We start from the raw sequence: 54,354 nt of genomic DNA on the forward strand, positions 1-54,354 counted from the left end.
CAAGCTGTTCGGCCCGGACGGTTACAAATTGTCGGACGAGGACGAACTGGCGATCGAGGCCGCGATCGACGGCGACGTGGCGCTCGCCAGCCCGGGCGAGATCGGGCGCGCCAAGCGGATCGACGATGCGCGCGGGCGCTATATCCATTTTGCCAAGTCGACCTTTCCGTCCGACCTCAGCCTCGATGGCGTGCGCGTGGTGGTCGATTGCGCCAACGGCGCCGCCTATCAGGTCGCGCCCGAGGCGCTGTGGGAGCTGGGCGCCGACGTGGTACAGATCGGCGTGTCGCCCAACGGCCTGAACATCAACGACAAGATCGGCTCCACCCACCCGCACGCGCTGTCGCAGAAGGTGGTCGAAGTGCGCGCCGACATCGGCATCGCGCTCGACGGCGATGCCGACCGGCTGATCGTGGTCGATGAAAAGGGGCAGGTGATCGACGGCGATCAGCTGATGGCGGCGATCGCCGGCGGCTGGGCGCGCGCGGGACGGTTGCAGGGCGGGGGGCTGGTCGCCACCGTCATGTCCAACCTGGGGCTGGAACGGCATCTGGCGGGGCACGGGCTGGAGCTGATCCGCACCGCGGTGGGCGACCGCCACGTGCTGGAGGCGATGCGCGCGCGCGGCTATAACGTCGGCGGCGAGCAGTCGGGACATATCATCCTGTCCGACTATGCGACCACCGGCGACGGGCTGGTCGCGGCGTTGCAGGTGCTCGCCGAGATCTGCCGCGCCGACGCCCCGGCCAGCCGCGTGCTCAACCGCTTCGAGCCGCTGCCGCAGTTGCTGAAGAACGTCCGCTTCGCCGGCGGCAAGCCGCTGGAGGCGGACGCGGTGAAGGCGGTGATCGCGCAGGCCGAGGCGGAATTGTCGGGCTCCGGCCGCCTCGTCATCCGCCCCTCGGGCACCGAACCGGTGATCCGCGTCATGGCCGAGGGCGACGACCCCCAGCAGGTCGAGCGCGTGGTCGACCGCATCTGCGACGCGGTGCGCAAGGCGGCGTGACATCACCGCCACCCCGGACGTGATCGGTGCTTATCCCTTTCGAATAAGGATTTTTCCTGCCTCCCTGGCGAAGGCCGGGGTCCAGTCGGGAAGGTCGTAGTGACGACGTACAGCGCTCGCCAACCCCTGTTCTCCCAACTGGACCCCGGCCTCCGCCGGGGAGGCGTACTTGTCCGAATGGGACGAATACCGACTGGATCCGGGGTCCCGCTTTTTTCCGTAACGTCGGCGAGGAAGCGGGACCCCGGCTCAAGGCCGGGGTGACGAATGCCGCACGGATTGTGACCGCTCCGTTGCCCGGCTATGGCCGGCGGATGCTGGACATGCGCCCCGATTGCGAACGCTGCGGCGTCGACCTGCCCGCCGACGAGGGCGGCGCGTTCATCTGTTCGTTCGAGTGCACCTTCTGCGCCGATTGCGCCGACGCGCTGGACGAGCGCTGCCCTAATTGCGGCGGCGAACTGCTCGACCGCCCGGCGCGGGTCGATGATGCGCTGAAGCGGCATCCGGCCTCCACCGTGCGGCGTTTCAAGGGATGACGCCCCGTGCGCTGCCCCGCGTCCTGATCGTCGCGGGATCGGATTCGGGCGGCGGCGCGGGCATCCAGGCGGATATCAAGACCGTCACGATGCTGGGCGGCCACGCCATGACCGCGATCACCGCGATCACCGCGCAGAACACGCTGGGAGTGCAGGCGGTCCATCCCGTGCCCGCCGACATGGTCGTGGCGCAGATGCGATCGGTGATCGACGACCTCGGCTTGGATGCGGTGAAGGTCGGCATGATCGGGTCGGCCGGCACCGCGCAGGCGGTGGCCGATGTGCTGGAGGGGCTCGATGTCCCCGTCGTGGTCGATCCGGTGATGGTCGCGACCTCCGGCTCGGTGCTGGCCGATGCCGAGACGGTGGCGGCGCTGGAGCGGCTGATCGCGCGCGCGACGCTGGTGACACCCAACCTGCCCGAATGCGACGCGCTCGGTGGCCTCGACGCGCTGCTGGCGCGCGCGCCGGCGGTGCTGGCGAAGGGCGGCCATGCCGAAGGTGCGACCGTGATCGACCGGCTGTTCGACGCATCCGGCGAGGTCGCGCGCTGGGAGAACCCGCGCATCGACACGCGCCACACCCATGGCACCGGCTGTACGCTCGCCAGCGCGATCGCGACCGGGCTGGGCGCCGGCATGGCGCTCCCCGCGACGATCGAACGGGCCATCGCGTTCGTCCGCGCCAGCCTTGAACGGGCACCCGGGCTGGGGCACGGCCATGGACCGATGGGACAGCAGGACGCGACGGGGTTCCGATGCCCGGACTGAAGCACGAACGGCTCTGCCTGCCCCCGGTCGCCGGGGTGGACGAGGCCGGGCGCGGGCCGCTCGCCGGGCCGGTGGTTGCCGCCGCGGTGGTGCTGCCCGCGAAAGGCGTGCCGCGCGGGATCGACGATTCGAAGCAACTCCCGGCGTCCGAGCGTGCGCGGCTGTGCGCGCGGTTGCGTGCCTGTGCCGTGGTCGGCATCGGCATCGTCGAGCCGGACGAGATCGACACGCTCAATATCCACTGGGCGACGATGAAGGCGATGACGCTGGCGGTGGACCAGCTGGCGCAGGCGCTGGGTGGCGCGCCCGGCCATGTGCTGGTCGACGGCAACCGCCTGCCGCGCTGGAACTATGCCGCGACCGCGATCGTCGGCGGCGACGCTGCCAGCCGCTCGATCGCCGCCGCCTCGATCGTCGCCAAGCACGTCCGCGACACGATCATGATCGAGGCGGCGCTGGCGCATCCGCATTATGCGTGGGAGCGCAACAAGGGTTATGGCAGCGCTGCGCATCTCAAGGCGCTGCGCGAGCATGGCCCGTCGCCGCTCCACCGCCGCAGCTTCGCGCCGGTGGCGCAGCTCCAGCTGTTTTGCGACGAACCGCGCGGGGCTGAGTCTTTCGCGCAACACGCTATCGGTTGAGTCCGGTGAATCGACGAGACTCAATATCTGGTCCTGTCCATGAAATGTTCCGCCTCCTCAACGGTTTTCCGGCGAGTCGCGTTAACCAACATTCGCTTGACGGAGTCCGGGATTTTCGCACTTTCGCCCCTCGAAACGGGGGAATGACATGGGGGTGATCGAGAAGATCGCGCGGGCGTCGCGCGGCACGGTGCTGCCGGCGGAGGGGGGGGAGGCCCCGCTGCCGCTGGCGCTCGACCGTATCATCGCGGGCGATTGCATCGCGACGATGAAGGCGCTGCCGGCGAAGTCGGTCGACATGATCTTCGCCGATCCGCCGTACAATCTGCAACTGGGCGGCGAGCTGTTCCGCCCCGACGGCAGCCATGTCGATGCGGTGACCGACGACTGGGACAAGTTCGATACGTTCGCGCAATATGACGCCTTCACGCGCGCCTGGCTGGCGGAGGCGCACCGCATCCTGAAGGACGACGGCACGATCTGGGTGATCGGCAGCTATCACAACATCTTTCGCGTCGGCGCGGCGGTGCAGGATCTGGGCTATTGGATCCTCAACGACATCGTGTGGCGCAAGGCCAATCCGATGCCGAACTTCCGCGGCACCCGCTTCACCAACGCGCACGAGACGCTGATCTGGGCGTCGAAGGGCGAGAAGGCGAAATATACCTTCAACTATCGCAGCATGAAGACGCTGAACGACGAGATCCAGATGCGGTCCGACTGGGAGTTCCCGATCTGCGGCGGGGGCGAGCGGCTGAAGAAGGGCGGGGTGAAGGTCCATCCGACGCAGAAGCCGGAGGCGTTGCTGTACCGTATCCTGCTGGCCTGCACGAAGCCGGGCGACGTGGTGCTCGACCCGTTCTTCGGCACCGGCACGACGGGCGCGGTGGCGAAGCGGCTGGGGCGGCGCTGGATCGGGATCGAGCGCGAGGCGGATTATATCGAGGCCGCGCAGGAGCGCATCGCCGCGGCGCTGCCGCTCGACGAATCCGCGCTGTCGACGATGCAAAGCCCGCGTGCGCAGCCCAAGGTGGCGTTCGGGGTGCTGGTGGAGAACGGCTATCTGACGCCGGGCGACGTGCTGGTCGACGCCAGGCGCCGCTTCCGCGCGATGGTGCGCGCGGACGGGTCGCTGGCATCGCCCTGCGGCGCGAGCGGATCGATCCACAAGCTGGGCGCGACGGTGCAGGGGGCGCCGGCATGCAACGGCTGGACCTTCTGGCACCATGAGGCGGACGGCACGCTGAAGCCGATCGACACGCTGCGCCAGACCTATTTGCTCGCGACGCAGCCATAGCCCCACGACTTAGCCCCTCCCTTTCAAGGGAGGGGTTGGGGTGGGTCGAGGCCTGATGGTACGGCGCCGCACTCGCGCGCGGCACCGTATCGCGAGCACGCCACCCACCCCCGGCCCCTCCCTTGAAAGGGAGGGGAGAAAGTACCGCCATGCACCTGCGCCCGATCCATTTCGCCGACGCACCGTTCGCCTATTCGGACGGGCAGGTCGCGCGCCTTGCCGGCGGGATGCAGTGGTTCGCCGCCTATGAGGTGACCGAGGCGGGCACGCGCCGCATCGTCCCCGTCGCCGACATCGCTACGCTGGGCGAGCGTGCCGCGACCCTCCACGCGCGCATCACCGCGCCGCGCGCGCCCTGGGCGCTGGGCGGGCGCACCTTGCGCTTCGACCAGCCCGCGGTCGCGGGCATCCTCAACGTCACCCCCGACAGCTTCTCCGACGGCGGCGCGCATGTCGACGACGCGGCGGGCGCCGCCGCCGCCGGGATGGCGATGGCGGCGGTCGGCGCGGCGGTGATCGACGTCGGTGCCGAATCGACCCGCCCCGGCGCGGCGCTGGTGTGGGAGGAGGACGAGGCGCGCCGCGCCGTTCCCGTGGTCGAGCGGCTGGCGCGCGCCGGGGCGCTCGTCTCGATCGACACGCGCAAGGCGCCGGTGATGGAGGCCGCGCTCGCCGCGGGGGCGGGGATCGTCAACGACGTCTCCGCTTTGCTGTGGGACGAGCGCGCGCTCGACGTGGTCGTGCGCAGCGGCGCGCCGGTCGTGCTGATGCACTCGCCCGATCCCAAGGCGGGCGGGCACGGCCGTCCGACCTATCGCGATGTCGCGATCGAGGTGTTCGACTGGCTGGAGGCGCGCGTCGATGCGGTGGTCGCGGCCGGGGTCGATCGCGCGCGCATCATGGTCGATCCCGGTATCGGCTTCGGCAAGTCGCTGGCGGACAATCTGGCGCTGGTCAACGCATTGCCGATGCTCCACGGGCTGGGCTGCCCGATCATGCTGGGCGCCAGCCGCAAGCGGATGATCGGCGCGCTGGACAATGAGGCGCCGGTGGACGCCCGGCTGGGCGGGTCGGTCGCGCTGGCAGTGGCCGGGGCGCAGGCGGGCGTCCAACTGCTGCGTGTCCACGACGTCGCCGCCACGGTGCAGGCACTGCGCGTATGGCGCGGACTGCGCGATCGCGCGCTCACCCTGTAGCCGGACACACTTCAATACGTTTCGGGTACGCAACGCGAAACGGAAACATGCGTTAGCGGGCGCATGATCGTTACCGCCACCCCCCGATTCACGCAGATCGTCCGTGAGGTCTGGCTTCCGCTGTCCGTCCTCTTCGTGTGGGACGTGATCGTCACCGTCACCTATTACCTGCTGCCGTTCCGGGCGCCGTCGCTGCCGCTGACGCTGTTCGGCTCCGCGCTGGCGCTGTTCCTCGGCTTCCGCAGCAATTCCGCCTATCAGCGCTGGTGGGAAGGGCGGTCGCTTTGGGGGCTGATGATCAACGCCAGCCGCAACTTGGCGCGCCAGGCGCGCAACTTCCTGCCCGATCCCGACGCCACCGACATGAAGCGCACGATCGTGCTGCGCCAGATCGCCTATGTGAACGCGCTGCGCTGCCAGTTGCGGCGCCAGCCCGCGGACGAGGAGGTGAAGCGCTATCTCTCCAAGGGCGAGGCGGATTTCGCGCTGGCCCGCGTCAACATCGCCAACGGCATCGTCGACGGCACTGGCCGGCGCATCAACATCGCGCGCGAGAAGGGGTGGATCGACACCATCCAGCAGAGCGCGATGGAAAGCGTGCTGGTCGATATCGCCAATGCGCAGGGCGGGATGGAGCGGCTGAAGAACACGCCGCTGCCCAATCAATACCGTTTCTTCCCGACGCTGTTCACGCATCTGTTCTGCGTGTTCCTGCCGATCGGGCTGGTCGAGACGCTGGGCTTCGCGACGCCATTGGGGTCGACGGTGGCGGGGCTGATGTTCCTGGCCGTGCTGGCGATCGGCGACGATCTGGTCGATCCGTTCGCGAACACGGTCCACGACCTGCCGCTCAACGCGATGTGCCGCACGATCGAGATCGATTTGCTCCAGTCGATCGGCGAAGCCCCGCCCGAGCCGATCCAGCCGGTGAGGGGCGTGTTGTGGTGATATCCCCGACCTTCTTGTTCCCCGGCGAAGGCCGGAGTCCAGTGACGGACGGCTGGGAACATACTGGAGCCGCTCGCGGCTGGACCCCGGCCTTCGCCGGGGAACAGAAGGGGATGGGATGTTCGCAAGGGTTTTGATCAGGTCCGCGGTGGCGGCGTCATAACGTATAGCCTCCGTCGCTGAGCAACACGCTGCCGGTGATCGTCGCGGCGTCGTCGGACAGCAGGAACGCGATCTGCGCGGCGATCTCCTCGGCCTTGGCATAGCGTCCCAGCGGCGTCGCCATCGCGGCCAGTTCGGCGAAGGCGGCGTCGCGGCCGATCGCGGCGGCGCGGTCGGCGAACATCGGCACCGCGTCCCACACCGGCGTCTCCACCCCGGCCGGCGCGATCGCGTTGACGCGGATGCCGGCGGCGGCGCCCTCCTTCGCGGCGACCTTCGTCAGCTGGATCAGTCCCGCCTTCGACGCGCCATAGGCCGCCACGCCCGGCTCCGCCTTCACCCCCGCGGCCGACGCGACGGTGACGATCGCGCCACCGCGCCCTGTCATCGCGCGCATGACCGCGCGCAGCGTCAGGAACGCGCCGTCGAGGTTGACCGACAGGATGCGTCGCCATTCGTCGAACGCCAAGTTTGCGATCGCGCCCGCGCCGGCGACGCCGGCATTGACCACCGCGCCGTCGATCCCCGCCAGCGCCGCGGCCGCCTCGTCCCAGAACGTCTCGTCGCGCACGTCGCCGGGTAGCAGGTCGAGCGTGCAGCCCAGGTCGATGCGCGCCAGCGCGACCGCATCGGCATCCGCCAGCACCAGCCGCGTCGCGCCCGCCTGAGCCAGATGGCGGGCGGTGGCGAGGCCGATGCCGGACGCGGCACCGGTGACGAGGAAGGCGCGATCGCGAAGGCGGGTCATCCCGCCTTCCTGCGCGCGTCACGCCGCGCTGTCGATGCCCAGTTCGCTCAGCTTGCGGTACAGCGTCGACCGCCCGATCCCCAGCCGGCGCGCGACCTCGGTCATGCGCCCGCGATAATGGCCGATGGCGAGGCGGATGACATCGGCCTCGATCTCCTCCAGCGCGCGCATGTTGCCGTCGGGGCGGAACAGCGTCACCCCGCCCGAGGGCGCCAGCGTCGGCGGTGCGATCGTGCTGCGCGTCGGGCGCGTGCCCAGCGCCGCCAGCTGCGGGAAGTCGGCACGGGTCAGCGCGTCGCCCTCGCACAGCACCGCCGCACGGAACAGCGCATTCTGCAACTGGCGCACGTTGCCCGGCCAGTCGTAATCGACCAGCAGCGCCAGCGCGTCGTCGGTGATGCCCAGCTGGCGCAGCCCCGGCTGCCCCGCGATCCGCGCCAGCAGGTGGCGGGCGAGCGCGGGAATGTCCCCGCTGCGGTGGCGCAGCGGCGGGATCGTCACCGTGACGGCGTTGAGCCGGTAATAGAGATCCTCGCGGAACCGGCCCGCCGCCACCTCGTCCAGCAGCCGCTTGTTGGTGGCGGCGACGACGCGGACGTCGACCTCGCGCGCATGGCGGGCGCCCATCGGCACCACCTCGCCGGTATGGAGCACGCGCAGCAGCTGCGCCTGCGCCTCCAGCGACAAATGATCGACCTCGTCGAGGAACAGCGTGCCGCCGTCCGCGGCGATGAAGGTGCCGTTGCGGCGCTCGAACGCGCCGGCGAACGCGCCCTGTTCGTGCCCGAACAGCTCGCTTTCGATCAGATTGGCCGGAATGGCGGCGCAATTGACGGTCAGTCGCGGCGCCTTCGCCCGCGGGCTGGCATTGTGGATCGCCTCCGCGACGACTTCCTTGCCGACGCCGCTCTCGCCCTCGATCAGCACGGGAACGCGCGCGCGCGCCGCCTTCGCCGCGATCGCCAGCGCGGCGCGGAATTCGGGTGCGGAGCCGACGATCTCGTCGAACTCCAGCATCGCCGGGATCTTCTCGGTCAGCGGGCGCAGCTCGCCCGCGACGCTGCCCGCGACCGCGGCCTCCAGCGCGGCGAGCAGCCGTTGCGGCGCCAGCGGCTTGGTCAGATAATCGGTCGCGCCCGCGCGCATCGCCCCCACCGCCTGTGCGACCGAGGCTTCCCCGGCCAGCAGCAGGATGGGGAGCTGCGGGCGATAGCCGCGCAATTGCGCGATCAGCGGCGCGGCGTCCTGCGCCCCGTCACCATCGCCTTCGTCTCCGTCCCGGTCCGCCGCGGAGCGCGCGTCGAGCAGGATCGCGTCGAGCTGCATCCCGTCCTGGGTGCCGAACATCGCCAGCGCCATCTCGCCATCATTGGCGAAGATCGAGCGCCATCCGGCGCGCGCGGCGATCGAGGCGACCTGGCGGCGCTGCGCGGGATCGTCGTCGATCAGCATCAGCAGGCGTTGGCCGTTACGCGTCATTGGTCGATTCGTCCCCCGGTTTGCCCGACGTGGCTCCGGCCCGCACCTAACGCACGGGGGGTAAAGGCCGGCTTAAGCGTGGCACAGGGGATATTGCCTCGCCTATCCTGCGTCTTTAGGCTTTAGCGTATCACGAAAGGAAGGGGATCGTCATGGCCGACAACGCCAACATCAAGGCGCACGAATCGACCTATTTCAGCATGCTGTCGATGCTGAAATATGGCGCGATCGCGTGCTTCCTGCTCGCATTTCTCGTCATCTGGCTGATTTCGTAGCCGATGCGGATCGCGGTCCTGAAGGAGGGGGCTTCCGGCGAACGCCGGGTGGCCGCGACGCCGGAGACGGTAAAGAAATTCGTCGCATTGGGGGCGGACGTGGCGGTGGAGGCCGGCGCGGGCAGCGCCGCCTCCTATGCCGATGCCGATTATGCCGCCGCGGGCGCTACGGTCGCGGACCGCAGCGCGGTGCTGGCGGGCGCGGGGATCGTGCTGGGCGTGCAGGGGCCGGACCCGGCCTCGCTCGCCGGCGCGGCGCCGGGCGCGTGGGTCGTCGCGGGACTGAACCCGTTCGGTGAGCGCGCGCGCGTCGACGGCTATGCGCAGGGCGGGTATGAGGCGCTGGCGATGGAATTCATGCCGCGCATCACGCGGGCGCAGTCGATGGACATCCTGTCGTCGCAATCGAACCTGGCGGGTTACAAGGCGGTGCTGGACGCGGCGGCCGAATATGGCCGCGCCTTCCCGATGATGATGACCGCGGCGGGCACGGTCAGCGCGGCCAAGGCGTTCGTGATGGGGGTCGGCGTCGCCGGGCTTCAGGCGATCGCCACCGCGCGCCGGCTGGGCGCACAGGTGTCCGCCACCGACGTGCGCTCCGCGACGAAGGAGCAGATCCAGTCGCTGGGCGCCAAGCCGATCTTCGTCGAGAATGTGGCGGGGATCGAGGGCGAGGGCACCGGCGGCTATGCCGGCGAGATGAGTCTGGAATATCAGAAGGCGCAGGCCGAGCTGGTGTCCGGGCATATCGCGAAGCAGGACATCGTCATCACCACCGCGCTGATCCCCGGCCGCCCCGCGCCGCGCCTGATCAGCGACGCGCAGATCGCGACGATGCGCCCCGGCAGCGTCATCGTCGACCTGGCGGTGGAAAGCGGCGGCAACGTCGAGGGCTCGGTGGCGGGCGAGGTGGTCGAGCGCCACGGCGTAAAGATCGTCGGCCATCGCAACGTCGCCGGGCGCCTGCCCGCGGATGCGTCGGCCCTGTTCAGCCGCAACCTCTACAATTTCCTGTCCACCTTCTGGAACAAGGACGCGGGCAAGCCGGTGCTGGACGAGGAGATCGGCGACGCGGTGCGGCTGACGAAGGACGGCCAGGTGGTGAACCCGCGGCTGCTGTCGTGATCGGGTGCGACGGGGCGTTATCTCCTCCCCTGCAAGGGGAGGTGGCGCGCGTCAGCGCGACGGAGGGGTGTCACACTCTACGGATGGCGCGACACCCCTCCGTCAGGCCTGCGGCCTGCCACCTCCCCTTGCAGGGAGGAGATAGCGTGTTGCAGGGGGCAGGTGATACCAATGCGCGCGCGAGGGGCTTGCGCCGGACGATGTCGCCGCCGGAGGTGCGGTTGTGGCTGGGGCTTCGCACGCGACCTGCCGGGCTCAAGTTCCGGCGGCAGCATCCATCCGGCGCCTATGTCGCCGATTTCTATTGTCACGCCGCCCGGATGATCATCGAGGTGGATGGCATCGCGCATGAGTTCGGTGATCGGCCGCAGCGCGATGCGACACGCGATCGCTGGTTCGCGATGCGCGGTCTGGCGGTCATGAGAGTGCCGGCGGCCGAGGTGCTGCGCGACTGCGACGCCGTGGTGGCGGGCATCGTCGACGCAGCGACAACAAGACTCAGGGATCAGGAGTAAATAATGGACTTCATCTCGATCCTGTCGGTGTTCGTGCTGGCGTGTTTCGTCGGTTATTACGTGGTCTGGTCGGTGACGCCCGCGCTGCATACGCCGCTGATGGCCGTCACCAACGCGATCTCCAGCGTCATCATCGTCGGCGCGCTGATCGCGTCGGCGGCGGCGGGCAGCACCGGGGGCAAGTGGCTGGGGCTGCTGGCGGTGGTGCTGGCCAGCGTCAACATCTTCGGCGGCTTCGCGGTCACGCACCGGATGCTGGCGATGTACAAGAAGAAGGATCGCCCGGCGGCAGGGCGATCGTAACTCGTCACCCCAGCGAAGGCTGGGGTCTCGTGCCACGACGACACGCTCGTGGAGGGAGATCCCAGCCTGCGCTGGGATGACGATAGTTTTGGGGGAGCAGGGTTTAGTGGAGCACGTCGCCGTCAATCCGTGGGTCGCACTGGCGTATCTGATCGCCGGGGTGTGCTTCATCCTCGCGCTGCGCGGGCTGTCGAGCCCGACCACCAGCCAGCGCGGCAACCGCTATGGCATGATCGGGATGGGGATCGCGGTCGTCACCACGCTGGTGACGCACGTCCCCGTCGTCACGACATTGGTCGAGGGGTATGACTATGCCGCGCTGATCGCGCGCATCGATTATGTCGCGGCGTTGGAGATCCTCGCCGCGATCGGCATCGGGGCGGTCGTCGGCATGACGATCGCGCGCCGCATCGCGATGACCGCGATGCCGCAGCTGGTCGCCGCCTTCCACAGCCTCGTCGGCCTCGCCGCGGTGCTGGTGGCGGCCGCCGCCTTCCTGAACCCGATCGCGTTCGGCATTGCGGTGCCGGTGCTGACGCCCGACGGCGCGTTCGCGCTCATCAATCCGGTCAGCCGCATCGAAATGGGGCTGGGCGTCGCGATCGGCGCGATCACCTTCTCCGGCTCGGTCATCGCCTTCCTGAAGCTGAACGGCAATATGGGCGGCGCGCCGATCATGTTGCCCGCGCGCCACGTCATCAACCTGGGCGTGCTGGCCGCGATCCTGGGGCTGGTGGCCTATTTCACCGTCGACCAGAGCCCGTGGGTGTTCTGGACGATCACGCTGCTCAGCTTCGCGATCGGCTTCCTGCTCATCATCCCGATCGGCGGCGCGGACATGCCGGTCGTCGTGTCGATGCTGAACAGCTATTCCGGCTGGGCCGCCGCGGCGATGGGATTCACGCTGCACAATTCCGCGATGATCATCACCGGCGCGCTGGTGGGGTCGTCGGGCGCGATCCTGTCCTACATCATGTGCCGGGCGATGAACCGCAGCTTCATCAGCGTGATCGCGGGCGGCTTCGGCGCGGAGGCGGCGGCGGGCGGCGGCGGGGCGGCCAAGGTCGACCGCCCGTGGAAGCGCGGCTCCGCGGAGGATGCCGCCTTCCTGATGACCCAGGCGGAGCAGGTCATCATCGTGCCCGGTTACGGCATGGCGGTGGCGCAGGCGCAGCACGTCCTTCGCGAGATGGGCGACAAGCTGAAGGAGCATGGCGTCCGCGTGAAATATGCGATCCACCCCGTCGCGGGGCGCATGCCGGGGCATATGAACGTGCTGCTGGCCGAAGCGAACGTCCCCTATGACGAGGTGTTCGAGCTGGAGGACATCAACAGCGAGTTCGCGCAGACCGACGTCGCCTTCGTCATCGGCGCCAACGACGTCACCAACCCGGCGGCGAAGACCGACAAGAGCTCGCCGATCTACGGCATGCCGGTGCTCGACGTGGAAAAGGCCAAAACGGTGCTGTTCATCAAGCGCAGCATGGGCGGCGTGGGCTATGCCGGTGTCGACAACGACGTCTTCTATATGGACAACACCATGATGCTGCTCGCCGACGCCAAGAAGATGGTCGAAGACATCGTCAAGTCGATCGACTGAGCGCGGAAGGGCGAAGATGCCGGCAGCACGGTTCGGGCTGGAAGGCGCGTCGGGCGCGCGCTTCCTGTTGGCCAGCGCGGCGGGCGCAGGTGGTCATGCGGCGCGCGACGCGATCGCGCTGATCGGCGGCACGCTGGCGGCCGAAGCAAGCGTCGAAACGATCGCGGCGACGCTCGCCGAGCATGACGCGGATGCCGCACTCGCGATCGTGTTCGATCTGGAGGGCGTAGCGGACGAGGCGGCGCAGGACGCGCTGGCGGCGGTCGCCGCGCTGGCACCAACGCGCGGCTGGCGCGTCGTGGTGGCGATGACGGTGGCGCAGATCGACCCGGTCGTCGCCGCGCTGCCGGTGGACGCGCCCGCGATCCAGCTGTTGTGCGATCCCGATCAGGCGGAGTGGATCAGCGCGCTGGCGCTCGCCGCGGCGCGCGACGACGGTCGCGTCGCGAGCGCCGACGACGAACTCGAACGGCTCGCGCGGCTGAATGCGGAGGTGGCGCGGATCGCCGAACTGCTGGCGCGGCTGGCCTCGCGCGAGGGCGGCGGATCGGGCGGTGCGCGCGACCGCCGCACCGACTTCGCGCCCGCATCCGGCGTGCCGCGCACGATGCTGGGGGCGGCGACGGTGCGCGACGTGCTGCGCGCGCGGCGACTGCGCGACCGTTTCTTCGGCGACGGACTGTTCGAGGATCCGGCGTGGGACATCCTGCTCGACCTGTTCGCCGCGCGGCTGGAAGGCGCGCGCGTATCGGTGTCCAGCCTGTGCATCGCCGCGGCGGTGGCGCCGACCACCGCGCTGCGCTGGATCGGCAAGCTGACCGCGGCCCGCCTGCTGGAACGCGCGCCCGACCCCGCCGATCGACGCCGCGCCTTCGTAGCGTTGAGCGAGGAGGCGGCGATCGCGATGGAGCGCTATCTCGCCGCACTGGCGGAGGCGGGCCTGCCGCTGGTCTGACGCCGCGTTCGGGTTCCGCCGCTCGACCCCGAGGTTCCTTCCCGATACGAAAACGGCGCCGGATCGTGCGATCCGGTGCCGTCGTCACGGGTCGCCCCGATCGGGTCAGGCGAAGACGAAGTCGCCCGCCGCCAGCATCTTCGTGCCGTCCGCCATCTGGACCAGCAGCGAGCCCTGATAGACCCCGGACGAATCCCACACGGTGTAGATCTGGCGCGATGCGTCGCCGGCCAGATAGCTGCTGAAGGTCACCTTGCCCGCGCCGAAGCCGGTGAAGCGAATGAAGTCGTTCTCTCCCGCGCTGTAACCGCCGGCGCCGTGGAAATCGATGATATGGTCCAGGTTGCCGCCGAAGTTCGCGGGGTTGACCAGATCGCCCTTGTTGATGATGAACGTGTCGTTGCCGGTGCCGCCCTGCATCCGGTCGAAGCCCGCGCCGCCGGTGATGACGTCGTTGCCCGCGCCGCCGCGGATCAGGTCGGTGCCGTTGCCGCCGTTGATGCTGTCGTTGAACGCGCTGCCGGTGACGCTGTCGTCGCCGTCCAGTGCCTGTACCGTGACGCCCGACGTGCTCTTGGCATAGCTGATCACGTCATTGCCGCTGCCCAGCCGGACGAAGCCGGTCGAGGCGCCCGGTGCCAGCACGTTGACGGTCACGGTCGCGCTGTCGGTGGCGCCGCGATCGTCGGTCACCGTATAGGTGAAGGTGTCGGTGCCGGTGAAGCCCGCGGTCGGGGTATAGGTGATCGCCTTCGTCGTCGGGTCGATCGAGAAGGTGCCGTTCTTCGGCGCGGTGCCCAGCGCGTAGCTGACGATCGTGCCGTCGGTGTCGAAGTCGTTGGCGGCGACGTTGATCACCACCGCGGTATTGGCGTTGGTGTTGGCGGTGTCGTTGCCCGCCACCGGCGAGATGTTCGGCGTCTGCCCGACGTCGATCAGCCCGCCGTCGACGCCCTGGCGGAAGTCGAAGTAATTGTCGTAGGGATCGACGTCCTTGAGCTGATAGGTGACCTTGCCGGACGCCAGCGTCGTATAGAACTGGCTGAGGAAGGTGGCGTTGGTCGAGGTGAACCAGCCGGTCGACAGGATCTCGTTGCCGAAGCCGGTGGAGGCGTTGACCAGCGTCAGCCCGTCCGACGAGGTCCGCTGCGTGACGACGTCGGAGAAGTCGCCCATCTCCACGCCGTTGAGCAGCAGCGTGTTCTGTCCCTGATAGTCGAAGTCGCCCGGCCCGGTATCGCCGTCATACAGCGTCACGCGCACCGACACCGAGGCCAGCCCGCCGCCCAGCGCGGCGATCACGGCCGCGGACAGGCCGCTCTGTTCGCCGATCGTGCCGGGGTCGCCGCGATAGCTGACCGGCTCGCCGTCGTCGAAGAACCCGATGTAGAGCGAGCTGGCCGCCAGCTGGCTGGTGACGCGAACGCCGTTGACGCCGATGAGATCGAGCACGATCCCGCCGATTTCGGTCACGCCGCTAGGTACTCCGCCGCCGGTCGGCGACGTGCGCGTAAAGGTGGTCATCCCCGTTGACTCCAAAAGCACCGAGTCGGCTGCCGCTCGGTCTCGCGAGGTTTGTACCCGTTCTACACATCGCGCATCTGCAAAGATTAACAATCGGTAATCTATTTTCGGGACAGATACTTCGAACGAAGTAGTTTCTTGGGCGATACGATAAATGTACGTTTTGTTACGTCGGCGCTCTTTCGCTTGATCGTACCGGCAGGCGGGTTATGGGGGCGTTCGCGATGGCACGTGCCGTCGGGCGCTTAGCTCAGCTGGTAGAGCGGCTCGTTTACACGACGTCGGTTCACAACCCCCTAAGCATCTGACATCTTTAAGCTTTCGTTGCGTTCCGGTTCGGGACTTCGGGGATAGTCCGGGAGTCGCTGACCTCCAGCGCGTGCCGGATGTCGTCGTCGGTGGCATGCGCGTAGCGCAGGGTCGTCTTGATCGAGCGATGCGCGAGGGCGCGCTGGGCGGCCCTCAGGTTCCCGGTGGTGCGCAGGATCCGCGTGCCGCGCGTGTGGCGCAGATCGTGGAAGCGGAACTCCGTCACTTCCGCATCCTTCAGCGCAGCCGCCCACGGGCGGCGCAGGACCATGTCCGTCATCGGGTAGCGCTGCCCCTTCATCCGCGCGGGGTGCTTACGGCCCAGCTTGTCGGTGAACGCCGGCTTGGTGCGCTGGGCGACATAGGTGAAGACGAACGGCCCGGCCTTCGGCTGGTTGGCGATGATGACCAGCATGTCCTGCGTCAGCGGCCGGCGGACGACGTCGCCGCCCTTGATCTTCGTCACGGCCGTGCGCGCGCCCAGATCGAGGTCGGACCATCGCAGGCCCAGCACCTCGCTTTTGCGCCACCCGGTCTTCAGCGCGAACTCGCAGAAGGAATACAGATCCTCGCGTATCTCGCTGAATAGCGATGTCTCTTCGGCATCGCTCAATTCGCGCGGCGCCTTCTCAGCGACCTTCAAAGTCAGCTTGCCCCATTTCGGCATGTGGCCGACGTCGAACTCCGCGTCCGCGGCGTGCCGCCAGATCGCGCGCCACACGTCGATCTCTCGGTTGACGCTCGCGTTCGCCAGCCCTGCGCCGCGGCGCTTCGCCACCAGGTGCATCAGGTCCAGCTGCTTGATGTCGCGGAGCGGCACGGCCGCGCCGATCGCGGCGATCAGGTGCTTGATGGCGCGTTCGGTATCGGCCCAGCTGGGCAGGTCGCCCACCTTGTCCTCGTAGAGGCCGCAGGCATCGTCCAGAAGGATGACGGCCGCGGTGCCGCCGCCATGGATCGCCTTCGTGCGCTCGCGCGCTTCGTAGCGCTCGGCGTCGCGCTTTACCTTGCAGCCCGTCGAGCCGTGAAACCGATCACCTTTCCAGGTGAAGTCGTAGTGGTAATAGGGCGACTTCTTCGGCTTGTAGACGGACATTCGACGGCCTTCCGGGTGCGGCTGGCGACATATTCATCGCAGTCTTCCGGCCGGTATCGAATCTTGCGGTCGGTGATGGCGACGTAGCGGATAAGGCCTTGGCTGCGCAGCCGGCGCAAGGTCTTCGTGCAGAGGTGCAGGCGCTCGGCGGCCTGCTCGGGGGTCAGCAGGTCTATCATGCGGCCCTCCGCTGGCCGGGCATGGCCAGCCCTAACGCACGGTAGATGCCGGCGTCTTCGACTGGGTCGGGCTGGACCCGCCAGCTGGGGTTCCGCCGCGCGATCAGGCCGCAGTAGACGGCATGGGGCACGTCTGACGCGGTCGGCTGCTGATGCCATAGCAGCGCTTCCACCAACAGCGCACGCTCGCGCAGGTCGCGGTCGGCGGGCGCGGCGTCCCACCGACCGCGTGCCCACGGCGCGAGGCGGCGCAGCTGGTCGAGCATCGCTGGCTCCGACGCGCCGAAGCCCTCGGCGGGGAGCGGCGGCAGGGCGGGGTCCAGCACCCAGCGCCATTGCGTGACGATGGCGCGCGCGGTCGAAATGCTCTCGTCGGCAACCTCCTGCGTCATCTTGCCGGCTTCGACGCCTGCGGCGCAGCTGGCGCGGCGCTCGCGGAGCAGTTCCAGCGCCGCCCAGGCGCAGTAGGGCCAGTCGCCGGTGAAGGGCGGGTCAGCCATTTGCGCCCTCCCGTGGAAGCGCGTCGACCCAAGCGAACGCCTGCGCCCGCGCTTCCTCAATGGAGGCACCTGCAAGTGCGATCTCGGCATCCCACTCGCCGGCATCGACAAACATTTCGAGGCTGCCATCCGGCTCATGGTGAAGCATGAGCCAGAGGCCGCCATAGCACCATTCCTCAACAGGGCAGCCGCACTCGTCGTCGGCATAGGCCCGTTCGAGGCGCGCGGTGGCCCAGCCGTCAGGGGTGATGCCGCTCTTGGTCACGAAAGAACGCCCTGTTCCCGGCTGATCGCCATGAACCGCTCGATCTTCGCAAGCTTGGCGTGCACCTCCATATGCTCGGGCAAGCACCAGCCGATCACGCCCTCGCTCGCGAGAATGCTGGCCACGGCGAACAGGTCGCGAAGCTCTTCCAGAATGCGATCGGCGTTCGTCAGCGGCTGACCGGGCTGCACCTCCGATAGCCCGAAGCGGAGCGCCTTGCTGACACGCTGCCCCACTTCATCGCATTCTTCGGCGAGGCAAACGAGAAGATGCTCTGTCCTGTTCATGCAGCCTCCTGCGTTTCGAAGGCGTCGGCGCGGACGTTGGCGCGGGCGAGGGCTTCGGCCATGTCGGGGCAGACGGAATTGCCTATCATGCGGATCGAGCTGCTGATGCTCAGCGGCTTCCCGTTCGGGCCGATCGGATCGAGGATGTAGCCGGGCGGGAAGCCCTGTGCGTTCGCCAGTTCACGGCGGGTCAGCATGCGCATGCCGATGTCGACGATGACATAGGTCACGGCATCGATCGTCACGGTGACGACGGCGAAGCGATCCTTGGTGGTGACGGTACCGATCGGCGCGTTCAAGCCGTGGCCGTCGATCTCTTTGCCGTAGTATTTCACCAGGAAGGCGGCGACCTGCACCGCGCGCGCCATCATCGGTGCGGGCAGGGCGCTGGCGTCGACCATCGTCGTCTGCACCAGCCGCTGCTGCGATCCCGTCGCGGTGATGGTGGTCACCGGCTGGTCGGCGGGGCGTCCGATCATGCCGCCGGTGTTCGCCTGCTCCATGTGGGCGCAGACGACGGCGTGGTGATTGGATTCTGCGGTGATCGTCGGGGTCGGCTCCAGCAGCCCGTGCTTTCCGCCGTTCGTGTAGAAGGTCGACAGGAACGCGGTCACCGCGGCGTGGCGCGGCGCGCCGGCCATGACGGTGTCCAGCGGCTCGTCGGCAGGACGGCCGCGGGCGTTCTCGGCGAACTTCTCCATGTGCGCCACCACGACGCCATGCTTGCCGCCGCCTGCGACGATCGTGCCCAGCGGCGCTTCGATGTCGAGCGCCCGGGGCGCCTGACCCTCGCGCGCTCCATAGCCCATCTGCACCATCGTCGCAGCGGCGACGCCCAGCGGCGTGGCGCCTGCCGGGCGAGCGCTGTCTCCGTTGGCGGTGACGGTCGGCATCGGAACGCCGGCATTGCTGCCGACCGAGCCGGAGCGGAACTTGGTGACGTGCGGGGCGAGAGTGACCGTGGCGCGGGCGAACTCGCCGCCATTGGCGGTCGTGATCGTGCGCATGGGATCGGCCGGGTCGTGGACGCGGGTAGAATCGCCAGTGTGCGTGATCGGCACGATCGCCGCGTCGGCGACGGCAAAGGCTGGCTGGGCCGTCGTGGTGCGCAGCGGATCCTTGGGGTCGAAGACGCGCGCGGCGCGCGTGTTGACGAAGTCAGTGCCGACGATGAACGGCCGCGCGGCGTTCACGACGTAGCGCATGACGCCGTGGGCGATGCGGCGGTGCGTGGCGTCCTTCAGCGGGCGCTTGCGGTCGAAGATGGAGGGGCAGGGGATCGACCAGTCGATGCACTCCGCCGCGGTGCGCCATGGCAGGCGCTGGCCGCTCTCCACCTCCGGGGTGCCGGGCTTGCCGTGCGTCGGCTCCGGCCAGACGATCGGCAGGCCGTCGCGGCGCGCGATCAGGAATAGGCGCTTGCGGCTGGTCGGCGCGCCATAGTCGCAGGCGCGAAGCTCGCGCCACTCGACCTTGTAGCCGAGCCGGCGCAGCTTCCGCACCCACAGGTCGAACTCCTCGCCGCGGCGCTCCTTGATCGGCTTGCCCTCGGCGTCGAGCGGACCCCACTGCCGGAACTCCTCGACGTTTTCGAGGATGATGACGTCGATCGCGCCGCGACCGTTCGGCGTTCCCTTCAGGCAGCGCTCCGCCCAGTGCGGCACGACCCAGGCGAGGTCGCGGATGTTCTTCTCGCGCGGCTTGCCGCCCTTGGCCTTGCTGTGATGCTTGCAGTCGGGCGAGAACCAGGCGAGGGCGACAGGGTGACCGCCGGTCGCCTCCAGAGGATCGACCGCCATGATGGACTGGATCAGGTGCCGCGTGTCCGGGTGGTTCGCCTCATGCATGGCGATCGCCTCGCGGTCGTGGTTGATGGCCACGTCGACCCGACGCCCCAGTGCGCGTTCGATCCCGGTGCTGGCGCCGCCACCACCCGCGAAATTGTCGATGACGAGAGGGCGCATCATTCCGCCACCTCGATCTCGCGCTCGATGTACGCGTCCAGCGCGTCGCGAGCGTCTTTGTCATCCTCGATCCGCTGGCGAAGCTCCTCCTCTAGCCGCTTCACCCGAGCCTTGGCAGCATCGAGAACACCGATCGCTTGAAGGTGCGCCCGTCGGGCGGTCCGGACTCGATCGCACATGTCAGCGAAGGTTGGCGACTGATCGCAAAGCGCCTGCTCGGCGGGGCTCATCAGAGCCACCCCCGGACGATCGCGATCAGGATGCCGCAGATGACGTACCAGACGAAGCAGATCGGCGCCCACAGCATGAGGGCTTCGATCAGGTGGCTTTCCTCCGGCTCGACCCACGGGCGGATGCGCGGCTCGGGGGCGATCGGCTCGAAGCAGATCGGGCGCGGCGGCGGCGCGAGCTTCTCTACGGCCACCGGCTTGGCGGGGGTGGGGCGCTCGATCGGGTAGAGGGCGTCTACGACGACGCGGGGATGCGGGTGCGGCATGTGCGGCTCCTCAGAAGGGCTATCGCCCGATGAGGTGCGGCATAATGCGGCATATCTGCCGTGTCAATCAAGATGCGGCATATATGCCTTAGAAGCCTAGGACGTCGTCCCACGGAATGATCGGGTGGATGTGCTTCACCTTGTGCTGGGGCACCTCAAACTCGACGGCCGGATTAAACTGACGCAAAACGACGAAGCCGGCTTTGATCCTGACCAGCTGTTTGATGAGGACGGCCGTGACCATCTCGCCGTCGTCGATCGGTGAGCGAAGTTGCACGACGACGTCTTCGCCTGCGCGCGCAGGGCGGTGGGCATAAGCCAGCTGTCGGCGGCCAGAATCGTAGCGCGGTTCCATGGAGTGCCCCCAAACCGTCACGACATAATAGCCGTCCTTGCCCGCGATGGAGGTTGGGCGCGCCATGTGGTCAGACGGCTCAGCGAAGTTCACCTCGATCTGCTCGACGGCGATCGGGGCGCCCTCGCTCGTGGAGAACTCGATGTCTGCGGCGAGCGCGGTGCCATACACAGGAAGCGTTTTGGGGAGACGCCGTTGAGTGATGGCGCCGAGCTTCGAATCGGCGTCGTCATGTTGATCTGGGGCAATGCCCTCTTCGACCCCGCCGAGCAACCACTGCGGTGTCGTGTTCAAGGTCTTTGCGATGGCAGCAAGCCGTTCGCCGCTCGGCATCGCGCGGCGAACGCGGATATATCGCAGGGCGTCAGGCTTTCCCGTCGCATCCAGGGACGCTTCGCGCTCGCTAAGGCGCCGCTCGGCGAGCTTTGCAGCGATCCGCTCGATCAGTATGTCGATCTTGTCAGCCATGCGGCACTTGTGCCGCAAAGGCGGCAGAAAGTCGTGCGGCAGATATGCCGTTGACGATGCGGCATACGTGCCGTAATCATGCGGCATGGACACTGGCTATGAAGCGTCATTGCTGCGGGTTGCCGAGGCATATGCCCTGCAAGCCGCAACGCATGGCGGGAAGTCGCTGGCGCGGGTCGCCACAATCGTCGTGAATCGCGGCTCGTTTTTCGAGCGGCTCCGCGATGGGGGCGGTTGTTCGGCGCGAAATCTTGATCGGTTGGCAGACTGGTTTCGCGACGCGGCGAATTGGCCGGACGCGATTCCTGCGGATGCTGCCGAGGCGCTCGCTAGCATCGGGCGCCCGGTCGTGGAGCAGGCGGCATGATGGGGGCGGTCGATGCTCATGAGCAGCGTAATGCCCGTTGCGGGAGCGCAACGTCATGACGAAAGCGCCGCTCATCACGAAATCCTCTACGAAGCGCGTTGGTGCTTCGGCACTGCTAGAAGTCAAGGCGCGGCGTGGCTGGTCGAATGTCGACCTGGGCGACGCGATGGATTGCAGCGAGGGCACAGTGCGCCTTCGGATCGACGGCGACGACGTCGCCAAGCAGATGACGATGCACGAAGCGCGGCGCATCACCCAGGCGGATGGGCCGGCGGTGCTGAACGCGCTGCTGGCGGACATCGGTTTCTGTCTCGCGCCTACCGCCGACGTGCTGCCCGACATCAATCCGATGGGCGTCGCCGCGACCGCTGCGCGCACCGCGTCGGACCTCATCACCCTCGCCGTTGACGGCATCGATCCGGACGAGGCGGCTGTGCTGCTGCCGCTGGCGGTAAAGCTGAGCGCCGATCTCACGCAGCTCAAGGCGCACCTGCGCGCCATCATGAAGAAGGGAAAGCACTGATGCACAAGATGCATTTGAGCGCGCGCGTGCCCAGCGAGGGCGCGCGGCTGGTCGCGCAGTGGGTCGCCGACAAGCATCGTGGCGACCTGAGCGCGGCGGGGCATGCCGCCTGGACCACGGGCACGATGATCCAGCGCGTCGTGGATGGCGAGATCACGCCGGGGTTGCAGCTGGGCACGGTGCTGCACCACGCCTGCGGCGTGAAGGCGCGGGACTTCAACCGCCCGGCGCGCGCGGCGTGGTTCGCCGTCGCGGAAGTGCAGGTGGCGGCGTGAGCGCGATCGATCTGGCACTGTCCCCCGTGCGCGACGAGACGAAGCGGGTCGCCGACGTCGGCGAGGTGGAGCGCTGGTTGGCTGCTGCAAAGCAGGGTGACCGGTTGCACTATGCGACACGGTCGTATTTGCCGACAGGCGCACCTGGTCCGCGGCGGCTCCGCGCGCTGTCGGATCAGGGGCTGGTGCTGCTGTTCCAGAAGCGCAGCGACCTGCTGCTAGGCGAGTTTTGCTATTTCGCGCAGCGTACCGGCGTGGCCTCGCCAGTCGAGGCGCCGATCGTGGTCGGGGCGCAACGCCCGCAGTTGTCGGCGCGTGAGGCCGATGCCGGTGACTATCAGGCAGGCGACCTTCTGTACCCGATCCTAAAGCGAGCGGCCGAGTTCGGCCGGCCGTGCCCGACCGACAAGCAGCTGTCGATACGGGCCGGCATCTCGGTGTTCAGCGTGGAGGATGGGCTGCTGGCGCTGCGATCGGCGAAGCTGATCGCGATCCACTCGGCGCCAGCCCCGACGCTGCGGCGCGTGACGATCCTGGAGACGGGTGCGCAGACGGGGCTGGCGGCATGACGCTGGAGGTCGAGCGCGACGCGCTGCTGGGCGCGCTGAAGCAGGTGGCGGATGTGGTGCCGGGGCGCACTACGATCCCGGTATTGGCCAATCTGATGCTGGTCGCGGAGGCGGGGACGCTAACCGTGACGAGTACCGATCTGGACATCGAGGCGAGCGTCACGATCGAAGCGGCAGGCGAGATCGCGACGACGATCGACAAGAACAAGCTGGTCGCGGCGGTCAACAGCCTGAAGCCGGGGCGACTGACGATCACGCCGGTCGATGGCCGTGCCGCCGCGGTGACGATCAAGAGCGGTCGCGCGGTGCGTACGTTGTCGACGCTGCCGGCGAGCGACTTCCCCAAGCGCAAGCCGCCCGAGGTCGCGACGACCTTCGTGCTGGGCGGGCCGGTGCTGGCCCGGCTGCTGGACGCCTGCCATGTAGCGCAGTCGACCGACGAGACGCGCTATTATCTGATGGGCGTCTACCTACACCTGGTCGACGGGCATCTGCGCGCCGCGGCGGCCGACGGTTTTCGGCTGGTGCGTGCGGAGGTGCCGATGCCGCCGGCTGCGGAGGGCATGCCGCAGGTCATCGTGCCGACGAAGGCGGTGACGCTGCTGCGCAAGCTGATCGGCAAGGGCGAGGTAACGCTCTCGGTCAGCGAGAATGCGATCCAGGCGGTGACCGGGCGGGTGCAGGTGATCGCGAAGGTCGTGGATGGGACGTTCCCGGATTACCAGCGGATCATCCCGGACGAGGCGGCGGGCACGAACCAGCTGATCGGCGGGCGCGACACGCTGCTGAGCGCAGCGATGGGTGTGGCCGCGGTGGTCGATGCCGAGGGCGACCGCAAGCTGCGGTCGATCCGGATGGACCTGACGCCCGGCCTAGAGACGCAGAAGGTCAGCGCGCGCGACAGCGCGGGATCGTCGGCGGACGAGGAGATCGAGGCGCGCGCGATCGGCAGCACGCTGGCGCTGGGCATGGACCATCGCTTGTTCACGACGACGCTCGGCATCTTCGCCGAGGGCGCCGAGATGACGATGAGCTTCGCCGACCCGAGCGCGGCGGTGCGCGCGGTCAGCGACAAGGATCCGGACCTGATCGCGGTCATCATGCCGATGCGGGTCTGAGTGGAGGGTGCGATGATGCGGACCTACGATTTTCGTAACGACTTCGACGCGGAGGAACTGGCGCGCGAGCTTGTCGACGCGGGATTTCCGGCGGACATGACGCTGGCCGATGTCCTGGCCGGCAAGGGACGCGAGTTCGACGCCGCTGTGACGATCGAGATGTCGGTCACGGTCGATGAAGACGATGTGATCGAGGCCTTGCACGACGACGCGATCGTAGAAGCCTACCGGGACATGGGTCTGACCGGCGGCGAGGATCGCGCGATCGAGGATGGCTTCCGCTACGTGCGGGACGGCGATCTGCCGATGGCGCGCGCGATGTTCGAGCGCGTGTTCGAGGAATCCGACCTCGCCGCGGCGATCCGGGGTCTGTCGTGACGGCGGTGGATCCGTATCGCCAGTTCCTGGAGGCGAAGGTCGTTGCCGCCCCCTCGCTGGGGTTACCGTGCGAGATGTCCGACATCCTGCTCGAGCGGCGCGACGGCAAGCCGCTGCGCGAGCATCAGCGCGCCATCGTGCGCTGGGGCGTGCAGGGTGGTCGGCGTGCGTATTTCCTCGCGTTCGGCCTCGGGAAATCGACGATCCAGGTGGAGACGGGTCGTGTTGTGCTGGAAAAGGCGCTGGGTCAGCTGCAGAGTCGGGATGCGCTGGCACACGACCCCATCGGGCTGATCGTCGGGCCGCTGGGCTGCCGGTCGGACATGATCGCCGACGCCGGGCAACTGGGCGTAACGTTGCGCTTCGTTCGCGACATGGATCAGGTGTGGGCGGCCTATGCCGAGGGCGTGCGCATGGTCCTCACCAACTTCGAGACGGTGCGCGACGGCAAGCTGGACGTGTCGCGGTTCACCTTCTCCTCGATCGACGAAGCCGCGGCGCTTCGCGACTATGGCAGCGAGACGTTTCAGACCTTCCTGCCGCTGTTCGAGCCGGTGCCGTATCGGTTCGTGGCGACGGCGATGCCGGCGCCGAACCGCTACAAGGAGCTGATCCACTATGCTGCGTTCCTGGGCATCATGGACAGCGGGCAAGCGCTGACGCGGTTCTTCCAGCGAAACAGCGAGAAGGCCGGCGACCTGACGCTGTATCCGCACAAGGAGGAGGAGTTCTGGCTGTGGGTGAACAGCTGGGCGGTGTTTCTCCAGAAGCCGAGCGACCTGGGCTTCTCCGACGACGGCTATGCGCTGCCGGCGCTGACGTTCCGGACGCATATGGTCGCGGCCGACATCGCCGATGCCGGCGCCGACCGCGATGGGCAGGGGCGGTTGATGCGCACCGGCGCAAAGGGCGTCGTGGAAACGGCACGCGAGGCGCGTGACACGATCGACGTGCGGGTGGCCAAGGTGGCGGAACTGGTCGCAGAGGCGCCGGCGGATCACTTCCTGCTGTGGCACGACCTGGAGGCAGAGCGCGACGCGCTGCGATGCGCCATTCCGGGGATTGCGGAGGTCTACGGGTCGCAGAAGCTGGATCGCAACGAGGAAATCGCGGACGCCTTCGCGCGTGGCGAGGTGCGGCTGTTGGCGGCGAAGCCGTCGATGCTGGGCGCGGGGCGCAATTTCCAGCACCATTGCCACCGCGCCACAATCTTTCCGACGTACAAGTTCCACGACTTCCTCCAGGCGCTCCACCGCATCTACCGCTTCCTTCAGTCGGAGGAGGTCGTGATCGACCTGATTTACGCCGAGACGCAGGCGGAGCAGCTGCGCGAGCTGATGCGAAAGTGGGATGACCACAAGGCGATGGTCGAGCGGATGAGCGATCTGATTCGGCGCTATGGCTTGGAGCATCAGGCCGCGATCACGATGCGACGGACGCTGGGCGTTGAGCGTGTGGAGGAGAGTGGCGATGGCTGGCGCGCGATCAACAACGACTGCGTCGCCGAGACGCGGGCCATGGATGACGACAGCGTCGACCTGATCGTGACCAGCATTCCGTTCGGCAATCATTATGAATATTCGCCGCGCTACGAAGACTTCGGGCATACCGACGACAACGCGCACTTCTTCCGCCAGCTGGACTTCCTGACGCCCGAATTGCTGCGAGTCCTGAAACCGGGGCGGCTGGCATTTATCCACGTGAAGGATCGCATCCGCTTCGCGTCGGTGACGGGTATGACGCGGCCGACCGTGGACCCGTTCCACGCGCACACGATCGCGCATTTCACCAAGCATGGCTTCGCCTATTGCGGGCTGCGGTTCATCGCGACCGATGTCGTGCGCGAGAACAACCAGACCTACCGGCTGACGTATAAGACGCTGAAGCGCGACAGCACGGCCGTGGGGTGTGGTTCCCCCGAGTTTCTGCTTTGCTTCTTCAAGCTGCCGACCGATCGCACCAACGGCTGGGCCGACGTGCCGGTGATGCATGCGGAGGAGGAGTTCAGCCTAGCGCGGTGGCAGATCGACGCGGACAGCCTGTGGCGGTCGAGCGGGGACCGCGCATTGCGCCCGGACGAACTGGGGATGATGCCGCCCAGCGCGCTGGCGAAGATGTTCCCGGCGTGGTCGGTGCAGGACGTCTACGACCATGACGAGCATGTCGCGATCGGCGAGGCGCTGGCGGAGCGCAAGCAGCTGCCGACCAGCTTCGGCGTGCTTCAACCTGCGACAATGCGCCTCGACTGCTGGACCGATGTCCAGCGCATGTTGACGTTGAACGGCGAGCAGACGCGGCGGCAGCTGGAGAATCACATCTGCCCGCTCCAGTTCGACATCGTCGACCGTGCGATCCGATTGGGCAGCAACCCGGGCGAGCTGGTCTATGATCCGTTCGGGGGGCTGATGACGGTGCCGTTCCGCGCGCTGAAGATGGGGCGTCGCGGGCTGGGGTGCGAGCTGAACCCGACGTCGTTTCGTGACGGCGTGCGGTACTGCCGCGAGGCGGAGGCCGCGCGGGCGATGCCATCGCTGTTCGATCTGCTGGAGCAGGAGGCGGCGGCGTGAAGCAGCGGCTGGAGATGCAGGTCGCGACTGCGGTGGGCGGGATCCTGGCCGGGCGTGGTGAGATCACGCTGGGCGAGGTGGCGGACCTTCTGCCATCGCATATCCGCGCGGCGAACCCGTCGCTCAAGAGCATGACGAAGGCGCTGGCGGGCGCTGGTTGGATCGGCGAGCCGCGGGGTGGCGGGCAGGTGGTCTATGTGCCGCCGCGCGAGGATGGCGACGATGCGCCGGCCGGGGAAGGGCATAACAGCGGCGAGGTGATCGAGGGCGTCGCGGCCGATGAGGTCCGGCTGCTGCTGGAGCGTATCGAGCGGCTGACCGAGGAGCGCAAGGGCATCGGCGACGACATCCGCGACGTGTTCGCGGAGGCCAAGTCGCGGGGATACGATCCGCAGGCGCTCCGCGGCATCCTGCGCATCCGGTCGAAGCCGCGCGAGCAGCAGCAGGAGCAGGCCGCCATCATGGAGGTCTATATGCGCGCGCTGGGGATGATGTGACCGTGATCGTCGGGCGCTACGTCAGCCGCTTCGTCGACGCCGACATGGGCATGTTGGAGGGCGCCAGCCTCAACGCGCCATACGCTTTCCATTGGGTCACCGACGTGACGGTCGATGGGAACCAGATCGTCTGCAAAGGTGCCGACAAACCCCTCCGGCTGCCCTTCCGGCGGACCCCGCGCGGGGATCGCGCCACCATCACCATTCAGGACCCGATCTTCGGACCGACGAAGTTCGAGGTGCATCCCTTCAAGAGGTCGGAAGCATGAGCAGCGTCAACAAGGTCATTCTCGTCGGCAACCTGGGGGCGGACCCCGAAAGTCGCAGTTTCCAGAACGGCGGCAGCGTCGTGAACTTCCGCATCGCGACCGGCGAGCGGTGGAAGGATCGCACGACGGGCGAGCAGAAGGAACGCACCGAATGGCACTCCATCGTCGTCATGAACGAAGGGTTGCAGAAGGTCGCCACGCAATATCTGCGTAAGGGCAGCAAGGTCTATGTCGAGGGGCAGCTGCGCACGCGCAAATGGACCGATCAGAAGGGTGTGGAGCGCTACTCGACCGAGGTCGTGCTGGGCGCGTTCAACTCCGCGCTGACGCTGCTGGACAAGCGCGAGGCCGATCCGGGGCGGCACGACTATTCGGGCTACGGTGACACCAGCGGCGGCGCGTCGGGGGGCAGCGCGGCGCGTGCCGGCGGGGCCTTCACGCGCGACGACCTGGATGACGACATTCCGTTCTGACGTCGCCGTGACCCGCTGGCAGACCGGGTAGCGTCTGCCGCGTCCGTGTAGCGGGGGTATATCAGCGTGACCATTATCGAAGCCCCGTCGTTGCTCGACGCGGCCCTCTCCTTTGCGCGCCGTGGATGGCCGGTGTTTCCGTGCCGCCCGAGCGACAAGTCGCCGCTGCTGCCGCGCGACACGGACGCTGCCGGCAAGCCGATCCCGCGCACGGGTGGCGTGTCGAAGGCGACAACCCACGAAGGCCAGATCATCGCCTGGTGGAAGAAGTGGCCGCGCGCGATGATTGGGATCGCGGTTGGCCGGGCAGGGATGCTGGTCATCGATTTCGATCCGCGCATCGATGAGGTTGTGGATCCGGAGACGGGCGAGGTCACGCGCGAGGAATGGACGCTGGAACGGCTGAAGGCCGCGCTGGAGGACCGGATGGGCTGCGCGTTGCCGGTGACGCTGGCGGTGCGCACGCCGTCCGGGGGCGTGCATTGCTATTTTCGGATGCCCGAGGGCGATCCGATCGGCAACGTCGGCAGCCTGCCCGACCATATCGATGTGCGCGGCGAGGGTGGATATGTCATCGCGCCGCCCAGCTGGTGCGACGGCGACGGCAAAAGGTGCGTGGCCGGCGGATACAGCTGGCTGCGCGGTGATGCCGAGGCGCCGATCGTCACCATGCCGGAGTCGCTGATCGCGATCCTGCGGACGCCCAAGCGGCGCGCCGCGGCCGATCGCGGTGACGATCGCGTGACGCGGCCGGCCGCCGTGCCATCGGACGTGTTCCCGGTCGACGTCGACGAGGCGCATCGCCGGTACGCGATGGCGGCGCTGGACCGCGTCGTCACCGAACTGGCGGGCACGCCACCTGGTGGCGGGCGGCATGGCGGGCGCAACAAGGGCGCGTATCAGGCCGCGTACAACATGGGCGGGTTCGTCGGCGCGGGCGCGATCAGCGAGTTCATCGTGCGCAGCACGCTGACGGCCGTGGTGCGCGGGTTCGATCCCGCTGCGTTCGAGAGGCATGCCCAGGCGATCGAGAATGGCTTGGAGGGCGGACGGCAGCATCCGCACGACCTGAGCGGCATCGGATCAAGGATGCGCCGGCGCGACAGCGCCGGGTCCGCTGGCCCATCCGATGTGCCGCCAATGCCGCCGGTCGAGGCCTATTCCGATGAGGCGTCCGGACCCGGACCCGATCTGGGCGGCGAAGCGATGCCCTTCCATCCGGAACCGCCGCCTTCGGGTTCCGCTAAGGGGGTCAGGGGGAGGATCGCGCCGGTCAGGGATGACGAGGCGGATCGCGCCTGCGCGATGATGGCGATGACCGATCTGGGGAATGCGGAGCGGTTCTGGCGGCGGCATGGCTGGCGGTTTCGGTTCTGCCCGGAACTGGGGTGGTTCGTGTGGGACGATCGGCGGTGGGAATTGCTATCGGAGGAGAAGGACCGTGTGCCGGGCAAGGTCAGCCTCGCGGTGTTCGAGACGGTGCGCGCGATCCGGCATGAGGCCGATCTGGTGGAGGCGTCGGGACTGCGCGAAGAACTGCCGGACGACGCCAGCGCCGAGCAGCGCGCCGCGACCCTCGACTTCATCTACCGATGGCGCGGTGCCGGCGACAGCAAGGTGCCGGTCTATTACAGCGAGATGCTGCGCGATCATGCCAAGTCGAGCGAAGGGGCGAACCGGCTGGGCTGCATCGCGAATCTGGTGAAGTCGTTCGAGAGCATCGCGATCCGCGCGGATGCGATGGACGTGGATCGCATGGCGATCAACGTGCTGAACGGCACGCTGCGGCTGGTGCAGGAGGGCAAGCGCTGGGCGGTCGTGGAGGGTCGGCTGAAGCCGATCACGGTCGGTGACCGATGGGGGCTGCGGCTCGATCCCCACCGGCCCGACGACCTCATCAGCAAGGTCGCCAATGTCGTCTTCGATCCGTCGCAGGACTGCGCCGTCTATGACGACTTCCTCGCCACGGTACAGCCCGATGAGAAAATGCGGCGGTTCCTGCACCAATGGGGCGGGCTGTCGCTGACGGGCGACATCGGCGAGCAGAAGCTGGCGTTCTTCCACGGCAAGGGCCGCAACGGCAAATCGACGCTGGTCGACCTGTGGGGGCATCTGACGGGCGATTATGGCGGATCGGTCGCGATCGAGACGCTGCTGGATCAGGGCAAGGGGCGCAAGGGGGGCGATGCGACCCCCGATCTGGCGCGGCTGCCCGGCATACGCTTCCTCCGGACCTCCGAGCCGGAGAAGGGGGCCAAACTGGCGGAGGCGCTGATCAAGCTCATCACGGGCGGCGAACCGATCGACGCGCGACACCTGAACAAGGGGTTCTTCACTTTCCTGCCGTCGTTCAAGGTGACGGTGAGCGGCAACCACAAGCCGAAGATCACCGGGCATGACGACGGTATCTGGCGGCGGGTGATGCTGGTGCCGTGGGACGTCCAGATCCCGGCGGACAAGGTCGACAAGCGATTGCCGGACAAGCTGCGCGAGGTGGCGTCCGGCGTGCTGAACCGGCTGCTGGATGGGCTGCTGGACTGGCGTGAGCATGGTCTGATCGAGCCGGACAGCGTCAAGGCGGCGACCGCCAAGTATCGCGAGCAGAGCGACCAGCTGGGGCGGTTCCTTGAGGACTGTATTCAGGTGCGCGAGGGTGCGCGATCGAAGTCGTCCGAACTGTTCGCGCTGTATAGCGCCTGGGCCAAGGCCAATGGTGCGCACGAATGGCAGCAATCCGGCTTCACCGGGGCGATGGAGGACCGGGGTTTCGAGAACAAGCGGTCGAACGGCATCCAGTGGCTGGGCATAGAGATGGTCAAGCAACCGTCCGATTTCGCGGAGGCGCCGCGTCAGGACGACGATGCGCCGCCCTATTCGGATGACGACATGCCCCTGTGACGGAAGCCTTAGCGGTTCCAGTGGAAACCGCCGATGGAAGGGCAAAAGGCTAGGATTTCTGCGGGATTGGAACGCTTGGAAGGTCGGATGAGGCAACCCCCACCATGCACATATGCGCGCATGCGCGCGCACACGATACTGATACGTTATCGCCTTCCACCCCTTCCAATATTCCAGATCATTCCACCTTCCACCTTTGGAAACTACGGAAATACAAGGATTTAGATGATGGCCGGGCAGCAGGGATTGGAAGGTGAGACGTTCGACGGGGCGGTTCCGGTGGAAGGCGCTGCCGTTCCGCGGCGGGACTGGACGTTCTACGACGTGCAGGATCGGCTGGTCGAGGCGATGCTGACGTGCTGGCGGCTGCCGGATCGCGAACGCGCGTGGTCGCGCGGCGCCAGCGATGGGCCGTGGCACCTGGTGCTGCCGGATGCGTCCTATGACGGCGGGCGCGGCGCGGGCGAGGCGCGGGTCGAGGGCGCGCTGCGATCGGCGGCGATGACGCGCGCCGATGTCGCGGACATGGATGAGGCGTTCGGCTGGGTCGAGGCGCTGTCCGGGGGCGAACGGCGGCTGGTGGGTGCGGTCGTGGCGGAACTGGCGCGTGGTCGGCGCGAGGTCAGCTGGGCGAGGATCGGGCAGCGCTTCGGCGTGAAGCGGGGCACGGATGGCCTGCGGATGCGGTATGGCCGGGCGATTGCGGCCATCGCGGCGCGCCTAAATGGCGGAAATCCACGGGCGAACGTGTCAATGGGGTAAAGTTGCTTGTTAACACAATTTCGGGTGTTCGTTTATCGGGCGATTTGGGCGTATTTGTTGCCACTCTGAGAAGGGCCTGCGGGTTCGGACCAGTATCCTCTCCTGAGCCTAGCGAAGGGCGTGTCATCCTCGGGTGGCGTGCCCTTCGCGCATTGTGGTGCTGTCGCATGGGCCGGTTGTCGAGCGTGAGGCCGAGGCTGGGCACGCTGCGGCCACGGCTTGCCCAGGCGGACGACGCCCGGCGGGAGATCGACCGGCGTCGCGACCAGCGGCACTGGCGCAAGTGGTACAAGACGGCGCGTTGGCAGACGCTGCGCTGGTCGGTGCTGGTGCGGGACATGTTCACCTGCCAGCGGTGCGGCCTGATCGAAGGCGACACGTCGAAGCTGGTGGCGGATCATCGTCGCCCGCACCGTGGCGAAGAGGCGCTGTTCTGGGACGAACGCAACCTCCAGTGCCTCTGCGGACCCTGCCACTCCGGCGCGAAGCAGCGCGAGGAGATGGCGGACGCCTGAGGGTGGGGGGGGTCGAAAGTCCGGAGGGGCGCCGCCACCCGGACCACTCATGCTCTCACGTGGAGATTTTTTTTGGGCGCGGATGAATTTTCGGGGGTCGACCTGTTCGGCGATCCGATCATGCCGCGCTCCGAGGGGCGTGGAAGGCCGGAGCATGTCTGGACCCTTGAAAGGTCCAACAAGGTGCTTCTGGCGTTCGCGCGCGGGCTGTCGGTCAAACAGGCGGCAGCCGTCCTCGGGGTGTCGGTGCCTACGCTGCGCAAGCATTATTCTTCCGAGGTCGGGAAACGCGTGGAAGCGGCGCTCCGGTTCGATGTCGTGCAGCTGGCGCGCCTCAACGAGCTTGCCAAGGGCGGCAGCGTGGCGGCGGAGAAGGAACTAGGGCGTCGGCTGGAGAAGGCCCGGCTGGACGCGCTGTCGGAGGAGGTTTCGCGGAGTGCCCAGCCGCCGCGGACGGCGCGGCCGGGTAAGAAGGAAGAGGCCCAGATGGAGGCGGAGAACGTCACCGGGCGGTATGAGACGCCCCCGCCGCCCAGCCTGCTGAACTGACATGACGCTGCCCGTCTGGTCGACCGCCTGCCCCGATTGGGAACGGCGGATCGTCGAGCGTCAGTCGCTGGTGCCGTTCGCTCCGCTATTCCCGGCGGAAGCCGAAGCGGCGCTGGACGTGTTCAAGTCGCTACGCATGGTCGACGTCGCTGGTCAGCCGACATTCGGCGAGGCATGCGAGCCGTTCGTGTTCGACCTGGTCGCGGCCATCTTCGGTGCTTACGACGCGCAGACGGGTCAGCGGCTGATCGAGGAGTTCATGCTCCTGATCAGCAAGAAGAACGGCAAGTCGACGATCGCGGCGGGGATCATGCTGACGGCGCTGATCCGCAACTGGCGGCATGGCGCGCAGTTGAGCATCCTGGCCCCGACGCAGCGCGTCGCGGGAAATAGTTTCGACCCGGCCGCCGCGATGGTCCGGGCCGATGCGAAGTTGCTGAAGCTGCTGCACGTCGTCGACAATCAGCGCCTGATCAAGCATCGGGTGACGAAGGCGGAATTGCGGGTCATCGCGGCGGACACCGGGACGGTGGGCGGCAGCAAGGCCGGGTTTGTGCTGATCGACGAGCTTTGGATTTTTGGCAAGCGCGCCAATTCGGAGGCCATGTTCGAGGAGGCGACGGGCGGACTGTCGTCGCGACCGGAGGGCTTCGTCATCTATCTGACGACACATAGCGACGAACTGCCGGCCGGCGTTTTCAAGGATCGGCTCGATCGCTTCCGCGCGATCCGTGACGGGACAATCGTCGATCCGCGCAGCTTTGGTATGCTGTACGAGTGGCCGAAGGGGATGCGGGAGGCGGAAGCCTACCTTGATCCGGCGAACTTCTACGTCACCAATCCGAACCTGGGCCGGTCGCAGTCGGTCGGCTTCATCCAGCGCAAGCTGCGGATGGCGAGCGAGGGGCGCGGCGAGGAAGGCGACACGTCGTCGCAGATCGTGCTGGCCAAGTATCTCAACGTGGAGATCGGCCTGCGCCTTTCCCGCGATCGATGGCTTGGCGCGGACTTCTGGCAGAAGGCGACCGACGCCACGCTGGTGACGCTCGACGACCTGATCCGGCGGTGCGAGGTCATCGTGGCGGGGGTCGATGGTGGCGGTCTGGACGATCTGCTGGGCCTTTGTCTCATTGGCCGGGAAAAGGGGTCCAAGCGATGGCTGGTCTGGGCGCAGGCTTGGGCATGGTCGATCGTGTGGAAGCGGCGACAGGACATCGCGACGAAGCTGGATGAGTGCATCGCCGAAGGGTCGCTCATCCGGTGCGAGATGCCGGAGGAAGACGAGGCCGCCGCGCTCGCAGCGCTGGTCGATGACGATGTCGAGCCGGTCGCGGACGATGAAGACCTGACGGCTGACATCATCGGTGTCGCGGACGTGCTGGAGCGTGTTCGCGACGCAGGATTGTTTCCCGCCAGCGAGGCGATCGGGCTGGACCCGGCCGGGATCGCGGCGCTGGTCGACGAGCTGGTGAAGCGCGGCTTCACCGACGATCAGCTGAAGGCGATCCCGCAGGGGTGGAAGCTGTCGAGCGCGATCAAGGGCATGGCGCGGAAGGTCGCATCCCGCACGCTGCGCCACGGCGGGCAGCAGCTGATGACGTGGTGCATCGGCAACGTGAAACAGGAGCCGCGTGGCGCGAGCAGCGTCGCGATCACGAAACAGTCGCCCAGCGCGAAAATCGACCCGGCCGCGGCGATGTTCAGTGCAGGCATGCTGATGATGAACAACCCCGTGGCGAACGCGGGCTTCGTCTATGAGGAACGTGGGATGCTGGTGCTATGAAGACGACGGCGATTTCGCCGGACGGCTATCGCCGGCCTGCGGTCCGGTACGATAGTGGGGTGGCCGCCGCGGAGGCGGCGATGCCGTCGCGGCCGGCGCCGTCGAATGTGACGGACGGTCGCAATTTCGGTGACGAAATCTGGTCGACGCTGTCGGCGCTGCCGGTCGAGGCGAACAGCGCGGAAACGGCCGCGCGGGTCGCCGCGGTGTTCTTCTGCACCTCGCTGATCGCGGAGGCCGGCGGCAGCATGTCGCTGGAGTTCAAGGACGATCGCGGCCTGCGCGACGACTTCCCGCTGGCGACGACGCTCGCCTATGAGCCGAACCCGCTTCAGACCGGCGCCGAGTTCTGGGCGGCGATGATCTTTGCGGCGACGCTGCGCGGCGAGGCGTTCGCGGAGCCGGTCGCCGGCTATGACGGCGTGGAGGTGTGGCCGCTGCATCCGTCGCGCACGACGGCGGATTGGGGCGAGCGCAGCCTGGTGGTGCATTACCAGTCCGATCGCGGGCGACGTCGGCTGCTGCCGCAGCAGCTCTTCTGGTTCACCGGGCTGGCGGACGGCGGATTGCGCCCGCTGGTGCCATGGAAACAGGCCAAGGGGTCGATCGATTTCCAGCTGGCACTGGAGGTTGGGGCGCGGGCGTTCTTCCGCAACGATCGCCGCCCCAGCGGCGTGCTGTCGACGACGCAGGTGCTGACGGACGAGTCTGCGGCGCGTCTCAAGGAAGGTGTTGATCGCTGGCGCCGTGGCGGAACGCCGGTGCTGGAGGCGGGGGTCGACTACAAGGCGGTCGGCGCCAGCAACACCGACGCGCAACTGGTCGAGCTGATCAAGCAGCGCACGCTGGAGATGGGCCGCTATTGGCGCATCCCGCGCTCGATCATCGGCGACGATGCCGGCGGCAATGCCGCAAGCGACGAGCAGGACACGCGCCGCTTCGTCAACTGGGCGCTGCGCCCGCTGATGCGCCGCGTCGAGCAGGCCATCACGGTGCGCATGCTGCCGCCGGACATCCGGGCGCAGGGCGTTCGCGCGAAGTTCAACCTGGACAGCATGCTGCGCGGCGATGCCGCGACGCAGTGGAAGAACGCGGTTTTGGCGCGCACGGCCGGCATCCTGAGCGTCAATACGATCGGCCAGCAGTGGTTCGGCCAGCCGCGGATCGAGGAAGACTGGGCCGACGATCCGCGCGCGCCGCTCAACAGCAACCGCGCGGCGGACACGGCAACGGGTGGCGAAACGGCGCCGCAGGACAAGGTGGAGTAGAGATGGATCAGCTGCTGGCGTCTTCCGCCCTGTGGGCGATGCATCCCGCCTTCATGGATGCGATGCTGAAGCGCGGGACGCTGGAGGCGATGTTGCCGGAGGGCTTGCGAAAGCTCGCCGGGCTGGCCGGGCAGGAGGCGAAGGCCGCCGATCCGATCCGCGAGGGTGCGACGCTGATCCTGCCGGTCGCGGGCATGCTGGGGCCGCGCGGGTTCGGCGCGTCGACGCTCTACGAGGTGCTGGCGGATCGCGTGCGGGAGGCGGCTGCCGACCCGAAGGTGGGCGCGATCGTCATGGACATGCGCAGCCCCGGCGGGCTGGTGTGGGGCTGCGCCGAATGCGGCGACGCGATCTATGAGGCGCGCGCCGCCAAGCCCATCGTCGCCGTTGCCAACCCCTTCGCCTTCTCCGCGTGCTACTGGCTGGGGACGCAGGCCAGCGCCTTCTACGCGACCGGGAGCGGCGAGGTGGGTTCGGTGGGCGTCCGGTCGGGGCACACCGACATGTCCAGTTTCGAGGACAAGATCGGGATGAAGACGACGCTGATCGCATCGTCGCCCGACAAGATCGCCGGACATCCCTATGCGCCGCTGACCGATGAGGATCGCGCGGAGATCCAGTCGGGGGTCGATGAGAGCAACGGCCACTTCGCCGCGGCCATCGCGCGTGGTCGCGGGATGAAGGTGTCGGACGTCGCCGCGGTGCATGGTACGGGCAAGACGTTCAGCGCCGCCCGTGCGCACGCAAACGGGGCGATCGACGGCGTGAAGACGCTGCGGCAAGTCGTCGCCGATATCGGATCGAGCCGGTCGCGGCTGGCGCTGATGCGCCGGCAGGCGGCGGCGATGGAGATGGCGACCGCCATCTGACGCAATCCCTCCCTGACGGGGGTGTGGGGCGGTTCGGCGGAGGCCGGGCCGCCCTTTTTCATGGGCGCGCGCGCCCGCATACGAAAGGACAGACCATGGCGAATATCGCCGTACTGAAGACCGAGGCGCGCGCCGTATCGAAGCGCCAACTCGACCGCCTGAACGCCGCCATCGCGGAGAACCGCGACCTGACCGCGGAAGAGGAGGCGGCCGATACCGCGGACAAGGAGCAGCTGGCGCGCCTGACCGCGCAGATCCAGCGCGTGGAAGCGGCCATGGCCGCGGCGGGCGCGATCGGCTCCGATCCCGCCGCCACGCCGCCCGCGACCGCTCCTCCCGGCACGGTGCCGGCGCAGGCGCGTCCGGCGCTCGACAATGGCGGGTTCCGCGACGTCGCCGAGTTCGCGCAGGCGGTGCGCTTCGCGAACCCCGCGGCAGGGCAGGCGTATCGCATGGACGATCGTCTGGCGCCGCAGGCCGCGCCGGGCAATGTCCACATGGAGCAGGGCGACGCGGCCGGCAGCTTCCTGGTGCCGGCCGAGTTCCGCCAGCAGATCGTCAACCTCGTCTTCAATGATGAGACGGACCCCGTCATGGATCTCATCTCCGCGGAGCCGACCGGATCGAATCGCGTCATCGGCCTGGGCGACGAGACGACGCCTTGGGGCAACAACGGCGTCGTGGCGCGCTGGCGCTCCGAGGGCGAGCAGATGCAGCCGTCGCGTCTGGCGCTGACGCCGCGCGAGACGAAGCTGGGCGAACTGTACGCGTTCGTCCTGGCAACGGAGGAGCTGTTGCAGGACGCGCCGCGCGTGTCGTCGCTGCTGACGACGCACGCCGCTGCCGCGATCCGGTGGACCACGGCCGACGCCTACATCTACGGCGACGGGATCGAGAAGCCGCTGGGGTGGCTGAACAGCGATGCGGCGATCACCGTGCCCAAGGATGCCGGGCAGACGGCCGCCACCATTTCCGCGAGCAACGTCGCGCGCATGTATGCGCGGATGATCATGCCGTCGCAGGCGGTGTGGCTGGCGAACAACGACATCATGCCGACGCTGATGGGCATGAAGACGGAAGGGTCGAACCTGCCGCTGTGGTTCGGTAATTTCCAGCAGTCGCCCGGCGGGCAGCTGCTGGGCCGCCCGGTCATCTTCAGCGAGCATTCGCGCTCGGTCGGGCAGTTCGGCGACCTGCAGTTCGTCAATCCCAACGGCTATGAGGCGTTCCGCAAGCAGTCGGGCGTCGAGTTCGCGGAGTCGATCCACCTCTACTTCGACTACAATATCCGCGCGTTCCGCTGGGTTTTCCGCATCGGCGGCCAGCCGGTGCTGTCGAAGCCGGTGCTGCCGGCCAACGGCACCAACACGAAGTCGCACTTCGTCGCGCTCGCCGAGCGCGCCTGATCCCTCTGACCCCGGACCCGCGCGTGTCGCGGGACCGGCCGGGTGGTCCGGTCGGTAGCTGAAAGGACATACCATGCAGGGCAATCTCAACCCGTCCGCGCGCGCAGCGCTGGCGGGTTTCATCGCGCCGGCGCAGGTCGCGGCGGGCACCGTCACCACCGGCTGGGTCGATATGCGCAAGTTCTTCGCCGCGCTCGCGGTGCTGAACGTCGGCGCCATCGGCGCAGGCGGGACGATCGACGCCAAGGTTCAGCAGGCGACCGATGCCAATGGCACGGGCGTGAAGGACGTGCCGGGCCTCGCCATCACGCAGCTGCTGAAGGCGGGCGGCGACAATCGTCAGGTGGCGATCAACGTCCGCCCCGAGGATCTGGACAAGACGGGGTTTCGCTTCGTCCGGCTGTCGGTGACGGTCGGCGTCGCGTCCACCTTCCTCGCTGCGACGCTGCTGGGCTTCGACCCGCGCTACGGCGTCGCGTCGGCGAACCAGTCCACGACCGTGGCCGAAACGGTCAGCTGAGGAGAGCGTAGATGATCGAGTTCCTTCAGGACTATGAGACGAAGGCGATCCCGCCTGAAGTCTTCAGGAAGGGCGAGCGCCCCGAGCGGACGCCCGAGAGCGAGATGTATTTCGTGCAGCTGGGTGTCGCCGGCTATGTCGTCGACGGCAAGCTGGTCGACGCGGACTACCACCCGATCGTCGTCGTCGAAGCGGAGGCGGCGAACACCACAACCGTGACGGGTCGAGCCGGCGAACTGGCGCTGGGGGATGGTACGCCGCAGCGCGCGTCCTCGGGGCCGCAGGTCGTGCTTACGACGGGCGGTCTTACCGACGAGCAGCGCGAGGGGCTGGAGCGCGTGCTGACCGAGAGCGCCGGTTTGCGCACGCTGCTGGTGGAGCGTGATGACTCGATCGGCCTGCTGAACGGCAGCCTCGCAACCCTGCAATTGCAGGTGGCGGACGCCAATGCCACGATCGGCGGGCGAGATCAGGACATCGCGCGCCTGACCGACGAACTGGCGACCGCGAATGGCCGGGCGGAAGCCGCGAACACGGAGGTGGCGCGTCTGACCGAGGAACTGGCCGCGGCCAACGGAAAGGGTGACGACGCCGCCAAGGAGGTCGATCGCCTCACCGCGCAGGTCGAGGATCTGACGCAGCAGGTCGCCGACCTGAAGGCCAAGCCGGCGCGCGGCAAGTAAGGGAAGGGCGACGGGATGGCATTCACTCTGCGACCCGTCGCCCCGCCCGACGCGGCGGCTATCATCCCGCCGACGCTGATCGACCAGCATCTGAAGCCGGCGAGCGATGCGGATGCCGAACTTATCGACGTCGTGCGGCTGGCGGCGATCGATCACATCGAGCGCTATACCGGGCGCTCACTCCAGCGTCGCGCCTGGGCCGCCGACTTCGACGGCTTCGGCTGTTCGTTGCGCCTGCCCCGCTCCCCGATTGGGGCAGTCACCGCGGTGCGCTACATCGGCACCGAAGGCACCGTGCTGTCCGCCACGGGATGGCGTATCGCCGATGATCTATTGGTCTCGGGCGTTGCCGGATGGCCCGTCGCACTGGCGGGGCCGGGCGTCGTGACGGTTGAATTCACCGCCGGCTATCTAGACGTGGCAAGCGAGGCTCCGGCGCTTCGCATGGCCGTCGTGCTGATGATGCGCCACCTCTACGATGGCGGGAATGGCGAGGCGACCGCCGCAATAGCGGCGATGTGCCGCCCGTACCGCGTGCCGGTGATGGCATGATCGACGCTCGGAAGCTGGACCGGCGTGTGCGAATCGAACGACCGGTGCCGGACACCTCGCTGGATGGCGCAGGCTCCGGCACCTGGCAGCCGGTGGCCGAGGTGTGGGCGAGCGTGCAGGATATGCTGCCCAGCCGCGGTGAGCGGATGGCTGAGGGGGTCAACGTCGCCTCGCGCCCGGCCCGGGTTCGAATGCGTTTTCGTGCGGACGTGACCCCGTCGATGCGGATCGTGATGGGCGCGCGCGTGATGCAGATCACCACGCTGCCGGCCGAACTGGGGCGCCGCGATGGCATCGAGTTCATGGTGGAGGATTATTCCTCCAGCGGGTCCGGCTCCTGATGGTCACCGTTCGGGGCAGGGCAGAGACGAAGGCGTTTCTTCGCCAGCTGCCGGAGCGGATCGAAAGCCGGCTTTTGAAGGGCGCGGGGCGTGCCGCGATCGACGTTATCGGCGATGAGGCCGGAGAGCGCGTGCGATCCGACGTCGTTCGTGAAGGTTTGAAGAAGGAGGTCCGGGTTCGCGACGGCAGGATTGTCGCTCGGCTCTACGTCGAGAATGGTTGGGCGCGGTCGCTCGGCACCTGGCTGGAGTATGGAACAGTCGGCCACTTCATTAGCGTCGATCGCGACCAGAGCGGCGGTCGGACTGCACGGCGGGTCAACGACCTTGCGAAAGAGGGAACTCTGGTGATCGCCGGGTCGCCGGTGGGCGCAACCGTTTGGCACCCCGGCGCGACCGCCCATCCCTTCCTGCGCGTGTCGCTGGACGTGAAGGCTGACGAGGCTGTTCAGGCGGCGCAGCGCTACATCAACGCGAACGTGTCGCGGCTAGGCAATGCGGCCGGCGATGAGGCGGAAGCATGACGGGGGCGGAGATCATGGGCGACCTGCTGCGCTGGCGTGCGCCTCTGATCGCGATCGTCGCGGCTGAGTGGATCAAGACCGGCTCGCTGCCGGAAAGTGCGCCGCTCCCCTCGATCCTCGTCCGCGTCACCAGCCTGACGGACTGGCAGACGCTGCGGGTCGGTGCGCTGATCCGCTCGACCGGAAGAATCAGCGTCGCGGTGCGCGCGGAAAACTACCGTCAGCAGGGCGTCCTGATCCGTGAGGTGCGCACGCTCCACGGCTTCACCGGCGATCACGGGGACGCGCGCCGCATCTCGATCCGCACCGCTGGCCTGGGGCCGGACGTGCGGGGGCTGGGCGGCAGCTTCGAGCAGACGCAAGACTTTCGGGTGTCATTCGACGCCCCTGCGTGAGGAGACGATCATGACCGAGACGACCATGTACGCGACGCGGGACTTTCGCGACGCGGGCACCGAGCGCGCGTTCACGCGCGGCGAGGCGATCACCGACGTGCCGCCGGGCGCCATGGCGAATTACACGGCAGCCGGCCTCGTGTCGCGCGAGCGGCCGAAGGACGAAGCGGAAGCCGACGAGTCGGAAGGTGACGCCGGCAGCGCTTCGACCACCGCCGGTGGCCGGGGTGCCCGCAAGAGCGCCTGATCCCATTCGCCTGATCCGCGGGCGATAACCGCCGGCTTTGCCGGCTTGCCACCAAGGAGACTTTTCCATGGCATCCACGACGGCGGCCGGCACCGGCTTCGCCATTTCTGCGGGCGTTCCGTCCGGTCAGACCATCACCGCCTATGAGGCGCTGACATATACCGAGGTCAACAATGTCGAGCAGCTCGGCGGTTTCGGCGCCTCGACGGCGGAGGTGACCTTTCAGCCGCTTCGCGGTCCCGAGCAGGCACACAAGGGTCCGACCAGCTACGGTTCGCTCAATCCGACGATGGCAGTCGACGACCTCGACGCAGGTCAGGCGCTGATGGTGACGGCCTCGGCGCCGACCAACAACGCGCTATATGCCTTCAAGGTCACGAAGCCGGACGGATCGCTCCGCTTCTTTCAGGCGCGTGTCTTCGGGATGCCCGAAACGGTCGGCGCGGCGAACAGCATGATCACCGCAGCCCCGACCGTCCGCATCAATACCGAGGTGCTGAAGAAGCCCGCCCCGGTCTGATCCACCACCTCCCGGCTGTAGCCGGAATCCCGACGTCGCCCGTTCCGTGCTTCGCGGGGCGGGGCGGGCGGCGACCAACCCGCGAACAGGAACATCATCATGGACATCATCACGCAGCGCGCGGTCGCAACGGCGCCGCTCCACCTCAAGGGTATCGACGGCAACCTGCTCTACGAACTGGGCGCTAACGGCCAGCCCGACCTCGACAAGCCGGTGCGCATCCATTTCTACAGCCCCGGTTCCAAACAGCAGGCCGCGGCGGAGACGCGCGCGACGCAGCGCGCGCTGGCGCGGCTGGAGGCGAATGATGGCAAGCCGAACCCGGCGACACCGGAGGTGCGCCGCCTGGAGGCGGCGGAAGACCTCGCCGCGGTGACCCACCACTTCGAGAATTTGACCTATTCCGCTGCGGGCGACGCGCAGGGGGTCGACCTGTATCAGGCGATGTATGCCGACCCCGACCTTGGCTTCATCGCCAACCAGTCGGCCGCGTTCCTGAGCAAGTGGGGAAACTTCAAACCCGGCTCGGCGACCAGCTGAGCCTATGGGTTCGGTATCTGGCGTGGCTCCATGCCAAGCCTAGGCCGGACCCGAAATCCCGGCAGGGCCAGCAGCTGAATGTTGACCTGCCGACGCGGATCGAGGCGATGCGCGCCACGGGCATCAAGCACCCGCCGATGCCGATCAATCCGGCGACCCATATCACCGATCGTCTGGTGGAGATGGGCCTGACCGAAGCGGCCGGGATGGCGGCGGTGCCGCTGTCGTGGAAGGAAATCAACGCGTGGTGCGAACGCACTTGCGTTGACCTGCCGCCTTGGGAGGGGCGGCTGATGCGCCGGCTCTCCGCCGATTATCTGGCGGAAAGTCGGCGCGCCGAAGACGAGTTCTGTCCGCCGCCATGGCTGGCCCCGGCCAGCGAGGCGACGATCCGCGCCGAATTGCGCGTGCTGGACATGGTACTGGGTTAGGGCGCGACCTTGCGCAACGCGTCGTTGATGCGGACCTGCCAGCCCGGCCCCGTTGCACGGAAGCGATCCAGAATGTCTCCGTCCAGCCGGAGCGTGATGGGTTGCTTCGTCGGCTTCTTCTGCGGCCCTCGCGTGGCGCGCATCTTTGCCGCGAGGTCGGGGAACGCATCGACGAACGGCACCGCACTGGCGATGTCGTCGGCGGTCAGTTCGGGGTTGTCGGACACGGCGTCCATGTCTGCCTGCGTATAGCCCTTCGTCATTCGAGCAATTTCCTTTCCGATCGGCTCGCGGGGCGGGCCGAGATGATCGAGAGGCCTTCGGTGCCGAGCGTCGCGAAGATGACGGTGACGATGCCGTTGCATTCGCCGATCGCGAAATAGCGACCGCCCTTGGCGTCCCCGACCAGCGCCGAGAGGAAGAAGTCCACGCCGATGTCAGCGAAGTCGATCCCGTGCTTGGCGAGATTGGCGAGGCGCTTCGGTTCGTCCCATACGATGACCATGGCTTTTTGTAGTTACGATTAGGCCATCTGTCAACGCAAATCGAAACTACAATTCGTCCCACCACATTTTTTCTGGAGGCTGCATGGTCGAAGAATCGCCCGGCCTTGAGGTCGGCTTCTGGATCGACGTCGGCGACACCTTCGCGGTGCTGGGTCGGGTAGAGGACACCATGGAGCGGACGCAGCAGTCCGTCACCCGCGACGCCAACCTGATGCGTCAGGCGACGAACGGCATGGTCGACCTGAAGGGCAGCGCCGCTGAGTTCACCGCGTTCGGCAATGCAGCTGAACGCGGTACGCAGGCCGCCCGGCAGGAGATCAACCGGCTGGAGCGGGAAAGCGAACGGCTGACGTCGCGGTTGGAACGATCGGCCCAGGTGTTCGGCATGACGACGTCGGAAATCCGCCGGATGGATGCGGCGGCGAAGGCGACCCGGCTGGACGATCTTGGCCTAACGGAACTTGCGGGTCGGCTGAGGATGGCGAGCGTCGAGATGGAGCGGCTGGAGCTATCAAGCCGTGATGTCGCGGTTACGGGGCGCCGCACTGGCTTCGCGCTCCAGCAGGTGGCGCTTCAGGCGCCCGACATCGTGCAGGGCTGCTGACGGGGCAGAAGCCGATGCAGGTGTTCATCCAGCAAGGCGGCCAGCTGGCGCAGGTAGCCCAGATGGCGGAGGGCGGCGTCAAGGGTTTCGCCAAGGAACTGGCGCTGCTTGGACTGCGCTTTGCGCCTGTCATTGCGGCAGCCGCGGCGGCCGGTGCAGGCATGGCGCTGTTTGTGCGGTGGGTAAATCAGGGTGTCACCAACGATCAACTGACCCGCGACCTGGGCAAGATCACGGGCGGGGCCGGTGCGACAAAGCAGGAGCTTTACAAGCTTCGCGAGGAGACGGTGACGTGGGCGGATGTGAGCAGCGCGTTGTTCAGCGAAGTCGGCAAGGATGTCGCGGGCCAATTCGTTAGTGACATGAAGTCGATGGGCGAAGACGTCAAAGACATCCTTGATGACCTAGCCTCCTATGGCAAGGCGGCGTTGGCTGGCATCTATGCGGGAGTCTCGGGCACTCGGGCCTATCTCAATGAGGTCGAGAAGGGCGGCGTCACTGGCCTTGGCAAGATGCTGGTGGGGCAGGGCGATCCGGATCTGCTGAAGAAGACGTATGGCGCCCAGTATGATGCGGCCATCAAGTATCTCGACGATCTGGGTGGGCGTGTCCGTGCCAAGGCGATCTCGAATGCGCGCGATCGTCTTGCCGACAAGATCGGGTACAACGCCCCCCGGACCGATGCCCACGCTGCGGCGCTGGAGCGCGACGCGGAGGCCGTGGAGGCGCAGATCCGCAATCTGTACGCGCTGGCGGACGCCTACGGGGTGTCGGGTGCCGCTGCCCTGATCGCAGAAGCGCGGGTGCGCGCGGAAAGCAAGGCAATCCGGCAGCGTGGCGACATCGAGGCGGCAGTGGCGCGGGAGGTGCGCCTGTCCGTCGCCCAGCGAGTCAGCGACGCCGCCAAGGGGACTGCGCAGCTGGGCGAACAGGCGGCGATGCAGGAGAAGGTGAACGCGACCGTCGCAGCGGGCAACGTGTCGGCGCAGCTGGCGGGCGAGATGCTGCGCGATCAATTGGCCGATCTGCCCCTGCTTGCGGCGCTGGAGGCGGCCCGGACTGTCAAGGATGTTAAGGGCGCGGAGGCGGCGGCAAAGGCGCTCGACGATCAGCGGGCGGCGCGTGTGCGCCTAACGGATGCCGAGCGCGCTGCTCAGATGGAAGCCGCGCTTGCTGGCGGACGCGACCGGCTGGAGGAGCTTCGCGAGGAGACGCGCCTGATCGGGACGACCGACGCTGCCCGCGAAAAGGCGCTCGCGGTGCTGCGCGCGACGCAACAGGCGAACAACGCCGGCTGGACGGGGCCGAAAGCCGCCGAATGGATCGGTCAACAAGGCGACATTGCAGACGCGACCGCTCAGATGGCGCGCGCGCAGCAGGAGTATAATGACGCGCTCGCCTGGGCGGCTGACCGCTGGGACATGATCGCCGGTAACGTGCAGGATGCGGCGGCCGGTCTGTCGCAGGCGTTCGGGGAGACGGGGCGCGCGATCGGCGACATGGCGGCGATCTACGCCGACTTCCGCGCGCGCGATGAACGCGCGATGAAGCTGCGCGACGATGCCATCCGCCGCGGCGGGAACGCGGAGCGCGAGCAGGCTCGGTATGCGCTGACGATGACCAGCGCGCGTGTGGGTGCGTTCGGCGACATGGCGGCCGCAGCGCGCGGGTTCTTCGGTGAGCAGTCAAAGGGGTACAAGATTGCGACGGGCGCGATGCAGGCGTTCCGCGCGATCGAGTTCGCGCTGTCGGTCAAGGCGATGGCAACGGACGCCGTCGAGACGGGGAAGAAGCTGGCGACCAGCGCCGCGCGCACGGCGGCGCATGCGGTCGAGGCTGTCACGAAGGCAATCGCCTCGCTGCCCTTTCCCGCCAACATCGCGGCCGGTGCTGCGACCATCGCGGCGCTGGCGGCGATCGGCGTGTCGGTGGTGGGCGGCATGGGTGGCGGGAGCAATCTGCCCAAGTCGAACGATGGCACCGGAACCGTGCTTGGCGATCCTGCCGCCAAATCGGAGAGCATTCGCCGCGCATTGGATGCGCTGAAGGAAGTGGATACGCTGATGCTGGGGACGTCGCGCGAGATGGCGGCGTCGCTCCGGTCGATCGAGAGCCAGATCGGGGGCGTGGCCTCGCTCGTCGTCCGTGCCGGCAATGTGAACGCCGACGCGACCGTGACGCAGGAGTTCAAGCCGAACCTGATCGGGTCGGTGCTGAGCAAAATTCCGCTCATCGGCGGGTTCCTCGGCAGCCTGTTCGGTAGCAAGTCGGAAGTGGTCGGCGGCGGCCTGTACGGCAGCGCACAGTCGTTGGGTTCAATCCTGTCGGGTGGCTTCGACGCTTCCTACTATTCGGACGTCAAGAAGACGAAGAAATTCCTGGGCATCACCACCGGCACTTCCTACTCGACCAATTACAGTGCAGCCGATGCTGGGCTGGAGCAGCAATTCACGCTGATCCTGAAAGGGTTCAGCGATGCGATCCGTGCAGCGGCGGGGCCGCTGGGCATGGCGACCGATGTGGTGCAGCAGCGGCTGAATGGCTTCATCGTCAGTATCGGCAAGATCGACCTGCAGGGGTTGAGCGGCACGCAGATCGAGGAGAAGCTGAACAGCGTCTTCGGGGCGGCGGCCGATCAATTGGCGGCGTCGATCTTTCCTGACCTGACCAGGTTCCAGAAGGCCGGTGAGGGGCTGTTCGAGACGGTCGTGCGCGTCTCGTCCACGGTGGAGACGGTTTCGGCGTCGCTCGACAAGCTGGGGCTGTCGGCGAAGGCGCTCGGCATCGACGCCAAGCTGGGGATCGCGTCGCAGTTCGAGAGCCTGTCGGCCATGGGTCAGGCGGCGGACGCCTATTTCACCGCCTTCTACACCCCGGCCGAGCAGAACGCGGCCAAGCTGTCCCAGCTGGGGCAGGTGTTCGTCAGCTTGGGCAAGACGATGCCGACGACGCTGGCGGGCTTCCGCGCGCTGGTGGAGGCGCAGGACCTGACCACCGCGGCGGGGCAGTCGACCTATGCGACGCTGCTCCAGCTGGCGCCCGCCTTCGCGGACCTGAAAGGCGCGATGGAAGGTGCGAAGAGCGCCGCGGACATCCTGGCCGAGCGGCAGGGGCTGGAGCGCCAGCTGCTCGAACTGGCAGGCGACACCGCCGCCATTCGCGCGCTCGATCTCGCGAAGCTGGATGCGAGCAACCGCGCGCTCCAGCAGCAGGTGTGGGCGGTGCAGGACGCGCAGGCGGCAGCCAAGGCGGCGGAGGATCTGCGCAAGGCATGGTCGGACGTCGGCGGCACGATCGAGGCGGAAATCAAGCGTATCCGCGGCCTAAACGGCACCACCGGCGACGGCAGCTTCGCGGCGTTGCAGGACCAGTTCAACGCGCAGTCCATCCTCGCGCGCGGGGGCGATCAGGACGCCGCGAAGCTGCTGCCGGGCCTGTCGCAGTCGCTGCTGAAGGCGGCGGGCGACGTCGCGACCAGCCGGCAGGAGCTGGATCGCATCCAAGCGCAGACCGCGGCATCGTTGGAAGCGACGATGGTGGCCATCGCTCGGTTCGGCACCGCCGCGACCGCGGCGAGCAGCGCGGAGAAGATGGCGGCGGCGATGGCGGTCGCGCCCGGCTCGGCGGCTTCGACTACGGTGGCGAATGACACGGCGGCGGCGATCCAGTCGCTGCGCGAGGAGATGGCAGCGATGCGGCAGGAAAATAACGCGGGGCTCGCCGCGACTGCCAACGCGGCCAACCGCGTGGCGAAGAAGCTGGACGACGTGACGTCGGCAGCCGGCGGCGACGCGATCAGCGTGGCGGTGGCCGCGTGAGGGTCATCGCGCCGGGCGGCGCCACAATCCAGCTGGGCGAGGTGCAGGCCGCGCCCACGATCGGGATCACCGATTATAGTCGCCGCACCACCGACGACTTTGGTGTGACGACGGTCGTCGAGCGTGGATTCGCGCGCCGCATGTCGGTGCGCCTGGCGGTTCCCACCGCCGCGGTCGACGCGCTCCAGCAGCAGCTGGCGGCGCTGCGCGCTACGGTCGCCCGATGGATCGCGGATGACGCGCTCGGCTGGCTCGACGTCGAAGGTCTCTACAAGGATTTCGAGATCGACTTCGCCAGCGAGGCGATCAGCTTCTGCACGCTGACGGTCGAAGGGCTGACCGAGACCACCGCTCTGGTCGACAACGGCAGCGACCCCGCGCCGATCGGGGGCACCTCGACGTTGCGCGTGATCCAGCCGGTGGACGTCACCGACGCGGTGCTGACCTCGTCCAGCGTGGCGGAGGACGATTACCCGCAGTGGGCGGCGGGCACGACCTACGCGCAGGGTGCGCGCGTGCTGCGCAGTGCCACGCACCGGGTCTATGAGAGCGCCAGCGCCGGGAACGTCGGGAACGACCCGGCGGGTGACAGCGGGCGATGGCTGGACGCCGGCCCGACGCGCCGCTGGGCGATGCTCGATCAGGCATTGGGCACCGCGACCACGGCGGCCGGCTCAATCGTCGTCACGCTCGACAGCGAGCAAATCGACGGCGTCGCGCTGCTCGACGTGGCCGGTGCCAGCGTGCGGGTACAGGCGGCGGGCTACGATCGGACGCAGGTGCCGGACGGCGGCACCGTCGTGTTCACCGACATGCCGCGCACCGATGGCGCGATCACCGTCACGATCGCGGGCAGCGGGACCGTGGCGGTCGGCACGTTGCTGATTGGCCGCGTTGTGCGGCTGGGTCTGACCGAGAGTGCGCCCACCGCCGGGATCACCGACTTCAGCAAGAAGGAGGTCGACGACTTCGGCGCCGTGACGATCGTGCCGCGCGCGTGGGCGAAGAAGATGACCGCGAACGCGCTCATCCGCACCGACGCGGTCGACCTGGTCGCCTACCGGATCGCCGCAGTGCGCGCGCGCCCGGCGTTGTGGATCGGCGACGGCGACCTCGACGCGCTGACGGTCTACGGGTTCTTCCGTGACTTCTCGATCGAGGTCGGCACGTCCGTCAGCAAGCTTTCGCTCCAGATTGAGGGGATGAGCGCCGCGGCGAAGGTGACGCCGCTCACCGGCAGCAGCGCGCCGCTAATCCTGACGCAATGGTCCGCCGATGGCGCGGGCGGCTGGCACACGGTCTACGCCGAGGGCGTCGACTTCTACTATCGCCAGTCGAACGACGCAGGTGCGACCTGGGGGCCGGCGATCAAGGGCGTCGGGCGCGACGGCGTCAGCGCCTATGACATCCTGCTGACGAACCCCGACCAGATCCTGCCTGCGAACGCCGATGGCAGCGTCATCACCTACAATGGCGCCGAGACGGACGTGATGGTTCTGTCGGCCGGGATCGACGTCACCAGCAGCTTCACGCTGTCCGTGTCCGACAATCCGCAGCAGCTGGCGGTGATCCTGTCGGGTGCACGCGCGAAGGTGGTCGGCGGCCTCGATCCGGGAGAGCCGAACGCGTCTCTCACGCTTCGGATGGCGGGACAGGGCCAGTATGGCGGCGTGGTGCTGTCCAAGGTCTTCGGCCTGACCAAGTCGCGCGCTGGCGCCGACGGCACCTCGCCGATCCTGATCGACATCGCGGCGTCGGCCTATGCCGCTCGATACGATGGTCGCGGCGCGCTACGGCCGGGCCAGTCGGTGACCTTCACCGCGATGCGGCAGAACACCGATGCGCAGACGTTGTGGGAGGTCCGCACGCTGGCCGGCGCCAATGCAGGCTGGGGACCGGCGACCGCGCAGGCGTTCGTCGATTCGTCTGTGGGCAACGGCTACTTCACCAGCACTGGCCCAGACCGCCTGACGATGACGAGCGCCGGGCTGGCGGCGTTCATCGGCACGGGCTCCGGGTTCACGATCCGCGTCTATCCTGAGGGCAAGCCGGAAATCGCCGCCACGGTGTCGGTCATTCGATCGCAGGATGGAGCCGATGGCAGCAACAACCTGCTCGATCTGTCGAGCTGGGTGCCATACCGCGAGGGCGAATATTCTATCGGCCGGTTCGGCATCAACGGCGAGCCGCACGAAAACGAGGTGATCCTCGGCGTCGGGCCTAGCGGTGGCAGCGAGCCTATCTGGGTCGCTACCTCCAACCGGGGTGCGGGTTCATCGCCGGGCGAGGCGGATGGCGGGTGGAATTACGACTGCCTACCCGCGGAGTTCAGCACGGCCAAATCCTATCGGCTGATGGTCTGGATCTACAAGGACTCCGGTGCGGACGGCCGAGCGTACCTTGGAACTGGCGGCGCCCAGGTCGAGACGATCGACGGGCAGGGCGAGGCGAACAACCCGTACTTCTGGACCGGCCTCTTCAACCCGGGCAGTCCCTACTATTTGGCCCGCAGCAAGTGGTATCTGGTCGTCGGCATGCTGCACGGTGCCGGCTATTCCGGCGGGCAGTCTGGCATCAGCGGCGTCTACGATCCCGATACCGGCGAGCGCGTGGCGCCTGGCATCGACTTCAAGCTGCGCGGGGATGCCACGATCCTTCGGCATCGCGCATACCAGTTCTACTCGCAGAACGGATCGGTGATGCGGTTCGCCAAGCCCTCCGTAGAGGAGGTCGGCGCGACGACGTTCACAGTCCAGCAGATGCTGGCGACGGTGGGCATGACCCCGGCACAGCGGCAGGAATTGGCTGACGCACGGGAACGGGTCGCATCCATCTCCGCCGATGGCATCCTCGACCGGTCTGAAAAGCCGCGCGCCATCATCGACTGGAACGCTCTCACGAGCGACAACGCCTCGCTCGACGCCCGCTATATCACGCTTGGCTCGCCCGCGGACCTGACCTCGGTCCGTGATGCGTCGATCACACGCGTCACCGAGCTAGGGACGTATCTTGGCGGCTTCCCAGCGCCATATTGGAATGACGCATCCGGGGACAGCCCAATGCCGGGCGGCGCCGCCACATATCGCGAAAAATGGGGCTTGGCCTATGCCGCCGTCAGCGCGTTCCGCGCTGCGATCACGGGTCGGCCGGGAAAGGACGCGCCGCTGGTGCGGACGCAATGGTCGATCGATGGCGCCGGCAACTGGCACGACAATTATTTTGGCGCGGATGCCTTCTATCGCCAATCGAATGACGGCGGGGCGACCTGGGGGCCTGCCGTCCGGGGTGTGGGTGAGAATGGTAGCGTCGGCGCTGACGGGAGCAGCCCTTCGACCGTATTCCTCCGCTCGCCGACGGTGCCGGACACGCCCGCCAACAACAGCGGCAATCCGCCGTCTGGCTGGTCTGACGGACCGCCGGCGGGGACGACGTTCCTGTGGATGAGCAAGGCCACCTTTCGAGGCGCGACGCAGCTGTCGGGCTGGTCGGCGCCACAGCGGATCAGCGGTGATGCTGGCGCAGACGGCATCGGCTTGGTGGTCAGCCCGCCAGCGATCGTCATCCCGTCCTTCTCAGGCGGTGCCAGCCGGCCGGACTGGGCCGGCGGCACCGTGACGATCGCCCTGAACAAGGGCGGCGTGACGATCGCCGCGGACAGCTACAGCGTGGTGTCGTCGAGCAACGTCAGCAGCATTGCGATCAGCGGGCAGACGATCACCTTCGCCGATATCGTCGGCGACAGCGGCTCCTTCGTGGCGCGCGCGACCCGTGCTGGCGTGGCTTATGATCAAACCGTCAAGATCACGCGCGCGAAGGACGGGTCGGCTGCATTCCAGTCCGAGACGTCCTTTACTGGCGGCGAGACGGCCTCCGGCGTTGCGAGCACCACGGTCCCCGGCGGGCGGACGGTGCGCATCAGCGCGAATGCGGGCTATAGCGTCACTCCCCCGCCCGGCGGAGGGTCGGCCGCTGCGGAAGGCCGTATGCGCGTGTGGTGGCAGAATGTCACCGATGGTGGCGCGGAGCAGCTACTCGGCGACGTCATCGGATCGGTCGCGTTCGCGCAGAACACCGGCACTCCCGAGGAGCCGGGAGAGATCACGAACAACCCCGGCTCGGTCAATGGAAGCTACAGCTTCACGTCGCCGACCCCGGACAAGCAGCTCCGGTATCGCGCCGAGGTCTTCGCCCGATCGGGGAGGATCAGCTTCATCTCCGGATCGGTGAAACTGGAGGTAATCGGATGACCCTGATCGTATCCGCCATCGCCATCTATCGGAAATCGGATGGCGCTCTCCAGTATGTCGCCCCGGTCGACCTGAAGCCCGCCGACCCGGCCATGGCATGGTCGGCGCTGCCGGTCGGCTATGGCGACGACACCCATGTGTGGAGCGCCGCATCGCGCCAGATGGTGGAGGACCGTGCGAAGGTCAGCGCCAAGCTGATCGCCGCGATCAAGGCGGAAGCCGAGGTCCGCAAGATGAGGCTCCTTACCGCTGGCGGCGCCAAGAAGACGGAGTATTCCGATCAGGCGGCGGAGGTCCGGTTCTTCTGGTCGCTAGGCGGAAGCGTCACCGCGATCCTTGGGGCAATCGGGCTGTGGTCTTCTGATCGTCGAGCTGCCGTCTTCCCTTGCGCGGCGGCAAATGCCGCGGAATTTGGGGACACCATCGATAAAGCCATTGGCCGCTTTTCTGCTGGCATGAAAAAATCGGCGTCCAAAGAGAAGATCGCCGCGGTCGAGGCGCGGGTCTGCGCGGCGATTGAAGCGGCTTCGACGGCTGCCGCAGCCCGCGCGGCAGCCGCTGCGATCGTGTGGCCCTGACCTAATCCGGAGACGATGATGGACAATCGAAGCCGCGCGGCCGGGATTGGCGCGCGATGACCCCGCTCGCCCATGTCAGCAGCGTCGTCGCCATCTGGACGATGATGCTCTTCGGCATCCGCTTCGCGGTCGCTGCGGCGCAATGGCTGGTGCCGATGATGCTGGCGCTGTGGCGGCTCGCGCGATGTACCGAGCCGGACAAGGCGCACTGCATCGCCGCCTTCGTCGCGTCGATCGACCAGCTGCACGTCGACCTGCGCAGCGCGATGGTGACGCCGTGGAGCGCGACGCTTCTTTTTTCGGGGTCCGTGATGATCGGCGTCGCGTTCGCGCTGGGCAGCTCGGGCGATGCGGCGATGCTGGTGTCGCGGCATCCGGCGGGGTGGGAGGTCTATGACGTCGTCACCGACTGCATCGCGGCGATCCTGGGGGTGACCGGCATGGCCTTCATCCAGGCGGCGACCGCGCGGCGCCGGACGGCGAGCTTCATGGTGTCGGCCGTGCTGGCGTTGACCGGCCTGGGGATCGGAGTGGTGACCCTGTGATGCGTGACTGGCAGGCATTCGCCCTCGCGGCGTTCGCGGTCTTCGCGGGCCAGATCCTGCGCATGGGGCAGAAGATCGAGGCGGGAAAGCCGGTCACCTGGCGCGACCTCTTCGTCATGTGCTCGCTGCTGCCGGCGTTCGGCTCGATCGCGGGCGCTGCGGCGATCCACTACGGCTGGCCGGTGTGGTCCATCCTCGTCGTCGGCATCGCGGCGGGCTGGATGGGCTTCGCCACCATGCGCTTCGTGCTGGTGCTGGCGCGCAATGTCGCCGGCCAGCTGACCGGCGCCAAGGCCGACTGACTTTTCAAGCGAAAGGACTGACATGGCGATCACACTGGGCCAGCGCTCGCTGGCGCGGCTCGATGGCGTGCACCCGGACCTTGTCCGTGTCGTGAAGCGCGCGGCGGCGATGGCGGAGACGCGCGACGACTTCACAGTGCTGGAGGGCGTGCGCAGCCGCGAGCAGTGCTGGGCGAATTGGGGCAAGGGCCGTACCCCTGCGCAGTGCCGCGCCGTGGGCGTGCCGACCGTCTATGCGCAGCCCGCCGCAGCCAAGGTGACGTGGCTGGGCAATCCGCTCGCGTCGAAGCACGCGGTGCAGAAGACGGGCTTCGGCCACGCGGTCGACCTCGCGCCCTTCCCGATCGACTGGAACGACCTCACCCGCTTTGACCGCGTCGCCGCGCTAATGCTCGCCGCGGCGAAGGCGGAGGGCATGCCGATCCGCTGGGGCGCCGACTGGGATCGCGACGGGAAGCCCCGAGAGCGCGGGGAGACGGACAGCCCGCATTTCGAGCTTGATCGATGACGTGGGTGCGCATCGTCGCCGCGTTGCGCCGCTTCTGGTGGGCTATCCCGATCGTCGCGGCCAGTGCGCTGGCGCTCATGTTTCGTGTCCAGCGCGACGACGCCCGCCACACGCTCGACAATGAGCGCGCCGCGTGGACGGCGGAGATCGACCGGGCGGACAAGGCGCGGCTGACCGCGGAGCGGGATTACGCCGTGCGGCTGGCGACCGCTGCCGATGGCTACGCCGCCCGCATTTCGGCGCTGAAGCCGATCATCCTTCGCTCCACCGACACCGTGAGGGAATATGCTCAGACTGCTGCTGGCCGGGCCGTGTGCCTTGGCGCTGACCGCGTGCGCGGGATCGACGCGCTCGATGCCGAGCTTGCCGACGATCCCGACCCCGCCCGAGGCGGCGCGCGCGCCG

The 54,354-nt window shown here is 67.7% G+C and carries 63 protein-coding genes (2 of these 63 only partly in view); 49 read left to right on the forward strand and 14 right to left on the reverse strand.

The window, feature by feature from the left end; genetic code table 11:
* From glmM to PGN14_RS05115, 7 genes are all read left to right on the forward strand, one after another.
* Positions 1-1,006: the 3' portion of a phosphoglucosamine mutase gene (glmM, locus tag PGN14_RS05085; RefSeq protein WP_335298342.1), read on the forward strand. The gene continues 332 nt to the left of window position 1, outside the view; 1,006 of the gene's 1,338 nt are visible here — the last part of the coding sequence; its start codon lies beyond the left edge, outside the window; it ends in the stop codon at positions 1,004-1,006.
* A gap of 314 nt (positions 1,007-1,320) precedes the next feature.
* Entirely contained in the window at positions 1,321-1,545 is a 225-nt protein-coding gene (locus PGN14_RS05090; protein WP_335298583.1) for a DUF1272 domain-containing protein, read from the forward strand.
* A complete protein-coding gene (gene thiD / locus PGN14_RS05095; protein ID WP_335298343.1) occupies positions 1,542-2,315 on the forward strand; it encodes a bifunctional hydroxymethylpyrimidine kinase/phosphomethylpyrimidine kinase in 774 nt (257 codons plus the stop codon). The genes PGN14_RS05090 and thiD overlap by 4 nt, the downstream gene beginning before the upstream one ends.
* Positions 2,303-2,956, forward strand: coding sequence for a ribonuclease HII (locus PGN14_RS05100; RefSeq protein ID WP_335298344.1), 654 nt, complete (start codon positions 2,303-2,305; stop codon positions 2,954-2,956). The genes thiD and PGN14_RS05100 overlap by 13 nt, the downstream gene beginning before the upstream one ends.
* Positions 2,957-3,104: 148 nt before the next feature.
* Positions 3,105-4,253, forward strand: coding sequence for a site-specific DNA-methyltransferase (locus tag PGN14_RS05105; protein ID WP_335298345.1), 1,149 nt, complete (start codon positions 3,105-3,107; stop codon positions 4,251-4,253).
* Positions 4,254-4,402: 149 nt separating this feature from the next.
* The gene (gene folP, locus PGN14_RS05110) at positions 4,403-5,449 is read left to right on the forward strand and encodes a dihydropteroate synthase (protein WP_335298346.1); all 1,047 of its coding nucleotides are present in this window, start codon (positions 4,403-4,405) and stop codon (positions 5,447-5,449) included.
* 63 nt (positions 5,450-5,512) lie between these two features.
* Positions 5,513-6,397 (forward strand): bestrophin family protein, encoded by an 885-nt coding sequence (locus PGN14_RS05115; protein ID WP_335298347.1) that lies wholly within the window; start codon positions 5,513-5,515, stop codon positions 6,395-6,397.
* A 157-nt stretch (positions 6,398-6,554) separates the two neighbouring features.
* Here the strand turns inward: PGN14_RS05115 and PGN14_RS05120 are convergent, their stop codons facing one another.
* A complete protein-coding gene (locus PGN14_RS05120) occupies positions 6,555-7,307 on the reverse strand; it encodes an SDR family NAD(P)-dependent oxidoreductase (protein WP_335298348.1) in 753 nt (250 codons plus the stop codon).
* Between the two features lie 18 nt (positions 7,308-7,325).
* Positions 7,326-8,786, reverse strand: a complete 1,461-nt coding sequence (locus PGN14_RS05125; protein WP_335298349.1) for a sigma-54-dependent transcriptional regulator — start codon at positions 8,784-8,786, stop codon at positions 7,326-7,328.
* Positions 8,787-8,938: 152 nt separating this feature from the next.
* Between PGN14_RS05125 and PGN14_RS05130 the strand changes: the two genes are divergently transcribed.
* From PGN14_RS05130 to PGN14_RS05155, 6 genes are all read left to right on the forward strand, one after another.
* A complete protein-coding gene (locus tag PGN14_RS05130; protein ID WP_335298350.1) occupies positions 8,939-9,061 on the forward strand; it encodes an aa3-type cytochrome c oxidase subunit IV in 123 nt (40 codons plus the stop codon).
* 3 nt (positions 9,062-9,064) lie between these two features.
* On the forward strand, positions 9,065-10,186 hold the full coding sequence (locus tag PGN14_RS05135) for an NAD(P) transhydrogenase subunit alpha (protein ID WP_335298351.1): 1,122 nt from the start codon (positions 9,065-9,067) through the stop codon (positions 10,184-10,186).
* Between the two features lie 146 nt (positions 10,187-10,332).
* Positions 10,333-10,701 carry an endonuclease domain-containing protein gene (locus PGN14_RS05140; protein ID WP_335298352.1) on the forward strand — a complete coding sequence of 123 codons (369 nt, stop codon included), beginning with the start codon at positions 10,333-10,335 and terminating at the stop codon, positions 10,699-10,701.
* A gap of 3 nt (positions 10,702-10,704) precedes the next feature.
* A complete protein-coding gene (locus PGN14_RS05145) occupies positions 10,705-11,004 on the forward strand; it encodes an NAD(P) transhydrogenase subunit alpha (protein ID WP_335298353.1) in 300 nt (99 codons plus the stop codon).
* A gap of 76 nt (positions 11,005-11,080) precedes the next feature.
* A complete protein-coding gene (locus tag PGN14_RS05150) occupies positions 11,081-12,604 on the forward strand; it encodes an NAD(P)(+) transhydrogenase (Re/Si-specific) subunit beta (RefSeq protein WP_443019456.1) in 1,524 nt (507 codons plus the stop codon).
* Between the two features lie 16 nt (positions 12,605-12,620).
* Positions 12,621-13,559 (forward strand): winged helix DNA-binding protein, encoded by a 939-nt coding sequence (locus tag PGN14_RS05155; protein ID WP_335298355.1) that lies wholly within the window; start codon positions 12,621-12,623, stop codon positions 13,557-13,559.
* A gap of 105 nt (positions 13,560-13,664) precedes the next feature.
* On the opposite strand, the gene PGN14_RS05160 is transcribed toward PGN14_RS05155, so the two are convergent.
* The 10 genes from PGN14_RS05160 to PGN14_RS05200 all read right to left on the reverse strand — a co-directional run bounded on the left by PGN14_RS05160 (position 13,665) and on the right by PGN14_RS05200 (position 21,002).
* Complete coding sequence (locus tag PGN14_RS05160; RefSeq protein ID WP_335298356.1) at positions 13,665-15,083, reverse strand: Ig-like domain-containing protein; 1,419 nt, start codon at positions 15,081-15,083, stop codon at positions 13,665-13,667.
* 313 nt (positions 15,084-15,396) lie between these two features.
* Positions 15,397-16,488 carry a tyrosine-type recombinase/integrase gene (locus PGN14_RS05165; protein ID WP_335298357.1) on the reverse strand — a complete coding sequence of 364 codons (1,092 nt, stop codon included), beginning with the start codon at positions 16,486-16,488 and terminating at the stop codon, positions 15,397-15,399.
* Complete coding sequence (locus PGN14_RS16830) at positions 16,395-16,667, reverse strand: helix-turn-helix domain-containing protein (RefSeq protein ID WP_443019457.1); 273 nt, start codon at positions 16,665-16,667, stop codon at positions 16,395-16,397. Before PGN14_RS16830 ends, PGN14_RS05165 begins: the two co-directional genes overlap by 94 nt.
* A complete protein-coding gene (locus PGN14_RS05170) occupies positions 16,664-17,167 on the reverse strand; it encodes a hypothetical protein (RefSeq protein WP_335298358.1) in 504 nt (167 codons plus the stop codon). The genes PGN14_RS16830 and PGN14_RS05170 overlap by 4 nt, the downstream gene beginning before the upstream one ends.
* Positions 17,160-17,432 carry a hypothetical protein gene (locus PGN14_RS05175; RefSeq protein WP_335298359.1) on the reverse strand — a complete coding sequence of 91 codons (273 nt, stop codon included), beginning with the start codon at positions 17,430-17,432 and terminating at the stop codon, positions 17,160-17,162. The genes PGN14_RS05170 and PGN14_RS05175 overlap by 8 nt, the downstream gene beginning before the upstream one ends.
* Positions 17,429-17,719: a hypothetical protein gene (locus PGN14_RS05180; RefSeq protein WP_335298360.1), complete on the reverse strand. Its 291-nt coding sequence runs from the start codon at positions 17,717-17,719 to the stop codon at positions 17,429-17,431. Before PGN14_RS05180 ends, PGN14_RS05175 begins: the two co-directional genes overlap by 4 nt.
* Entirely contained in the window at positions 17,716-19,686 is a 1,971-nt protein-coding gene (locus tag PGN14_RS05185) for a DNA cytosine methyltransferase (RefSeq protein ID WP_335298361.1), read from the reverse strand. The genes PGN14_RS05180 and PGN14_RS05185 overlap by 4 nt, the downstream gene beginning before the upstream one ends.
* Positions 19,683-19,913, reverse strand: a complete 231-nt coding sequence (locus PGN14_RS05190; RefSeq protein WP_335298362.1) for a hypothetical protein — start codon at positions 19,911-19,913, stop codon at positions 19,683-19,685. The genes PGN14_RS05185 and PGN14_RS05190 overlap by 4 nt, the downstream gene beginning before the upstream one ends.
* Entirely contained in the window at positions 19,913-20,179 is a 267-nt protein-coding gene (locus PGN14_RS05195) for a hypothetical protein (protein ID WP_335298363.1), read from the reverse strand. The genes PGN14_RS05190 and PGN14_RS05195 overlap by 1 nt, the downstream gene beginning before the upstream one ends.
* A gap of 88 nt (positions 20,180-20,267) precedes the next feature.
* Positions 20,268-21,002: a S24 family peptidase gene (locus PGN14_RS05200; protein WP_335298364.1), complete on the reverse strand. Its 735-nt coding sequence runs from the start codon at positions 21,000-21,002 to the stop codon at positions 20,268-20,270.
* 85 nt (positions 21,003-21,087) lie between these two features.
* Here PGN14_RS05200 and PGN14_RS05205 point away from each other — a divergent pair, with 85 nt between their 5' ends.
* The 28 genes from PGN14_RS05205 (at position 21,088) to PGN14_RS05340 (ending at position 42,841) form a co-directional block, all read left to right on the forward strand.
* On the forward strand, positions 21,088-21,369 hold the full coding sequence (locus PGN14_RS05205) for a hypothetical protein (protein WP_335298365.1): 282 nt from the start codon (positions 21,088-21,090) through the stop codon (positions 21,367-21,369).
* Positions 21,370-21,424: 55 nt separating this feature from the next.
* Complete coding sequence (locus tag PGN14_RS05210; protein ID WP_335298366.1) at positions 21,425-21,892, forward strand: hypothetical protein; 468 nt, start codon at positions 21,425-21,427, stop codon at positions 21,890-21,892.
* On the forward strand, positions 21,892-22,167 hold the full coding sequence (locus tag PGN14_RS05215; RefSeq protein ID WP_335298367.1) for a hypothetical protein: 276 nt from the start codon (positions 21,892-21,894) through the stop codon (positions 22,165-22,167). Before PGN14_RS05210 ends, PGN14_RS05215 begins: the two co-directional genes overlap by 1 nt.
* Complete coding sequence (locus PGN14_RS05220) at positions 22,164-22,736, forward strand: hypothetical protein (RefSeq protein ID WP_335298368.1); 573 nt, start codon at positions 22,164-22,166, stop codon at positions 22,734-22,736. The genes PGN14_RS05215 and PGN14_RS05220 overlap by 4 nt, the downstream gene beginning before the upstream one ends.
* Complete coding sequence (dnaN, locus tag PGN14_RS05225) at positions 22,733-23,854, forward strand: DNA polymerase III subunit beta (protein ID WP_335298369.1); 1,122 nt, start codon at positions 22,733-22,735, stop codon at positions 23,852-23,854. Before PGN14_RS05220 ends, dnaN begins: the two co-directional genes overlap by 4 nt.
* A gap of 12 nt (positions 23,855-23,866) precedes the next feature.
* Positions 23,867-24,232 (forward strand): hypothetical protein, encoded by a 366-nt coding sequence (locus PGN14_RS05230; protein WP_335298370.1) that lies wholly within the window; start codon positions 23,867-23,869, stop codon positions 24,230-24,232.
* Positions 24,229-26,799 carry a DNA methyltransferase gene (locus PGN14_RS05235; protein ID WP_335298371.1) on the forward strand — a complete coding sequence of 857 codons (2,571 nt, stop codon included), beginning with the start codon at positions 24,229-24,231 and terminating at the stop codon, positions 26,797-26,799. The genes PGN14_RS05230 and PGN14_RS05235 overlap by 4 nt, the downstream gene beginning before the upstream one ends.
* A gap of 257 nt (positions 26,800-27,056) precedes the next feature.
* Positions 27,057-27,296 (forward strand): DUF2312 domain-containing protein, encoded by a 240-nt coding sequence (locus PGN14_RS05240; RefSeq protein WP_335298584.1) that lies wholly within the window; start codon positions 27,057-27,059, stop codon positions 27,294-27,296.
* Positions 27,293-27,565: a hypothetical protein gene (locus tag PGN14_RS05245; RefSeq protein WP_335298372.1), complete on the forward strand. Its 273-nt coding sequence runs from the start codon at positions 27,293-27,295 to the stop codon at positions 27,563-27,565. Before PGN14_RS05240 ends, PGN14_RS05245 begins: the two co-directional genes overlap by 4 nt.
* On the forward strand, positions 27,562-28,038 hold the full coding sequence (gene ssb / locus PGN14_RS05250) for a single-stranded DNA-binding protein (protein ID WP_335298373.1): 477 nt from the start codon (positions 27,562-27,564) through the stop codon (positions 28,036-28,038). The genes PGN14_RS05245 and ssb overlap by 4 nt, the downstream gene beginning before the upstream one ends.
* Before the next feature lie 66 nt (positions 28,039-28,104).
* Positions 28,105-30,936 (forward strand): phage/plasmid primase, P4 family, encoded by a 2,832-nt coding sequence (locus PGN14_RS05255; protein WP_335298374.1) that lies wholly within the window; start codon positions 28,105-28,107, stop codon positions 30,934-30,936.
* Positions 30,937-31,161: 225 nt separating this feature from the next.
* The gene (locus tag PGN14_RS05260) at positions 31,162-31,698 is read left to right on the forward strand and encodes a hypothetical protein (protein WP_335298375.1); all 537 of its coding nucleotides are present in this window, start codon (positions 31,162-31,164) and stop codon (positions 31,696-31,698) included.
* A gap of 185 nt (positions 31,699-31,883) precedes the next feature.
* Complete coding sequence (locus tag PGN14_RS05265; protein WP_335298376.1) at positions 31,884-32,213, forward strand: HNH endonuclease; 330 nt, start codon at positions 31,884-31,886, stop codon at positions 32,211-32,213.
* A 72-nt stretch (positions 32,214-32,285) separates the two neighbouring features.
* Entirely contained in the window at positions 32,286-32,762 is a 477-nt protein-coding gene (locus tag PGN14_RS05270; protein ID WP_335298377.1) for a hypothetical protein, read from the forward strand.
* Between the two features lies 1 nt (position 32,763).
* A complete protein-coding gene (locus PGN14_RS05275; RefSeq protein WP_335298378.1) occupies positions 32,764-34,545 on the forward strand; it encodes a terminase large subunit in 1,782 nt (593 codons plus the stop codon).
* Complete coding sequence (locus PGN14_RS05280) at positions 34,542-35,813, forward strand: phage portal protein (protein ID WP_335298379.1); 1,272 nt, start codon at positions 34,542-34,544, stop codon at positions 35,811-35,813. Before PGN14_RS05275 ends, PGN14_RS05280 begins: the two co-directional genes overlap by 4 nt.
* Positions 35,814-35,815: 2 nt before the next feature.
* Complete coding sequence (locus PGN14_RS05285) at positions 35,816-36,682, forward strand: S49 family peptidase (protein WP_335298380.1); 867 nt, start codon at positions 35,816-35,818, stop codon at positions 36,680-36,682.
* A gap of 95 nt (positions 36,683-36,777) precedes the next feature.
* Complete coding sequence (locus tag PGN14_RS05290) at positions 36,778-38,088, forward strand: phage major capsid protein (protein ID WP_335298381.1); 1,311 nt, start codon at positions 36,778-36,780, stop codon at positions 38,086-38,088.
* A gap of 73 nt (positions 38,089-38,161) precedes the next feature.
* Positions 38,162-38,608 (forward strand): hypothetical protein, encoded by a 447-nt coding sequence (locus PGN14_RS05295; RefSeq protein ID WP_335298382.1) that lies wholly within the window; start codon positions 38,162-38,164, stop codon positions 38,606-38,608.
* 11 nt (positions 38,609-38,619) lie between these two features.
* Positions 38,620-39,291, forward strand: a complete 672-nt coding sequence (locus tag PGN14_RS05300) for a hypothetical protein (protein ID WP_335298383.1) — start codon at positions 38,620-38,622, stop codon at positions 39,289-39,291.
* 15 nt (positions 39,292-39,306) lie between these two features.
* The gene (locus PGN14_RS05305; protein ID WP_335298384.1) at positions 39,307-39,843 is read left to right on the forward strand and encodes a head-tail connector protein; all 537 of its coding nucleotides are present in this window, start codon (positions 39,307-39,309) and stop codon (positions 39,841-39,843) included.
* Entirely contained in the window at positions 39,840-40,184 is a 345-nt protein-coding gene (locus PGN14_RS05310) for a head-tail adaptor protein (RefSeq protein WP_335298385.1), read from the forward strand. Before PGN14_RS05305 ends, PGN14_RS05310 begins: the two co-directional genes overlap by 4 nt.
* Positions 40,184-40,708 carry an HK97 gp10 family phage protein gene (locus tag PGN14_RS05315; RefSeq protein WP_335298386.1) on the forward strand — a complete coding sequence of 175 codons (525 nt, stop codon included), beginning with the start codon at positions 40,184-40,186 and terminating at the stop codon, positions 40,706-40,708. The genes PGN14_RS05310 and PGN14_RS05315 overlap by 1 nt, the downstream gene beginning before the upstream one ends.
* Positions 40,705-41,103: a hypothetical protein gene (locus PGN14_RS05320; RefSeq protein ID WP_335298387.1), complete on the forward strand. Its 399-nt coding sequence runs from the start codon at positions 40,705-40,707 to the stop codon at positions 41,101-41,103. The genes PGN14_RS05315 and PGN14_RS05320 overlap by 4 nt, the downstream gene beginning before the upstream one ends.
* 10 nt (positions 41,104-41,113) lie before the next feature.
* Positions 41,114-41,350: a hypothetical protein gene (locus PGN14_RS05325; RefSeq protein WP_335298388.1), complete on the forward strand. Its 237-nt coding sequence runs from the start codon at positions 41,114-41,116 to the stop codon at positions 41,348-41,350.
* Positions 41,351-41,417: 67 nt separating this feature from the next.
* Complete coding sequence (locus tag PGN14_RS05330) at positions 41,418-41,870, forward strand: hypothetical protein (protein WP_335298389.1); 453 nt, start codon at positions 41,418-41,420, stop codon at positions 41,868-41,870.
* A 99-nt stretch (positions 41,871-41,969) separates the two neighbouring features.
* Positions 41,970-42,410, forward strand: a complete 441-nt coding sequence (locus PGN14_RS05335) for a hypothetical protein (protein ID WP_335298390.1) — start codon at positions 41,970-41,972, stop codon at positions 42,408-42,410.
* A gap of 107 nt (positions 42,411-42,517) precedes the next feature.
* On the forward strand, positions 42,518-42,841 hold the full coding sequence (locus PGN14_RS05340) for a hypothetical protein (protein ID WP_335298391.1): 324 nt from the start codon (positions 42,518-42,520) through the stop codon (positions 42,839-42,841).
* Here PGN14_RS05340 and PGN14_RS05345 read toward each other — a convergent pair.
* Together PGN14_RS05345 and PGN14_RS05350 are read right to left on the reverse strand one after the other, a co-directional pair.
* The gene (locus tag PGN14_RS05345) at positions 42,838-43,104 is read right to left on the reverse strand and encodes a BrnA antitoxin family protein (RefSeq protein WP_335298392.1); all 267 of its coding nucleotides are present in this window, start codon (positions 43,102-43,104) and stop codon (positions 42,838-42,840) included. The genes PGN14_RS05340 and PGN14_RS05345 overlap by 4 nt on opposite strands.
* Positions 43,101-43,346, reverse strand: coding sequence for a BrnT family toxin (locus PGN14_RS05350; protein WP_335298393.1), 246 nt, complete (start codon positions 43,344-43,346; stop codon positions 43,101-43,103). The genes PGN14_RS05345 and PGN14_RS05350 overlap by 4 nt, the downstream gene beginning before the upstream one ends.
* A gap of 83 nt (positions 43,347-43,429) precedes the next feature.
* Between PGN14_RS05350 and PGN14_RS05355 the strand changes: the two genes are divergently transcribed.
* The 8 genes in view from PGN14_RS05355 to PGN14_RS05390 are tightly spaced (at most 56 nt apart) and all read left to right on the forward strand, a layout consistent with a single transcriptional unit that may run on beyond the window.
* Entirely contained in the window at positions 43,430-43,951 is a 522-nt protein-coding gene (locus tag PGN14_RS05355; RefSeq protein ID WP_335298394.1) for a hypothetical protein, read from the forward strand.
* A 14-nt stretch (positions 43,952-43,965) separates the two neighbouring features.
* Entirely contained in the window at positions 43,966-47,769 is a 3,804-nt protein-coding gene (locus PGN14_RS05360; RefSeq protein WP_335298395.1) for a hypothetical protein, read from the forward strand.
* Complete coding sequence (locus tag PGN14_RS05365; protein WP_335298396.1) at positions 47,766-52,016, forward strand: sialidase family protein; 4,251 nt, start codon at positions 47,766-47,768, stop codon at positions 52,014-52,016. The genes PGN14_RS05360 and PGN14_RS05365 overlap by 4 nt, the downstream gene beginning before the upstream one ends.
* Positions 52,013-52,594 carry a hypothetical protein gene (locus PGN14_RS05370; RefSeq protein ID WP_335298397.1) on the forward strand — a complete coding sequence of 194 codons (582 nt, stop codon included), beginning with the start codon at positions 52,013-52,015 and terminating at the stop codon, positions 52,592-52,594. Before PGN14_RS05365 ends, PGN14_RS05370 begins: the two co-directional genes overlap by 4 nt.
* A 56-nt stretch (positions 52,595-52,650) precedes the next feature.
* Positions 52,651-53,139 carry a hypothetical protein gene (locus PGN14_RS05375; RefSeq protein ID WP_335298398.1) on the forward strand — a complete coding sequence of 163 codons (489 nt, stop codon included), beginning with the start codon at positions 52,651-52,653 and terminating at the stop codon, positions 53,137-53,139.
* Entirely contained in the window at positions 53,139-53,441 is a 303-nt protein-coding gene (locus PGN14_RS05380; protein ID WP_335298399.1) for a hypothetical protein, read from the forward strand. The genes PGN14_RS05375 and PGN14_RS05380 overlap by 1 nt, the downstream gene beginning before the upstream one ends.
* A 22-nt stretch (positions 53,442-53,463) precedes the next feature.
* Positions 53,464-53,949 carry a M15 family peptidase gene (locus tag PGN14_RS05385; protein ID WP_335298400.1) on the forward strand — a complete coding sequence of 162 codons (486 nt, stop codon included), beginning with the start codon at positions 53,464-53,466 and terminating at the stop codon, positions 53,947-53,949.
* A protein-coding gene (locus PGN14_RS05390; RefSeq protein ID WP_335298401.1) for a hypothetical protein crosses the window boundary here: on the forward strand, positions 53,946-54,354 show its 5' portion. The gene runs 38 nt beyond the window's last position; 409 of the gene's 447 nt are visible here — the first part of the coding sequence; its start codon is at positions 53,946-53,948; its stop codon lies off the right edge, out of view. Before PGN14_RS05385 ends, PGN14_RS05390 begins: the two co-directional genes overlap by 4 nt.

It is taken from the genome of Sphingomonas adhaesiva (genome assembly GCF_036946305.1).
Classification (GTDB): domain Bacteria; phylum Pseudomonadota; class Alphaproteobacteria; order Sphingomonadales; family Sphingomonadaceae; genus Sphingomonas; species Sphingomonas adhaesiva_B.

Coding starts and splice junctions, on each gene's coding strand:
- PGN14_RS05090 (WP_335298583.1), top strand. CDS start 1,321: ATGCTGGACATGCGCCCCGATTGCGAACGCTGCGGCGTCGACCTGCCC.
- thiD (WP_335298343.1), top strand. CDS start 1,542: ATGACGCCCCGTGCGCTGCCCCGCGTCCTGATCGTCGCGGGATCGGAT.
- PGN14_RS05100 (WP_335298344.1), top strand. CDS start 2,303: ATGCCCGGACTGAAGCACGAACGGCTCTGCCTGCCCCCGGTCGCCGGG.
- PGN14_RS05105 (WP_335298345.1), top strand. CDS start 3,105: ATGGGGGTGATCGAGAAGATCGCGCGGGCGTCGCGCGGCACGGTGCTG.
- folP (WP_335298346.1), top strand. CDS start 4,403: ATGCACCTGCGCCCGATCCATTTCGCCGACGCACCGTTCGCCTATTCG.
- PGN14_RS05115 (WP_335298347.1), top strand. CDS start 5,513: ATGATCGTTACCGCCACCCCCCGATTCACGCAGATCGTCCGTGAGGTC.
- PGN14_RS05120 (WP_335298348.1), bottom strand. CDS start 7,307: ATGACCCGCCTTCGCGATCGCGCCTTCCTCGTCACCGGTGCCGCGTCC.
- PGN14_RS05125 (WP_335298349.1), bottom strand. CDS start 8,786: ATGACGCGTAACGGCCAACGCCTGCTGATGCTGATCGACGACGATCCC.
- PGN14_RS05130 (WP_335298350.1), top strand. CDS start 8,939: ATGGCCGACAACGCCAACATCAAGGCGCACGAATCGACCTATTTCAGC.
- PGN14_RS05135 (WP_335298351.1), top strand. CDS start 9,065: ATGCGGATCGCGGTCCTGAAGGAGGGGGCTTCCGGCGAACGCCGGGTG.
- PGN14_RS05145 (WP_335298353.1), top strand. CDS start 10,705: ATGGACTTCATCTCGATCCTGTCGGTGTTCGTGCTGGCGTGTTTCGTC.
- PGN14_RS05150 (WP_443019456.1), top strand. CDS start 11,081: ATGACGATAGTTTTGGGGGAGCAGGGTTTAGTGGAGCACGTCGCCGTC.
- PGN14_RS05155 (WP_335298355.1), top strand. CDS start 12,621: ATGCCGGCAGCACGGTTCGGGCTGGAAGGCGCGTCGGGCGCGCGCTTC.
- PGN14_RS05160 (WP_335298356.1), bottom strand. CDS start 15,083: ATGACCACCTTTACGCGCACGTCGCCGACCGGCGGCGGAGTACCTAGC.
- PGN14_RS05165 (WP_335298357.1), bottom strand. CDS start 16,488: ATGTCCGTCTACAAGCCGAAGAAGTCGCCCTATTACCACTACGACTTC.
- PGN14_RS16830 (WP_443019457.1), bottom strand. CDS start 16,667: ATGATAGACCTGCTGACCCCCGAGCAGGCCGCCGAGCGCCTGCACCTC.
- PGN14_RS05170 (WP_335298358.1), bottom strand. CDS start 17,167: ATGGCTGACCCGCCCTTCACCGGCGACTGGCCCTACTGCGCCTGGGCG.
- PGN14_RS05180 (WP_335298360.1), bottom strand. CDS start 17,719: ATGAACAGGACAGAGCATCTTCTCGTTTGCCTCGCCGAAGAATGCGAT.
- PGN14_RS05185 (WP_335298361.1), bottom strand. CDS start 19,686: ATGATGCGCCCTCTCGTCATCGACAATTTCGCGGGTGGTGGCGGCGCC.
- PGN14_RS05190 (WP_335298362.1), bottom strand. CDS start 19,913: ATGAGCCCCGCCGAGCAGGCGCTTTGCGATCAGTCGCCAACCTTCGCT.
- PGN14_RS05195 (WP_335298363.1), bottom strand. CDS start 20,179: ATGCCGCACCCGCATCCCCGCGTCGTCGTAGACGCCCTCTACCCGATC.
- PGN14_RS05200 (WP_335298364.1), bottom strand. CDS start 21,002: ATGGCTGACAAGATCGACATACTGATCGAGCGGATCGCTGCAAAGCTC.
- PGN14_RS05205 (WP_335298365.1), top strand. CDS start 21,088: ATGGACACTGGCTATGAAGCGTCATTGCTGCGGGTTGCCGAGGCATAT.
- PGN14_RS05210 (WP_335298366.1), top strand. CDS start 21,425: ATGACGAAAGCGCCGCTCATCACGAAATCCTCTACGAAGCGCGTTGGT.
- PGN14_RS05215 (WP_335298367.1), top strand. CDS start 21,892: ATGCACAAGATGCATTTGAGCGCGCGCGTGCCCAGCGAGGGCGCGCGG.
- dnaN (WP_335298369.1), top strand. CDS start 22,733: ATGACGCTGGAGGTCGAGCGCGACGCGCTGCTGGGCGCGCTGAAGCAG.
- PGN14_RS05230 (WP_335298370.1), top strand. CDS start 23,867: ATGATGCGGACCTACGATTTTCGTAACGACTTCGACGCGGAGGAACTG.
- ssb (WP_335298373.1), top strand. CDS start 27,562: ATGAGCAGCGTCAACAAGGTCATTCTCGTCGGCAACCTGGGGGCGGAC.
- PGN14_RS05260 (WP_335298375.1), top strand. CDS start 31,162: ATGATGGCCGGGCAGCAGGGATTGGAAGGTGAGACGTTCGACGGGGCG.
- PGN14_RS05275 (WP_335298378.1), top strand. CDS start 32,764: ATGACGCTGCCCGTCTGGTCGACCGCCTGCCCCGATTGGGAACGGCGG.
- PGN14_RS05280 (WP_335298379.1), top strand. CDS start 34,542: ATGAAGACGACGGCGATTTCGCCGGACGGCTATCGCCGGCCTGCGGTC.
- PGN14_RS05285 (WP_335298380.1), top strand. CDS start 35,816: ATGGATCAGCTGCTGGCGTCTTCCGCCCTGTGGGCGATGCATCCCGCC.
- PGN14_RS05290 (WP_335298381.1), top strand. CDS start 36,778: ATGGCGAATATCGCCGTACTGAAGACCGAGGCGCGCGCCGTATCGAAG.
- PGN14_RS05295 (WP_335298382.1), top strand. CDS start 38,162: ATGCAGGGCAATCTCAACCCGTCCGCGCGCGCAGCGCTGGCGGGTTTC.
- PGN14_RS05300 (WP_335298383.1), top strand. CDS start 38,620: ATGATCGAGTTCCTTCAGGACTATGAGACGAAGGCGATCCCGCCTGAA.
- PGN14_RS05305 (WP_335298384.1), top strand. CDS start 39,307: ATGGCATTCACTCTGCGACCCGTCGCCCCGCCCGACGCGGCGGCTATC.
- PGN14_RS05310 (WP_335298385.1), top strand. CDS start 39,840: ATGATCGACGCTCGGAAGCTGGACCGGCGTGTGCGAATCGAACGACCG.
- PGN14_RS05315 (WP_335298386.1), top strand. CDS start 40,184: ATGGTCACCGTTCGGGGCAGGGCAGAGACGAAGGCGTTTCTTCGCCAG.
- PGN14_RS05320 (WP_335298387.1), top strand. CDS start 40,705: ATGACGGGGGCGGAGATCATGGGCGACCTGCTGCGCTGGCGTGCGCCT.
- PGN14_RS05325 (WP_335298388.1), top strand. CDS start 41,114: ATGACCGAGACGACCATGTACGCGACGCGGGACTTTCGCGACGCGGGC.
- PGN14_RS05330 (WP_335298389.1), top strand. CDS start 41,418: ATGGCATCCACGACGGCGGCCGGCACCGGCTTCGCCATTTCTGCGGGC.
- PGN14_RS05335 (WP_335298390.1), top strand. CDS start 41,970: ATGGACATCATCACGCAGCGCGCGGTCGCAACGGCGCCGCTCCACCTC.
- PGN14_RS05340 (WP_335298391.1), top strand. CDS start 42,518: ATGCGCGCCACGGGCATCAAGCACCCGCCGATGCCGATCAATCCGGCG.
- PGN14_RS05345 (WP_335298392.1), bottom strand. CDS start 43,104: ATGACGAAGGGCTATACGCAGGCAGACATGGACGCCGTGTCCGACAAC.
- PGN14_RS05350 (WP_335298393.1), bottom strand. CDS start 43,346: ATGGTCATCGTATGGGACGAACCGAAGCGCCTCGCCAATCTCGCCAAG.
- PGN14_RS05355 (WP_335298394.1), top strand. CDS start 43,430: ATGGTCGAAGAATCGCCCGGCCTTGAGGTCGGCTTCTGGATCGACGTC.
- PGN14_RS05360 (WP_335298395.1), top strand. CDS start 43,966: ATGCAGGTGTTCATCCAGCAAGGCGGCCAGCTGGCGCAGGTAGCCCAG.
- PGN14_RS05370 (WP_335298397.1), top strand. CDS start 52,013: ATGACCCTGATCGTATCCGCCATCGCCATCTATCGGAAATCGGATGGC.
- PGN14_RS05375 (WP_335298398.1), top strand. CDS start 52,651: ATGACCCCGCTCGCCCATGTCAGCAGCGTCGTCGCCATCTGGACGATG.
- PGN14_RS05380 (WP_335298399.1), top strand. CDS start 53,139: ATGCGTGACTGGCAGGCATTCGCCCTCGCGGCGTTCGCGGTCTTCGCG.
- PGN14_RS05385 (WP_335298400.1), top strand. CDS start 53,464: ATGGCGATCACACTGGGCCAGCGCTCGCTGGCGCGGCTCGATGGCGTG.